Raw genomic sequence first — 56,536 nt, forward strand, 5'->3', positions numbered from 1 at the left:
CGGCATGACCGACGCGGGGGTCGCGCACCACTTCGGCAGCCGCCAGGACCTCCTCGTCTCCCTCCTCCGGTACGGCGGTCGCCGCATCCGCGAGGCGGTCGAGCAAGCGGTCGCCTCCTGGGTGGACGGGCACGCCGATATCGACACCCTGGTCCGGGCCATCTCCCGCGTCTACGACCAGGGCTACGCCGAGCTGGCCGTTGCACTGCACGCCGCAGGCTGGGAGGACACCGGCGTCGGGTTCCTCGAGCCGGTGGTCCAGATCCTGCACACGGCCCGAACCCGGCCAGGACCGTTGAGTGACACCCGGCTAGCCGTTGCCGCACTCCACCAGGCGCTGGCCCTCGACGCCACCTACGGCGCCGCGTTCCGGCGGAGCGCGGGCATCAGCGAAGCAGCGGCGAAGCGGCCGAGCCCGCAGCGGACGTGGTGGACCAACACCCTGCGCAGCACGCTCGGCCTGCCGGACGCAAACGATGACTTCAAACGGTAGTCAGATGTTGGCAGTGAGTTACTGACCTCTTGTCAGAGGACTGGCCCAGGCGTCACAGTGCTCCTCACGATTCCCGTCCCAATCGTGAGGAGCACTTCTGTGAGCAGACGTCTGATGGCCGTGGGTGCGGTCGGGGGGTTGCTGGTTTCGGGGCTGGCTGTGATGCCGGCCGCGGGCACGCCTGCGGGAGGTGAGCTGCGTCAGGTCCGCGATGTGGTGCGCGATCCCGACGGCAGCGAGTTCATCCGGTACGAACGCACGTACGACGGATTGCGCGTCGTCGGTGGCGACCTGATTGTCCAACACAGCAAGGGGAAGGCCGAGCGAACGACGTACAACCGTGGTTTGAGGTCGGTGGCGGTCCCCTCGACGCAGCCGAAGCTCAAGTCGGCGGCCGGTGAGCTGATCGTCTACGTGACGGCGACCATGCCGGTACTCGCGTACGACGTGATCACCCGCAGCGTGAAGCCAGATCAGACCCCGTCGGTGCTTCACACCTACACGGATGCGAACACTGGCGCCGTACTGGGCAGTGATGACGAGATCAAGGCAGGCGAGGGCAACTCGATGTACGCCGGCGTCGTGTCGCTCGGCACGTCGTACGTCGCCCCCAACTATCTGCTGAAGGACCCCAGCCGGGGCAACAGCTACACCGTCAACGCGACCACGAACGCGATCTTCACCGACGCGGACGACATCTGGGGCGACAGCCTGCCGACCAACCCGCAGACGGCCGCGGTCGACGCACACTTCGGTGCCCAGGTCACGTGGGACTACTACAAGTTCACGCACGGCCGGCTCGGCATCTTCAACAACGGCGTCGGCACCAAGTCGCGTGTCCACTACGGCAGCAACTACGTGAACGCCTTCTGGGACGGCACCCAGATGACGTACGGCGATGGCTCGGGCAACGTCCATCCGATCACCTCACTCGATGTCGCCGGTCACGAGATGACCCACGGCGTCACGCAGGCGACCGCGAACCTGAACTACTCGGGTGAGGCGGGCGGCCTGAACGAGTCGACCTCGGACATCTTCGGCACGATGGTCGAGTGGTACGCCAACAACGCCACGGACCTCGGTGACTACCTGCTCGGCGAGAAGCTGGACCTCGGTGCTCCCCGCCGGATGGACAAGCCCTCTTCCGACGGCTCCAGCGCCGACTGCTGGAGCTCAAGCGTCGGCGGCCTCGACCCGCACAACTCCTCCGGCCCGCTGAACCACTGGTTCTACCTGGCCGCCGAAGGCACCGGCGCCAAGACCATCAACGGCGTCGCCTACAACAGCACCTCCTGCAACGGTACGACGTTCACCGGCATCGGCCGGAACATCGCTGCCAAGGTCTGGTACCGCACCCTCACCACCAAGCTGACCTCGTCCAGCAACTACCTCGCCGCCCGCAACGGCGCGATCCTCAGCGCCAAAGAACTCTACGGCGCCGGCTCACCCCAATGCCTAGGCATCCAACGAGCCTTCGCCGCCATCAACGTCCCCACCAGCACCCAAACCTGCTAACCCACCTGGAGCGCCGCCGAGCGTCCGAAAACACGCCGACCACGTGCGCGGGTTGTTCGGACGTTACGGGGTGGTTAGGAGCATCGGCCGGGGCGGAGGACCTGTTCGGGGCCGGTTTCCAGCGCGTAGCGGCGGAAGTCGGTCTCGTACTCGATGCGGATGCCGGTCAGGTGGCCTTCGCCGTAGATGTCGGGGCGGCGGACCTGGACGACCAGCCAGGTCTCCGGCGACTTCGCGGGAAGGGCGGCATCGACTGCGAACTGGGGCCGGTCAGGGGTGCGGTCGAACGGACCGTCACCGAAGCTCCAGCCCGGCTTACTGCTTCCGGAGTCCTTGAGGGCTTCGGGCAGGAGCAGCGCACCTGCGTCCTCAACGCCGGTGGGGTCGATCAGCGAGACGTCGGTGATGCGGATTGCCGACGAACTGCTGTTCTGCAGTCGCGTCGTGCCGATGGTCGCGGTCTCGGAGGTGCCGACGGGGAAGCAGAGTTTGTCGCCGAGACCGCTCTCCCCCAGCGGGCCGTCGCCATGCCGTACGCCGAAGAACCAGCCGGCTACCAGCAGCGCCCCCACCGCCACACCCACCCCAAGAATTCGCGTACGCATTCGTCGCCCCCCAGGCGTCTGCGCAGGCCAACCGCCTGCGACTCGTCCATTGTCGCCGCTGAAGGGGTTACTCGCCGCTGATATGACGTGCGCCATAGTCACTGGAACTAAGTATGACGCTCTGCATAGTATCGAAGACATCGAGAAGAGGAGATCCACGATGTCGTCCGTACTGATCACCGGTGCCTCTCGGGGCATCGGACGTGCCATTGCGCTCGAGTTGGCGGGCCGCGGCCACCGGGTTGTTGCTACCGCCCGACAGGCCGAGGCGCTGGCTGACCTGCCGGTTGCGGAGCGATTGCAGCTTGATGTGACCGACCAGGACAGCGTCGACCGAGCCATCGCGGCCGCCGGTGAGGTCGACGTACTGGTGAGCAACGCGGGCTCGACGCTTCGCGCGCCGCTGGAGACCGTGCCGCTCGCGGAGCTTGAGCAGCTCTTCCAGCTGAACACGTTCGGCGCGCTGCGGGTCGCGCAAGCGGTATTGCCGGCGATGCGGGAACGCGGAGCCGGGCGGCTCGTCTTTGTCTCCAGCATCCAAGGCCGGCTCGTGCTGCCGATCATTGCCCCGTACGGCGCCAGCAAGTGGGCACTCGAGGCGATCGCCGAGGGACTCGCGGTCGAGACCGCACCCTTCGGCGTGAAGGTGAGCATCATGCAGCCGGGCGCGGTCGCCACCGACGGAGCCGCGGGGGCGAAGTCGTTCTTCACCGACGACGACCCCTATCTGCCGCTGTACAAGCAACTCCCGGCATTGCGCGGCGAGGTCATCACAGCCGAGGAAGTGGCCGCAGCCGTCGCCGACACCATCGAGCACACGGACCCGCCGCTGCGCGTACCGGTCGGCGTACCGGCCGAGCAAGCATTGAAGGCCCGTAAGGAAGCGCCGGAACACGCGCCGTTCCTGACCGCCCAGCTCGACTGGTGATCACCGCGCCATCCCAAAGCCGTGCCGCACACGATCCATCTAGCCGCTACCGTGGGCGGATGTTCGGTGGACGGGGGCGGTAGTGCTTCGACTGACGAGGCAGCAGGCGCGGCGCATCGCCGTACGGGCTCAGTTGCTGACGGCGGATCGTCCGACTGACCTGGTGTCGATGGTTCACGACCTGACCTTGCTGCAGATCGATCCGACGGCGGCGATCGCGCCCAATGCGGATCTGGTGGCGTGGAGCCGGCTGGGTACGTCGTACCAGCCGGCTTCGTTGCGGCAGGCGGTGGAGGTGGAGCGGACGCTCTTCGAGTTCAACGCGCTGATCCGCCCGACGAGCGATGTCGCGTTGTACCTGGCCGGTGCCGAGGAGCAGCCGACGTGGGAGAAGGCCCGGGAGTGGATGCGGAAGAACGACAGCTTCCGCCGCGACATTCTCGACGTACTGGGCGAACGCGGACCGCTGACCTCGCGCGACATCCCGGACACGTCGACCGAGCCGTGGGCCTCGACCGGCTGGAGCAACGCCCGCAACGTCACCAAGATGCTGGACTGCCTGATCGCCCGCGGTGAGGTCGCCATCGCCGGCCGCGTCGGCCGGGAACGCAAGTGGGACCTGGCCGAACGTGTCTACCCCGCCGACCTCGTCATCCCCACAGTCGAGGAGGCGACCCGCCTCAAGAACGAACGCCGACTGCGATCGCTCGGCATCGCCCGCGCGAAAGGCACCGAGGTCCCGGTCGAGCCGTGGATCGTCGGGGACGTCGGTCAGCCGGTCGAGGTCGAGGACACCAAGGGCGAGTGGCGCGTGGATCCCGCCGCACTCGACGCCGACGACTTCACACCCCGTACGGCGTTGCTGTCGCCCTTCGACCGCTTGATCCACAACCGTCCCCGGGCCGAGGAGCTCTTCGACTTCGAGTATGCACTCGAGATGTACAAGCCGGCCGCCAACCGACGCTGGGGCTATTTCGCGCTCCCGATCCTGTCCGGCGACCAGCTCGTCGGCAAGCTCGATGCGATCACCGACCGGAAGGCCTCGGTCCTGCGGGTAAACGCGATCCACGAGGACATCGCCTTCACCCGCAAGACCAGCAAGGCCGTTCAAGCCGAACTGGAGAGCCTCGCCCAATGGATCGGCCTGGCCGACATCCAGCAGTGACTGAGTCAGCGGCCGAGGTCCACCACCCAGGTTCCGTTGTCCCACCTGGACCTGATCCGACCGCTGTCGTAGCCGACGCCTAGCGTCGTGAACGAGCAGTTCAAGAGATTGCCGCGGTCGACGCCATTGCTCATCCAGGCGTCCACCGCGTCGGCCGCGGCGCGGGAGCCGGCGGCCAGGTTCTCCGCGGTTGAATCACCCGCGAACCCTGCTGCTCGCATGCGGTCGGCCGGGGTGCGACCATCCTCGCTGTCGTACTCGAAGTAGTGGTGCTCGACTATGTCGCTCGCGTGACCCTGGGCCGCACGATCGAGCGCGCTGGTCAGTCGCAACGGCCGACAGCCGGCCGTGGCCCGCTCGGTGTTCGTCAACCGCAGGACCTCCCGCGCTTCAGCTGAACCGCTGGGCGTTGGCGGCGGGGTCGGAGTCGGCCGCGGAAGCTGGGTCGGCCGCGGCCGGAGAACCGATGACCGGGAGACCGGTTGCCGGGACCTCGGCGGCGTCGGCGGCGTCGGCGGCGATGCATCGGGGGTGCTGGTCGGCGCGGGAGTCGACCTCAGCACGACCGGCTGAGCGGTCACCTCGCCGGCTGGTGGGACGCGGCGAGGGAACCCGGTCGATTCGCGCGACCCGCGAGCCACCGACCAGGCGCCGACCAGCACCAGCCCGATCACCACCAGAGCTCCGATCAATGGAGCGGTCGCGACGCGCTTGCGGCGTACCGGACCGGGCTCCTCGTCACAATCCATCACGCTACGGAAGCTAATCCACTACTGCACAGGCGATACGACCTCGCGCCAGGTCTTTACGATCACCGAAGGTTGACCGGTTCGGTCATTTAGTTGCCTACGGCAATTGAGCGTAAAACTCCGGAAAGAGTCCGCCGTCCGCTGTTTCAGACCGACCGGTGCCGCCCATAACTTTCCCAGCACGGGCAAGAAGATCGTGATCGGAAGCAAGATGGCCCAACGAGTACCTGTCACCACTCACGTCCACGGAACAGCGGCCCGGGTCGGCTGGTTCGCCCTGTACCTCGAAGCGCTCCTGGTCCCCCTGGTCCTTACCTGGCTGTCGTACGGCGCCCGGACGATGAAGGTCGGCGAGATGCTCGCGCTAGGTCTCGGTCTGGTGGCCTTCTCGGCACTGGTGGTCGCGGTGATCCTGCCGGCCCGGGTGTCCCCGCTGATCGCCGCGTTCGGGATCGAGACGATCCTCAAGATCCATCGAGGTATCGCGAAGGCCGCCGTGGTGCTGGTCGTGCTGCACATCGTCGCGGTGCTGATCGAAGACCCCCGAGGTATCCGGATCTTCAACCTGCTGCACACCACCTCTGCCGCCCGCGCCGCGACCGCTTCGACGGTCGCACTGGTCCTGATGGTCGTGCTGGCGTTGACCCGGTCCCGCCGCCAGCCGCGGTACGAAGGCTGGCGGATGGTCCACAACGTGCTGGCCGGCGTCGTACTGGTAACTGCTTGGCTGCATGTCTGGTGGCTACGGCACTTGATGACGAAGCCGTTGCTCGCGGTCTGGTTCTTCGCCACCGGGCTGCTGGTGGCAGCTCTCGGCGTACGGCGCTGGCTGTGGTTGCCGCTGCGCGCACGCCGGCGCTCTTACCTGCTTCAGGAGGTACGGCGTGAGCCCGGCGACGGAGTCACCCTGACGATCGCGGCCGACCAGCACGGCGGCGTACCGTTCAACGCCGGGCAGTTCGCGTGGCTCAAGTTCGGTACGTCGGCGTTCGTGTTCGAGGAGCATCCGTTCAGCATCTCCTCGAACGCGGACCGGCCGGACGTCAAGCAGTTCACGATCAAGGCGCTCGGCGACTTCACCGAACTGCTCAGCGCGCTGCGCCCTGGCCGCCGCGTCTTCCTGGACGGCCCGTACGGCGGATTCACGATCGAGGGCCGCGACGGCTCGGCCGGATTCATGATGATCGCGGCCGGCGTCGGCATCACCCCGCTGTTGAGCATGCTGCGCACCCTGGCCGATCGCCACGATCACCGGCGGCACTGGCTGATCGTCGCGGCCCGGACGGTCGAGGACCTGATGCTGCGCTCCGAGATCCTCGAGCTCCGCCAGCGACTCAACCTGCGCGTCGTCGAGGTGCTCAGCAAGCCGGGTCCGGAGTGGACCGGCGAGACGGGCCGGATCAGCGGCAGAGTGCTCTCGCGCTATCTGCCGCGGAACCCGTCCCGGCTCAACTACTTCATCTGCGGCCCGGACCCGATGGTCCATACCGTCAGCCACGCACTCGCCGCCCGCGGCATTCCGTTGCGCCGCATCCACACCGAACGCTTCGGTGCGGTCTGAGCCCCACACGTCACGAACCAGCGCCGGCCTTGCGCGCGCGGCGGGTCAGGAAGATGACGGAGACGAGGAACCAGAAGGCGCCGAAGAGCGAGTAGCCCGCGATGGTGGACAGCCCGCTGGTAGGTGCGGCCGACCTGGCGGCGAACGAGGCGCCGGCGAGCACGGACAGGCCGCCGCTGATGATCATCGGCCACTGGGATCCGACGGTACGGCGACGTCGTACCGCGACCGTGAGCTGGATCGCGCCGGAAAACAGGGCCCAGACGCCGAAGACAAGCAGGGCCCTGCCGACGGTGGCGAAGGTAGCGGCGAGCATCGCGCCGGTCGCGACGAGGCCGAGAACGATGTTGATGGTGGCGACCCGGTTGGGGTTGCGCTCGAGCAGGGTGGCCACGGCGTCCCACAGCGGGTAGACCGTGAGCAGGACGGCCGCGACCAGGGTGAGCTTGTCGGTCGAGACGAGCGAGCTCGTGGTCGTGAACACAAGTGTTGCCCAGAGCAACGAGAAGACGATCCGGACCAGGTAGACGGTGCGGAGGCTGGTGGGCGACGTGGTGGTTGCAGGTACGGCGGTCTGTGTCATGCAGCCAGTGTTCGCGCTCCGGAGCCACGCCGTGTACTACGGATGAAGTACTTCGGGACAGCGGGGATGGCGCAGAATCAAGGCATGGCGCAGCACGAGAATGACGCACCCCTGTGGATCCGTCGTCCCCAGCTGGTGAACCAGGCCGCCTACGCCGTGGCCGGGCTCGTCTTCGCCGGTCAGGTGATTGCGCTGGTACTGCGAGGGCCGGACTGGCCGACCGCCTTGTCCGTGATCCTCGCGGGCGTGGGCGTTGCGCTGTCGTGGTGGCAGCCGTGGGCGGGGTTGATCGTGACCAGCGCGACCTCGTTCGCCGTCACGGCAGTGGGCAACGACCCGCTCTCGCTGTGGATGATGGCCGTGCTCGTGCTGATCTCGGTCACGTTCCGGGGCAAACAGCCGGTGATCGCCACCGCCATCGTCGCGGCCTCCTTTCTCGGCGCCTACATGACGGTCGGCGGGTTCCGCGGCGGGCCGGTCGCGGGAGTCGCCGCGCTCTTCTCCGCCGTGGCGGGTGGAGCAACCGGTACGGCGCTCCGCATCTACCGCGATCACTGGTGGACTCTGGAGGAGCGGGCTGAGAGCGAAGCCACCCGTCGCGTCTCCGAAGAACGCCTCCGGATCGCGCGTGACCTCCATGACGTGATGGGGCATCAGGTCGCGATGCTGAGCGTGCATCTCGGGGTGGCGGAGATCGGACTGCCGCAAGAAGCCGAGTCGTCTCGCCAAGCCCTCGAGGCCGCCAGATCGAACGCGCGGACGGTCGTCATGGAGACGCAGCGGATCCTCGCGCTGATCCGTCGCGGCGACGACGTCTCCGACGGCGAGGCCCTACGGCCGACGCCGTCGCTCAGCGGTCTCGAAGGGCTGATCGCCTCCTTCGGCAGCATCGGTCTCGACGTACGGCGGGTGCTCGACCTGCCGGACGGTTTCGTCGAGCCCAGCGTGGGTGTGACGGTCTACCGAGTCGTCCAGGAAGCGCTCACGAACGCCCATCGGCATGGGGTGGGGACGGCAACGGTTGAGGTCCGCGAGCATGAGCGCCGGATCCGCGTCACGGTCGAGAACCGCATCGATCCCGCGCATCAGAGCCGAGGCAGCCGGCTCGGGCTGGTCGGAATGCGGGAACGCGTCGAGTCGTCCGGTGGACAGCTGACGATCGACACCGCGGATAGCGTCTTCCGGGTTCGCGCGGACTTCAGCCCGTCAGGAGCCGACCTCCGATGACGCGCGTACTGATCGTCGACGACCAGGACGACATGCGGGCCGGGATCCGGGCCATGCTCCTGCTCGACCCCAGCCTCGACGTGGTGGCCGACCTCTCGGACGGTCTCCAGGTCATCCCGTTCCTGCGCGAGAACCCGGTCGATCTGGTCCTGATGGACATCCGGATGCCGGGGATCGACGGCGTCGAGGCGACCCGCCGGATCCGCGCCGATCACCCGGCCGAGGAGGTCCGGGTGATCGTGCTGACCACCTTCGACCAGGACGAGATCGTCCTGGCTGCTCTCCGGGCCGGCGCCAACGGATTCCTGAGCAAGACCGTCAGCCCGGCCGAACTCGTGGCCGGGATCACCGAGGTGGTCACCGGCGGCGGAGCGCTCTCCGCGGCGGCGACCGCCGCCCTCATCGGCCACATGACCGACAGCCCGCCGCCGGTCGTCGACCAGGAGCTGCTCCAGCGCTTCCGCGCCCTGACTCCACGGGAGCGGGAGGTCGTCGTACTGATCGCCGGCGGACTCGCCAACGAGGAGATCGCGGCCCAGATGTTCCTCTCCCCGCTCACCGTGAAGACTCACGCCGTCCGGGCGATGACCAAGGTCGGCGCCCGCGACCGCGCGCAACTCGTCTCCTTCGCGTTCCGCGCCGGCCTCTACTCCTGAATCAGGCCGACGGGAGCGCAGGGGTGCGGCCGGTGAGGATTCTGAGCAGGCGGGTCAGTGACACGACCTTGAGCAGGGCAAGCGCTCCTGCGGTCAGGTAGGCCAGCCACATCACGCCGAAGTTGTGACCGAGCACCAGGGAGATCACGACGCCGCCGGTGTTCAGGGCCTTGGCCGGCATCGACCAGTTGTACTTGTAGATCGGCTTGTCGATCCGGAAGAAGTAGTTCGGGCTGATGCACCCGGGCCACAGCAGGAAGGACAGCGACAGCATCGTGTCCAGGACGCCGAACTGGAACAGGAACAGCGCCAGCGGACCGAGCACGTCGGGATAGACCGCCAGGAACGCGCCCGCGAGGAAGAACGCACACGCCCGGTCGCAGACGATGTCGAAGACGGCGCCGGAGATCGTCTCCTGCTTGCGGTACCGGGCGACACCGCCGTCGAGCGAGTCCCCGAGCCAGTAGACCGGGTAGGCGATGAACAACCAGATCGGCGTACCGACCCGATAGGCCACCACCGCGAAGGCCATCGCGACCACCGTCCGCCCGAGCGTGATCCGGTTCGGCAGCCCGAGCAGTTCGCGGGTCGCCATCGCCGGACCGATCCTGGTCGCGTTGTCGTTCATCAGCCGCCTTCGGTAGTGGTGCCCCGCGCGAGTCCACGCCCGACGAGGTGGTCGTAGCAGTCGCGCAGGAGCCAAAAGATCTCGTGGTTCGAGCGGTCGATCTCGACGAGATTCCAGTGGACCGACGTACCGGCGCGCACCGCGCCGTCGATGTCGACCACACCCTGACCGTAAGGCACCAGCTGATCGTCCATCCCCCGCGCAGGACCGTCCTTGAGGTGAAGGTACTCCAACCGGTCACCGAGCGACCCGGCGAGGCCGACCGGATCGACGCCTCCGGTCTGTGCCCAGTACACGTCCAGCTCCAGCACCACGGCCGGGTCCAGCGCGTCCAGCAGGACCTGGTACGCCGTTCGCCCGTCGAACGAGTTCCGGAACTCGGCGAAGTGATTGTGGTACCCGATCCGCATCCCGTACGACGTCGCGTTGGTCACCGCCTCGTTGATCCGATCGGCACCACTCCGGATCCCGTCCACCGTGCTGAACTCCTCCGGCTCCAGACTCCACACCAGCGTGTCCGCGCCCAGTTCGGCGTACTGGTCGAGGATCGCGGTGGCCCGCTCACCCGCCGGGAACGGCGCATGCGAACCGCACACCTCGAGCCCCAGCTCATCGAGGCGAGACCTGACCATCTTCGGCGCATGACCGTAGAGGTCGTAGGTCTCCACCCCCGCAAAACCTATCCCGGCAACCCGTTCCAGCACACCGAGCAGGTCCTCCCCTGCCTGATCGTGCAACGACCACATCTGAACACCGATCAGCGGACTAGGCACCCCGAAAGCCTAAGCCGGTCCTGGTCAGAGGGCGTTCCGTGGCCGGATGTTGCCTACAGCCAGCCGTTTTGTTCGGCGAGGCGGGCGGCTTCGGCGCGGGTGCGGGCCTGGGTCTTGGCGATGGCCGAGACGAGGTGGTTGCGGACGGTGCCGGTGGAGAGTCCGACGGCGCGGGCGATGTCGGCGACGGTGCCGCCTTCGGCGGTGGCTCGGAGTACGTCGGCCTCGCGATCGGTCAGGGGATTGACCGCGATCTCGCGCGCCTGGGCGGCGAGGCCGGGATCGATGAACCGCAGCCCGGAGTGCACCCGGCGGATCGCGTCGACGAGCTGCTCAGGCGGTGAGTCCTTCACGACGAAACCAGCCGCACCAGCAGCCAAAGCCCGAGTGAGATAACCAGGACGACTGAAGGTCGTGCAGATGATCACCCGACACTCCGGTACGGCGTGCCGCAGCTCGGCGGCGACCGCCAGTCCGTCGCGACCGGGCATCTGTACGTCGAGCAACGCGATGTCGGGAGTCGTGCGACGCGCAGCCTCTAGCACCGCGGTCCCGTCGCCGAGCTCGGCCACCACCTCGAAGTCGGACTCCAGCCGCAGCATCGAGGCCAGCGCACCACGGACGAGCGCCTGGTCATCAGCCAGCAGGACGCGAATCACGACGTACCGGGGCCTTGGGCGAGGATGCGGAAACCGCCGCCAGGGGCGCGACCGTGGTCAAGGGTGCCGGAGACGGCGGCCAGTCGCTCGGCGAGACCGGTGAGACCGTGGCCGGCTGTGATCTCGGCGGAACCGTTGCCGTCGTCGGTGATCTCCACCCAGTCGCGGCCGAGCCGGATGTCGCAGTGCTGAGCATTCGAGTGCCGCAGGATGTTCGTCACCGCCTCGCGGACGACATAGCCGAACACTGCTTGAAGTTCAGGCCGCACGTCGTCAGCCGCCGTCGGCAGGTCCGCGCGGACACCAGCCGCCCGTAGGGCCAAGCGAGCACCCGCGATCTCGGCGACCAGCGAGACGTGACGATAGTCCGAGACCGTGGCCCGAACATCCGACAGCGCCTGCCGGGACAGCACCTCGAGCTCACGCACTTCAGCCAAGGCAGAATCGATGTCGGCGGCAACCTCCAGTTGCCGCCGCGCCAAGCCCAGCTTCACGGTGATCGTCGACAGGCTGTGGCCGAGAATGTCGTGCAGATCCCGCGCAAGCCGTTCCCGCTCCTGATCGACCGCCAACTGCCGCACCTGCTCCCGGGCCGCGCGCAACTGACCGATCGTGAACGCCAGCGCCAACACGATGCCCAAGGCAACGGTCACCCCCACGAGGATGATCAGCGACCGCCAGTCGACACGACCGGTACTCCCCCACATCCAGCCGACCTGACCGGCCGCAGCGGCGAGGCCGATCACCAGCGAGGCACGCAACGGCAGCAACATCAGCCCGATCGCGATCGCAAACGTCAGGTTGGTCAACAGCTCCGGCGAATTCAGCAGCATCGCCGGTGCCGCCCCGACCACGAATGTCGCGGCCACCCACAGTCCGCGCGTCCGCCGCGGCGCAAACGGCCCGAACCACACAGCCGGCAAACACGTGAGCGCATAACACCCGATCAGAACCGTCGCCAGTACGGCGGCCACACCGTCGTACCGGTCGTTGACCGTGTACGCGGTGGTCACGGTCACCACGGCGAGCGAGATCCCGGTCGACACGGTAGCGATCACGCGGACCCGGTGGATCGACCCGAGGAAGCTCCAGTCCGGCCAGTGCCGGGCGGAGAACTCGTCGGGGGCGCGGTCGATCACGGTCGCCATCGTACGTCGGCCACACCGTGCCCGGACCCGTACCAAATGGCAGGGGCCGCCGTGATCCGGCCGTGGTTCGGTGGATCCTCAGGAAACGCCCGACAGGAGGAAGTACCGTGCGCAAGATGTTGCCAGCAGCAATAGTCGCCCTGGCGGTGACCGCGGCGACCGCGGGGGTGTCCGGGGCCGCGACCTCGGCCGAGCCACCGAAGACCGCCGCGCTGCCGTGGACGGCCTGCGTCGGCAAGGGCCTGGAAGGGCTGGAGTGCACGACCCTCAAGGTCCCGCTCGACTATGCCCACCCGGCCGGGCGCACGATCGACCTCGCGATCTCCCGCAAGGCCAGTAAGGACCCGGCGAAGCGCCGTGGCGTGCTACTCCTCAACCCCGGCGGACCTGGTCTGGCCGGGCTGATCGCTCCGAACCAGATCAAGCTTTCCCAGCCGGTGCTCGACACGTACGACGTGATCGGGTTCGATCCGCGGGGTGTCGGCAAGAGCACCCCGGTGACGTGTGACCTGACACTGGAACAACAAGCGGATGCGTCCAACCCGCCGTACCCGCACAACTCCCAGCAGGTCGTCGCCTCGGCCAAGATCGCGAAGACGATCGCGAAGCAATGCACCACCTCGAAAACCGCCGGCCTGCTGCCCTACATCAGTACGGCGAACACGGCCAGAGACATGGATCGCATTCGCGAAGCCCTGGGTGCGGCGAAGGTCTCGTACTACGGCGTCTCGTACGGTACCTACCTCGGTGCCGTGTTCACCACCTTGTTCCCGCAGCGCACCGACCGCGTCGTCCTCGACAGCAGCCTGCCGCCGGACGGCTACACGGTCGGCGCGCTCCGCGCCCAGGGCTACGGATTCGAGACCCGCTTCCCGGACTTCGCCCAGTGGGTCACGGTGAACGCCAAGTCGCTCGGGACGACCCCGGCCGCCGTACGGGCGAAGTACTTCGAACTCGCCGCGCGGCTGGACAAGAAGCCGGAGAGCGGCATCGACGGTACGGCGTTCCGCGCCACGACCAGCGGCCTGATCCGTGACAACGCGGTCTTCCCGCTGCTGGCCTCGATCTGGGTCGGTCTCGACACCCACACCCTGCCGGACGAGCCCGCCGTCAACACCGGCGACAACTTCCAGGCGTCTTACCTCGCGGTGATCTGCGGTGAATCGCAGTGGCCGCGGTCGGTCGTCACCTACCAGGCGAACGTCGCGGTCGACCGGGTCCTCGCGCCCATGTACGGCGCCCTCGCGGCCAATGTCCGGGCCTGTGCCTACTGGCCGTCGCCGTCCGCACCGAAGGTCAAGATCACCGATGCCGGACCGTCGAACGTCCTGATCATGGAGAACCTTCGTGATCCCGCGACACCGTTGCGCGGCGCGCGGCAAATGAAGTCCGCACTCGGCGACCGGGCTCGCCTGGTCACCGTCGACCAAGGCGGTCACGGTGTCTACGGAGCCGCGAACAAGTGCGCGAACGGAGCCGTGGACAAGTTCCTCACCACCGGGCAGCGCGTCCAGCGGGACACGTTCTGCCCGGCTGAATCACAGTAGGGCGGCGTGCCGGGCGAGCAGAAATGCTCGCTCGGCCTCGTTGTCGGTCAGGGCGAGCGCTTCCTCGTAGGCCGCGATCGCTTCGGCGGTGCGGCCGAGCCGGCGCAGGAAGTCGGCCCGGATCGCGCTCAGGTAGTGATAGGCCGCGAGCGCAGGTTCATCCGCGAGCGGTTCAAGCGCCTCGAGTCCGGCGGCAGGACCATCACGCATGCCGAGGGCGACAGCCCGGTTCAGATCCGCGACCGGTGATGGCCAGGAGGCGCGCATGACGTCGTACAGGGCGATGATGCCCGACCAGTCGGTCTCCTCCCAGGACGCGGATTCAGCATGTACGGCGGCCAACGCGGCCTCGACCGCATACCGCGACGGCGAGGCTCGGGTGAGCGCGTCGGTCAGGGCCGCGACGCCTTCGTTGATCAGGTCGCGGTCCCATTGGGAGCGGTCCTGTTCGGAGAGCAACAGCAGGCGACCACCGCTGTCCGTGCGAGTGGCCGATCGCGCTTCGACCAGCAGGAACAGCGCCAGCAGCGCGCTCACTTCGGCTGTGCCCGGCATCAGGAGGCGCAGCTTCCGGGTGAGCCCGATCGCGCTGTCGACGAGATCCCGCCGTACCAGGTCCGGCCCGGATGGCGCGACGTGGCCGGTGGTGAAGATCAGGTGCAGCACCTCGAGTACGGCGGCCAGCCGGTCGACCAACTGATCCGGCGGCGGGACCCGATACGGGATGCCGGCGGCCAGGATCTTCTTCTTGGCCCGCGTGATCCGGGCCGCCATCGTCGTCTCCTGGACGAGGAAGGCTCGCGCGACATCGCCGGTCGACAAGCCGCACACCAGCCGCAACGTCAGCGCCACCTGCGCATCGCGCGCGAGCGCCGGGTGGCAACAGGTGAAGACCAGCCGGAGCAGATCGTCCTCGAGAATCTGCTCCGGTCCCGGGATCGCGTCGTCCGGCACGAGGAGCGGCAACGTCTTCCGCTCCTGCGCCGCACGGCGGAGGAAGTCGAGCGCCCGGTTCCGCGCGACGGTGGTCAGCCAGGCGCCGGGCCGATCCGGTACGCCGGACTCGGGCCAGGTGCGCAGTGCCTGCGCGAACGCGTCCTGGGTGAATTCCTCGGCCAGATCCAGATCGCGCGTCACCCGGGTGGTGGCCGCGAGCACGCGGCCCCACTCCTGCCGATGCGCCTCGGCCACCTCGTCCATCGTCGGTCAGCCGTGGTTGACGAGCGGACGAATCTCCACGCCGCTGTGGCCGACATGCACCTCGCGCAGTCCGGAGGCCAGGGCGATCACCTGGTCGAGGTCCTCGGCCTGCAGCACATAGAAGCCGCCGAGCACCTCCTTGGCCTCCAGGAAGGGCGCATCGGTGATCGTCACCTGTCCGTTGCCACCCGACCGCAGACTTGTCGCCGTCGACGACAGCTCCAGCTCACCGGCCGTCAGCACGGCGTCCCCGGCCTTGGCCGCGAACTCCTCGTGCGCCGCGACGATCCGGGCCCGCTCCTCGGGCCCCGTCGCTGCCCACTCCGCCTCGTCACCGAAGATCAGTACCAGGTAGTTCATCGTTCGAGCTCCTCGCTTCAGGGTCACTCTTTGACCCGCTTACTCGTACGACGATCCTGCGGTGACCCGATTCGACACCTGCGCGCGTTTTCTCGTCGTGATGATGCCGATGATCGTGATGGCGATCGCGATGACGGCGGTGGCGCCGATGTTGAGGCGCTGATCGGACTGCGTGACCATGTAGATGAGCAGGGCCGGGATGACGACGACCACCGCCCAGGTCAGATAGGGGTAGGCCCACATCCGCACCGGCATCGGTGTACCGGAGTCTTCCAGTTTCGCGCGGAGCCGCAGCTGCGAGATCGCGATCACGAAGTACACGAGCAGAGCGACCGCACCCGACGTGGCGAGCAGCACGCCGAAGACGTCGTCGGGGAAGAGGTAGTTGCTGATCACCGCGATGAAGCCGACAGCGGTGGACGCGAGGACGGCGACGCGCGGCACCCCACGGCTTGTGGTCTGGGTGACGATCGCGGGAGCCTGACTGCGTTTGCCGAGCGAGAAGATCATCCGCGAGGCGGTGTAGAGGGCCGAGTTCAGGCAGCTGGCAACGGCAACCAGGACGACGAGGTCGACGATCAGCTTGGCCCCGGGGACACCGAGTGCCTCCAGCGCGACCTGGTACGAACCGTCCGCAGCCAGCCGGGGCTCGTTCCAGGGGACGATCACGACCACCAGCAGGATCGACGCCAGGTAGAAGATGCCGATCCGCCAGATGACCGACCGCGTGGCCTTGCCGATCTTCTCGTCGGGGTGGTCCGACTCGGCCGCGGCGATCGTCACGATCTCGGTGCCCATGAAGCTGAACATCGTCACCAGCACGGCAGCCGCCACAGCTCCGAATCCGTTCGGCAGGAAGCCGCCCGTGTCCCACAGGTGCGCGACGCCGCTGTGCGTGTCACCGAACACCCCCAGGACGGCGAGCACGCCGACGGTGATGAAGCCGATGATCGCGACCACTTTCAAGAGTGCGAACCAGAACTCGAACTCGCCGTAGTTCGCCACGCTGAACAGATTCGTCACTGTCAACGCCAACGTCACCGCGAGCGCCCACACCCATTTCGGTACGCCGGTCCAGCTCTCCAAGATCCCCGCCGCCGCGGTCGCCTCGACCGGGATCACCAGCACCCAGAACCACCAGTACAGCCAGCCCACCGTGAACCCGGCCCACGGTCCGATCGCTCGATCGGCGTACGTCGAGAACGATCCGGTGTCCGGATTCGCGGCCGCCATCTCGCCGAGCATCCGCATCACCAGGACGACGAGCGCCCCGGCGAACGCGTACGCGATCAGGACGCCCGGTCCCGCCTTACTGATCGCCGTACCGGATCCCACAAACAGGCCGGCACCGATCACCCCGGCAATGCTGACCATCGTGACGTGACGGCTTTTCAGCCCTGCCGAGAGATCGTTGCCGGTTCCAGCCATGCGAACGACTCTAAATGGCTACGCTCAGTAGCCTGCGAAGACCCCGCGTAGCGTGTCCAGAGTGATCGGACCGGTCAGCTCGACCGAGTCCGGCGTACGGTCCGGACCGAGACGACCGGCGACCAGCCGGAACCACGCCTCGGCAGGCAGCGTCAGCGAGCCGTCAGGCTGCGCGGGCGAGCCCTTGTCCAGGGTGACCGGATCGGCCAGCCGCAGCGTGAACTCCAAAGCCGGCTCGGTCGTCGCCACTGCGACTACGGCGGTCTCGCCGTTGAGCGCGGCCGGCTTGCTGACCCAGCTGAGGTCAAGCGCGCCCTGGAACAACTCGGGGACGGCCTCCGCATCGAGCGTGGCCGCCGGATCGATCGCGCTGCGCACGTCCCACGAATGCAGCGTCAGCTCGTTGAGCCGCATCCGGCCTACCGTCGCTACGTCAGCCGGAGCCGGCAGGTAGCCGAGCTCGATCCGAAGGTTCTCGCGCTGATCCGCGTCCAGCGACTCGAACAGCCCGAGCAGCTTCTCGTTCCACTCGATGAACCCGTCAGCCTGCTCCCGCCGCGACGCCGCATCCCACCGCGCCCACACAGTCTGGTTGCTCTGTTGCCCTTCTTCGGCACCTTCGGCCGGCGGCTTCCCGTCCAGCGCGAGCTGGACCGTGTTCGTCATGATCTCCGCGCCACTCCCCAAGTGGCTCAGCACCTGCGCGATGTCCCATTCGCTCGCGGCCGACGGCCCCGCCAGCGCGTCGTCGTCGAAGTTCTTCACCAGATCCGCGAGCCGGTCGTAGCCGCTCCGCAGCGCGGCGATGACGATATCGGCGTTACTCAAGCTGTGCCTCCAGAAGCAATCAGTCGGTTCAGCCTTCAATCATCTGACCGACCGCACTTATTCCCGTCCGCCCGAATGGTTGCCGGTCGCGGGCCGGGTCGGTACAGTCTGATTTCTGTTAGGAAAGTTTACTAATTGTTTCGCTGCTGTTCACCCGAGCCCCGCCCCCGTTGGCCGGAAGGAGCGCGACGTGTCCCTGTTCCGCCGTACGAGCGTGTCCGCTGTTGTTGTCGCGGTGCTGTTCTCGTCCATCCTGACCGCCCCCGCCCAGGCAGCCACCGCGTGGCCCGGCGGTTCCGCCGTGACTGTTGCCGATGGCAGCAATGTGTTCGGCCAGAATCTCAGTGGGCTCTCGTTCGAGAACCCAGAGGTGTTGTGGGCAGTGAAGAACGGGCCGAGCACGCTGTATCGGCTCGTCCGGGACGGCGCGTTGTGGAAGCCGGACTCGGTGGGCGCGCGGGCCCTGAGCTATCGCGACGGCAGCGGCGACCCGGACGCCGAAGGCGTGGTCCGCACGCCGGACGGCGTACTGGTGGCGACCGAACGCGACGGAGACGACGACGAGATCAGCCTCTTGAAGGTCCTGCGGTTCGATCCGAAATCCACGGCGAGATCCGTCAAGGCCACTGCCGAATGGGATCTCACCGACGACCTGCCCCAGGTGGACAGCAACAGCGGGATGGAAGCCATCTCCTGGGTGCCGGACTCGTTCCTCACCGCGAAGGGCTTCCGCGACGACCGCACGAAGGCCGTCTACAACCCCAGCACGTACGCCAACCACGGCACCGGTCTGTACTTCGTCGGGCTCGAGGACAACGGCATGGTCTACGCCTACGCGCTGAACCAATCCGGCGGGACCTTCACCCGCGTGGCCGCGTTCGCGGGTGGCTTCCCGACCATCATGGACCTCGAGTTCGAGCCGGACGCCGGCCGCCTGTGGTCGGTCTGCGACAACACCTGCCAAGGACGCACCGCGACGCTCTCGATCGTGAACGGCAAGTTCACCGTCGCCGCGACCTACAACCGGCCGTCGGGCTTGCCCAACTACAACCACGAGGGCTTCGCGATCGCCGGTACGGCGGGCCACAAGCAAGTCGTGTGGGCCAACGACGGCAACGACGGCGGGCATGCCCTCCGCGTCGGCACACTCTGATCACTTCTAGCGGGGAGAGCACTATGCGCAGTCTTGCGGTGGCGGTGGCTTTGACGGTTCTTGGCGGCAGTACGGCGGTTGCTGTCGCTCAGACGACGAAGGAACAGGACGACAAGCGGCCGCACGTCGCGAGGAACATCATCTACATCCAGGGTGATGGCATGGGGCTGGGGCAGCGTGATCTGATCCGGCTGGCTACGAAGGGCCGGTACGGCGAACTGGAGCTCAACAAGCTGCCGGTGGCCGGGCTGGTGCGCACTACGTCGGTGGATCCGGACGAGATCGTCACCGACTCGGCGGCCGCGGCGACTGCGCTGGCGACTGGTCACAAGACCCGGAACGGCGTGGTCGGCATGGACCCCAAGGGCCGTCCGGTCGAGACGATTCTGGAGCTGGCCAAGCGGGCAGGAAAGTCGACTGGCCTGGTCACGACTGCTCAGGTGACCGGAGCTTCACCGGCGGCGTTCGCGGCGCACGTGCCGAGTCGCGACCTGCAGAGTGACATCGCCAAGCAGTACATCGAGAACGTCCGGCCCGACGTCCTGCTCGGCGGCGGCGAGGACTGGTGGTTCCCGAAGGGCAATCCGGGACAGTGGCCGGACAAGCCCGGTGAGGAGAGCCGCAGCCCCTACGGCAACCTCGTCGAGAAGGCTCAGCGCACTGGCTACACCTACGTCCGCAACGCCACCGAGCTGCGGCAGACCCGATCGAACCGCCTGCTCGGCCTGTTCTCGAACGAGGACATGGTCGACTACGGGCCGGAGGGCGTCGGCAAGTACGCGCCACGAGTGCCCCTGCAGCAGATGGCCCGCAAGGCCTTGGATGTCCTCTCCCAGAACCCGCGCGGCTTCTTCCTCTTCCTCGAGGAGGAAGGCATCGACGGCCTCTCACACGACAACAACACTCCCGGCGTGATCGACGCCGGCCGCGCCCTCGACACGACCGTCGCCGAAGTGATGCGGTTCGTCGCCACCCATCCGGACACGCTGGTGATCATCAACGGCGACCACGAGACCGGCGGCCTGAGCATCCAGGACTACGACACCGACGAGGAGAAGACCGACCCGCGCCAGGACGGCCCGTTCCCGATCCCTGGTTCGAAACTGCGGTTCGCCGTCGACTGGACCACCAACAGCCACAGCGGTACCGACACCCCGCTCACCGCGACCGGCCCCGGCTCGGACCGCCTCGGCCGCGTCCAGGACAACACCGAGGTGTACGCCGCCATGCGAGCCGCCGCTCGGCTCTAACGGTTGGCCTGCGTACACACCGACTGTGAATACGCCTACCAGCCGCCCTTTTCGGCGCCTCCGTCACCCTGCAGCACGCCCACTCCGTCCGCCTACCAACAGTCGGTCTGTACAGCCTTACCTCCAGTCTCTTCGTCTGATGCAGAATGGGCGCCGTGGCGACTGACTTGGTGATCGAGGAACGGCCGGCTGACGACCCGGAGCTGGCGCGCCTGCTCGCCGCCGCGTTCGAGGAACTCGTCGGCCGGTACGGCGCTGAAGGTCGCTCGCAGGTGAAGGACGGTGCCCGGTATCTCGTCGTACTCGATGACGACACCGCGGTCGGTTGCGGCGCCGTACAGGCTTTCGATGCGGACGGCGAGCACGCTGGTGACGGCGAGCTGAAGCGGATGTACGTCGTACCGGCTGCTCGTGGGCGTGGTTTCGCGCGCGTGTTGCTGACCTGCCTCGAGCATGTGGCACGCGAGGCCGGCCACCCCGCGCTGCGGTTGTCGACCGGCGAGCTGCAGCCGGAGGCGATGGCGCTTTACGAGTCGAGCGGCTACCAGCGCACTGCGCCTTGGGGTAAGTACGTCGACCAGCCGCTGACCTCTTGTTACGCGAAATCGCTCTAGCCGGAATGGGCTGACGCGTGGGGTGGTTGGCGACTGTATGACTGTTGAGATCGGCGTCATCCTGCCCACGTCCACGCCTGACCCGAGCCGACCGATCCTGGGGGACGTGCGGGACAGCGCCCGGTACGCCGAGGAGCTGGGGCTGGACTCCGTGTGGAGCACGGACCACCTGATCGCGAGTGCGCCGATGCTGGACAGTTCGACCGTACTGGCGACCGCGGCTGCGGTGACCGAGCGGATCACGATCGGGTTCAACGTGATGCTGCTAGCACTGCGGCCAGCGGCGTGGGCGGCGAAGCAGGTAGGCACGTTGCAGTTGCTGTCTGGCAATCGGCTGGTGCTCGGCATCGGGACCGGGAACCCTGCACACGGGGACGCCGGGTGGCGGGCCGCCGGGGTTGAGTTCGCCGACCGCGGCCGATTGACCGACGAGGCGCTCGCCGTACTGCCCGACCTGATCGCCGGACAGCCCACGAAGCTTGCCGATGGCAACGAGGTGACGCTGGCGCCGGCCGCCGTCATACCGCCGATCTTCATCGGAGGCAACGGCCCGCGCGCCTTCCGCCGAGCCGCCCGGTACGGCGACGGCTGGGCGACCATCGCGCAGTCACCAGACGAGATCCGCACCAGCCTCGCCACCATCAACAACCTCGCCGCCGAGTACGGCCGCCCACCGCTCCGAGCAACCGTCGTAGCGCCACAGCCCGACACCCCACTCGCGGCGTACGAGGAAGCCGGCGTACAGCGCGTCATCCTCGCGCCCACCGGTGACTGGCGCCGCGACTACGAACAGGCCGCCGCCCTCAAGTCGTAAGGCAGCGCTTGCCCTTGTCGTTGCCCCAAGCGGTTGCGATGAAGCAAAGCTCACGCCCAGGCTGAGCCGACAGCTCGTAGTCGTCGAGCACGTAGACCTCACCGGGGCCCTGGTGATCGGCAAGCGTGCGAACCTGTACGCCGTCCAGCGTCCACCGACCGCCGATATCGGCCCGCACCGGACACTGCATTCGGGCCTCGCCGAAGAAGTGGCCAGGCTCGAGCTGCTCAAGCCCGACCGAGGTCAGCGTGCAGTCGTCCGAAGTCGGCGGGTCAGCAAAGGCCGGCCCAGCAAGGCAGCCCAAGATCGCCCCGGCGACCAAGGCCAGGGCAGTTGTCCGAATACGCATCCGCAGAGTCCTTCCAGTTGGCTGCCACCAGCCAACCGGCTCCTGGGTTCCCTGCCAAGGGATCGTCTACAACGTTTAACATCCGTTCGGTTTCACGTCGCCGGCCCAATGGACAGCAGCCGGTCCTCGAGCAGCGGTCCGACCTGCTCGATGCTGGCGCCGAGGTCGAACCAAGACTGCTGGCGGGCAGTCTCCGGATCGTCCATACCGGTGAAGGCAAGGCAGAACGTGCCGAGCAGCAGATCGCGACCACCCGTCGGCGCCTTCACCGAGAGCGCGAACTGGACAGCAAGGGCCGCCTTCAGCATCTGCATCTTGTTGGGTTCGTCCGGCAACGGTCTGGCACTGGTGATGAACTTCGGCTCACCGGTGAACTTGAGCCACTCGAGCTTCGCGCCCGCGACCTGGTCCGTCAGCGTCTCCTCGATCAGGTCACGCACCGCGCGGCCCGGATCGTCGCCCAACCAACCGAGCCAGTGATCGGGCGACGTGAGCGCACTGAGCTCATCCCGCGGCGAGCTGTGATTGGCGTTGGCGCGGTACTCGCCCGTGAGCTTGCCCGCGTCATCGACCTTCCACCCACCCTTGATCGCCTCCGGCGGCACATAACCGTTCGGATCGTCGACCCAGTCGGAGTCGATCTCGTAGACCCAACCACCCGGCTTCGTGGCAGCTTCGGCCTCAAGCCCAGGCGACGGCTTCGGGCGGCGCTTGAAGAGATTCACCCCGCCAATTCTGCTCCGCCCGTCAAGCAGCCCATCGGCCTTCTCCACGAGACGGCTCAGCCACGGCCGAGGCAACTTGCAACTGCGCGGGCCGATGTCAGGCTGTCGTTCGGGGGGTTGGCGGACGGCGTTCCAGGGACTGCCGGTACGACTCGAAGGCGATCGGGTCCTTCACCGGATCCGGACGGTTGGCGTCGTTCAGGGTGGTGGCGCGAGTGATTCCCCCGAAGACGCGATCGACGGCAAGTGAGGCGTCCTCGGCGGACAGTGAGAATTCACGGGCGACTGCTGCTGCCAATTCGTCTTCGGAGACTCCCTGCTCGTTGGTGGCGAGGGTGTAGTTGACGAGGTCGGCCACGTCGCGGCCTTCCGGCAGCTCTATCGACAGATCATCCGTCCACACGATTCCCTCAGTCGCCTGGTCGACCGGCTTCGCGGGTGCGATTCGCGACAGCCACATGGTGGCTTCGTCGTCGGGTAGTGGAGCGGCCTCGGCACTCGCGGACAGCAGCGGATATGCGCGGCCGGAGTCCCAGCCACGTTCGTAAGGCGGAGGGTCGAGGACCACGACCCGTATGCCGTCGACTCGTGGGATCTCGTCAGGCCGGCCTTCGTTCCAGATCCAGGCGCCGGTGCCGTCGACGAGGTTGAACTGACCGGTGATACCGCCTGCCGGGGCGAGGTCTCCCGAACCATCGGCCGCCGCGAGCATCGCCGGCGTGGGCACCGCGGGTACCACTGAGCTGTCCCGACGACGGAGGACACCTCGCCGTACGACGGGAAGCAGCGGGATGAGGTGAGCCGCGAGAAGTGTGTGGAGCTGGAAATTGTCGGCCACGCCCGAGATCGTTACGCGAAAGGCAGCGCCGGTGGGTCGGTGCAGTACGACCAACGGCTCGTCGTCGAGGATGCGGAGCAGCCCCAGCAGCCATGGCGCATAGTCGGGAAGGTCGTCTTCCGCTGCGATCGTTCCCGCCGTCAGCCGCTCCCGCTGCGGCAGCGCACGTCGTACGTCGGCGCGCTGGGCGAGGTACAAGACGGGTTGCACCCACGACTCGGCGTACATCCACGAACGGGCGACGGCGCCCGGATCATCGATCCTTGCCGCTGCGGCCGCTTCGAACGCCTCGTACTCGCGTGCACCGCAAGCCACCCGCTCCGGGACTGGTCCAACAAGCTCCTCATACAACGCGACGAACTGCCGCGTGCCTTCCAAAGCCCGGCATGCCTGCTCAACCAGTACGTCGAGAACCGGCGCGACATCCCCATCCATGCCAACAAGTGATCCGACGTACTGCGCCAGTGGTCCGCCGAGCGACTGAGGGGCGTCGGCAAGCACGGGCGCGAGCAACGCGACCGCCGCGTCGAGATCCTGCCGCGACGCCTCCTGGAACGTGTCCGCGAGGCGTTGCCCAGCCGCGAAGAACCCCTCCGAATCCTTGCCTCGCGCCACGGCAGCGAGGTCGTCGACGATGCTTTGTAACGATGCCGGAAGAGCCATCGCCCGAGCGTACAGGCCGCTGTCTACGAGTCGCTCGAAGCCGTCACGCGATGCAGAGCTAGCTTGTCAGCGCCGGATCCTCCATCAACGAACTCGTTGCCTGATGAGACGTTAGGGCTGGACGGCGTGCAGGATGGCATCGCAGCGGGCTCGGAACTGGTCGGATGGCCGAGCGGTGGGAGCGACCTCGATCAGGAAGTCGTAGATCGCGGCTGCCTCGGTTGCCAGGATGCCGGCCTCCTCGTCGGCGCTGCAGCGCCGACACGAAGCCAGTTGGCACCAACGAAGTTCTAGCTGGGCGGACAATGCGGAGGTCTGAGCCATTCGGGCCCGGAGCTCGGTCGGCGTCAGGCCCTTGTCGGGGTTCCCGTGTCGGGAGCGGATCAGACACTCGGCGAGCAAGATCCGACTGTCCGCGGCTGCCAGGAGTGTGGTTTCACCGTCGGAGTACCCGCCGGGGCCCGGCCCGAGATCGAGGTCGAAGGTCTCCGATTCAAGGAGCGCCTGCATGACGTCTCGTCGTCCGCCCGCCAACTCGGCGCCATGCAGGGCCCAGAGCGAGGTTCTCGCCGCGTCGACAGCCAGGTGCTGGTACGACGGTCGCGGATAGGCCATCGTGATCACCGCGCGGCAGCCGGCGAGGTCGCCGAACGTCCGCACGGCGGCGCAGTCTGTCGGGTCGGCATGCACGAGCTGGAAGACGTACTTCTCCGCCTTGTTCGCCAGACGTAGACAGCGTGCGATGTCGAGCCTGCGACGCGAGCCAGAGCTCACGACCGCCCACGCCGCCCAGAACTGCTGTACCAACCCACCGACCTTGTCGCGCCGCATAGCCTCAACCTAGAAGCGCCGGCGCCTCCTGAACCTCCGGTGACCGGTTCCTGACTCAACTCTTCCTTCGGCTCATCAAGACGAGCATGACATGTTGGGAGCCGAAGGGAGGCGTCTGCGAGGTTGGCCCGGCTGCGCCAGTCGCAGCGAAGGGGGTCCCCGTCAGCGAGGAGTTTCGAGCAGCAACTTCCGATACTCCCAACAGCCGGCATCACCAGTCAACTGCTGGGAGTTCCATCAGGACGTCAGCTGTCAGTTGTGTCTTTCTCCGCCTTGCGGCTGCGTGACCCGACGGTGAGCGTGGCCATGGCCAAACAGAAGAAAGCAGCGGAGAGCCCACCCCAAGCGAAGCCAAGCGGCCACCACGAGGGCGCCAGCGCTTTGCCGATCAACGCGATGATCCAGAAAGTACCGCCCTGAATCAGCACGAGAAGCCACCAGGGAGCTTTTGTCGTCAGGTAATTGCGCATCCCAGAGTTATAGCCGGAGCACGGGGCAACTCCGGTGCGTTCACCATCTCAGATTCACGCAACTCCTCACGCTCCCGCCGGCGGATCTACCTCTCCCAGTACGAAGCGTTCCCCGTACCGAGGTCCCAGCAGTAGATCGTCTTGCCAGGTCGATTGCTGTTGCACTGAGCACAACCGGTTCCCCACCACTGGCCGACGTACGTTCGCACGTACCGCCAACCCACGCCCGGAGATCCGGTGCCGTCACACCCGAAAGCCAACTCGGTCGTTGCATTTGCTGATGTCGCCGTTGCGACCGCCGGTAGAACACCCAACACCACCGCGGCAACCACCGACAACGACTTGTGACGCGACCATGCCATGAACCCAGCTCCTGTCTGTCGACTATGCACGGATCAATACTGGGCTAGTCCAATAGTGGCGTCCAGCGGAGGCCGCGTGTCTCCGGGGCCGATCGAGGCGTGACACTCCCACCCCACGCCCTCGACCGACATCGGACCGGGCCCGGTTCGTCCTCGCGATCGTCGAAGTTCGCCGTGATCCGAACCCGCTCTTCAGTCGTGATCGAAAGGATGCGCCGATCCTCGCGCCCTTTCCTACGGTGAAGTCTCGGCATCGGAGAAGAGGGCTATATGAACAAGCGAATGGGTGCGGCACTGGGCATCGCCGCAGCTCTGGCGGGCGGGCTCGTGGAGACTCAGCCCGCGAGCGCGAACGAGGCGCAACTGGAATACCAGCTCTGCAACAGCAAGAGCGGCTACACGGTATGCATCGAGCAGGACAGCCAGGGCTGGCACGCCAGGGCATGGGGTCCGGACTGGATCTGGGCCGCCTTGTACAACCACACCCAGAAGCTCGATTCACACCTGACACCTCCGGGCGGCAACAACGAGCGGACCCGCGGGTTCCCAGTGGCCAATATCGCCTGTGCGGGCCACGACATTTGGGCTGACGATGTGGTCTGTGTGAGCCCACTCGTCAAGAAGTAACTCGACGAGGTACGGCGGTCTGAGCCGACGCCCCGATGCGCAACTCCAAGAGCCGCCGTACATCTCGCCTGCGTCACGGTCGCAGCATCGCCGCCAGACGAGCAAGCCGGCGATGAACTGCACCGAAGGAGCAGAGACCACGACTGCCGGTTCGGCTGCCGACGGTCCGTCCACGCTCCGGTCGATCGGTTCCTCAACAGCTAAAGTTGATGCTGGAGGCAACGGTGTGAAGCTCTGACCTCGGCTGGCGAACCGAGGTGGCGCCGGGAGGCAGCGGGCACTCGGTGCCACTCAAGCGCTCGCCCGAGTTCGCGGGGCGGTTCGCGGCAGCAGTCGATGAGCGAGTAGCGCCCACCTTCTCAGCCCCACCACGGGTGACAGCCGGCGAGCCCGCGGAGAGCGCTCTCGCGCGGTAGCGCGTGAACGAGGGCGGGCGGGCCGAGCGGTAGCGAGGTAGGAGCCGACGCGAGGGGACAATCACACCAACCACCCAACACCCCCGCACCACAAAGGCGACAGCCGCGAGCGGCAGCGAGCAGACCGCGCGACAGCGCATGAACGAAGCGCGGCAGCGCGCGAACGAGGGCGGGTGGGCGCCGGCGGGCCGAGCGGTAGCGAGGCAGGAGCCGACGCGATGGGACCACCACACCCACCACTCAACACCCCCGCACCACGAAGGGCGGCAGCCGCGAGCGGCAGCGCGGCAGCGCGGCAGCGCGTGAATGAGGGTGGGTGGGGCGCCGGTGGGCCGAGCGGGAGCTGGCGCGGGGGAAGGATCCACCACCTTCAAGTGCACCAGGCACAATGAGGCGGTGAACTCAGACAAGCGCACCCGGGACCTGGCGTTGATCGCGACCTTTGCAGGTCTGGTCGGCGCCATGGGACTCGTACCGGGAGTGTCGCCGTTCGGCTTCCCAGTACCAGTCACCGTTCAGACACTGGGTGTGATGATCACCGGGGCCGTCCTCGGCGGTCGTCGCGGTGGATTGTCGATGTTGCTGTTTCTTGGGCTGGTCGCGATCGGGCTGCCACTGCTGTCCGGCGGCCGAGGGGGCCTCGGCGTCTTCACGGGGCCGAGCGCCGGATACGTGATCGGGTTCCCGGTGTCGGCGTTTGTGATCGGGGCGCTCGTTTACCGGTTCGGAGCGCCGTACCGGATGTGGTTGGGCCTGCCGAGCATCGTGTTCGGCGGGATTGTGGTGCTGTACTGCATCGGCATTCCGGTCACCGCCTGGCGCGCGCACCTCAGCCTCGGTACGGCGATCACCGGCAGCGCGTTCTTTCTGATCGGCGACAGCGTCAAGGCGGTGATCGCGACCGTGGTCGCCGACGCGGTGCATCGCGCCGTACCGGATCTGCTGCCGCGGCGTCAGTCGTCGAAGCCGCGCGCGATCAAGGCCTCGGCCAACCCGTCGGCCTGACGGAGCGACCGAACCACGAGCGGTACGGCGAACGCTCGCAGGCTGAAGCCGAGTCCACGGGCTAGTTGGGCCGCGCGGACATCGCGAGCCAGGTCGTAGACGACGGCAACCGAACGGATGCCCAAGGCAAGGGTTATGCCGACGCGCTCGGTGGAACAGCGGACGGCCAGATCGAGGAGCTCGGTGGTGCGCGTCGTACTGCTCACAACACCGGCCAACGCAAGGAGTGCCGCCAACCCGCCGGCGACATGGAAGGCTGTCGCCGGGCCGTCGGTCAACCATTGGTAGCCGCCGAGCAGCACGACGACGACCAAATACGCCTTCCACTGCTTCACGAGCAGTCTGCGCGGGAGACGCGCTAGCACCGTGGCCGTCGCGGCCAAGGCCAGTGCGCCCGCTGTCAACCACGCTCGATCGACGACCACGGTGGCGATCGAGACCACGGCCAGGGTGAGTACCTTCGCCCCAGCGGGCAGCCGGTGGATGATCGACGTACCGGGCGAATAGATCATCAGGTCGCTCATGTGACGAGCTTCCGGTACGCCGCTCGAGCCTCGTCCGGATGATCGTCGGCGACCAGACGACCGCCGTGAAAGACCAGGACGCGGTCGAAGCCGTCCAGCAGATGCAGGTGATGGGTCACCAGGATCACTTGGAGATCGAGCTGCTCGATCTCGCGCCGGATCCGTTGTTCGTTGCTCAGGTCAAGCAACGTGGTGGGCTCGTCGAGCACGAGCACCTCGGGTTCGGTGACCACAACGGAGGCCAGCGCCAGCAACTGTTTCTGCCCACCCGACAAGGTATGTGCGGGGCGATCGGCGAGTTCGGTCAGGCCGTAGGTGGCGAGGATGCCGGAAACGCGTTGCTGTACGTCGTTTTTGGCAAGCCGAAGCCGACGGAGGCCGAAGGCAACATCTTCGGCGACCGTCGGCATCACGATCTGCGAGTCCGGATTCGTGAAGCAGAAGCCGACCTTGCGGCGGATCCGGCGGGCCTGGTTCGCAGTACTGTCGCCATCGACCTTCACTGTGCCCGTCTCAGGAACGACCAGCCCGTTGATCATCCGCACGAAGGTCGACTTCCCCGAACCGTTGCCGCCGATGATGCCGATCCGGCGCTCCTGAAGGGAGACCGAGACGTCTTCCAGGACAGCGGGTCCGTCTCCGAAGGTATGCGTCACTTCGGCGAACTCGATCAGCGGCATGCTTCGACCAGGATCGCCGTGCCTTGGCCACCACCGGCAGCGATCGCGGCCACGCCGTACCGACCGCCCTCCTGAGTGACCAGCTGACTGAACAACCGCACAGCCAGTACGGCGCCACTCGCGCCCCACGGATGCCCAAGCGCGAGCGCTCCACCTTGCGGGCAGACGCGGTCGTCGGGCAGCCCGAGGACGTCGCAGCACGCGAGCACCTGGCCGGCGAACGCCTCGTTGAACTCCCACACGTCGATCTCCGCCAAGCTCAACCCGCCAAGCTTCAGAACCCGTTGCACAGCAGGCACAATCCCGAGTCCCGGCAGCGTCGGATCCACCCCAGCAGAGGCAGCCGCCACCACGCGAAGGCCCTGGCCCGCCCCTCGAGACAGCGCCACCACCGCGGCACCATCGTTCACGCCGCATGAGTTCCCGACTGTTACCGTCCCGTCGGCCCGAAAGACCGAGGGCAACTTTCCCAACCGCTGCACGGTCAGCCCGTGCCGGATGCGCTCATCGGTCACCTGCTCGCCGACCGGCACAATCTCGCTGGAGAATGCGCCTGCGGCCTGCGCCGCGGCCGCCCGGGCATGGGACCTCGCGGCGTACTCGTCCTGCCTGGCCCGGGTGATCCCATGCAGCTCGGCCAACATGTCAGCCGCGGCGCCCATCTCCGGATCGCGACCCGCGGGAGCAAACGGCGCGCGCTCGTACCGGACCCCCGTCTCCGGCCATAGCCGCCAAGGCGCCGTCGAAGCGCTCTCCACCCCGCCGGCCAGCACATATCCATCAACAGGTGTGGCAATCTGGATCGCAGCCAGGCCGCTCGCACACTGGCGGTCGACCGTCAGTGCCGGCACATGATCGCCGATCCCCGCGGTCAACGCAGCAACACGAGCGACATTGCCACCCGGGCCCATGCAGTTGCCTAAGACAACGTCTTCCACCTGACCGGGCAGTCTGCGGACCAGCTCCCCCAGCACTACCCCGCCCAGCTCGGCAGCAGTCACCTCACGAAAAGCCTTCCCCGCAGTGCCGATCGGCGTCCGGAGCGCGTGCGTGATGAACACGTCAGCCATGCGCCAACCGCACTCGATCAACCTTGCCACCAGCAGTCAACGGCAGCTCGTCGACGACCTGCCACCGTCGCGGTCGATGCGACGACGGCAACTGTTCACGAGCAAACGTCCGCAACACCACTAGGTCGGCCTCATCGACCACCGCGACCGCCAGCACCTCACCCAGGACAGCATGCGGAACCCCGAAAACAGCCACCGGCCCACGAGCGATCCGCGCCAACTGTTCCTCAACCTCGGCGATCACCACGGTCGCGCCGGCCGTCGTGACAGTTCCAGGCCGCCCCAGCACGCGCAACGCCGTACCGGACCATCGTCCGCGGTCCCCCACCGTCGCCCACCCGTCCGGATCAGTCCGCAGCGGACCCGCCGCGCCATCGGCGTACCCGAGGCAGATGTACGGCGACCGTACCCAGATCTCGCCGTCGCGAAGGTCAACCTCAACGCCGTCAAACGGCTGCAGGTCGTCACCATGGTTGCCCGCAGCCACAAACGACAACTCGGCTGCACCGTAGTAGTGCACAACCTGCGGCCCCGCTGACCGCTGCTCCAGCCGAGCTCCGGCAACACACACCACGGCCTCAGGCTCGAGCTCATCACCGAGCCGATCAAGCTGCGCAGGCGTCAGACACGCATGCGTCGCCTCACCAGGCTCGTCGACCACCCGAGCGCCGACCGCCGCCGCATGCACCGCGGCAAACAGGTTCATCGTCGCGCTCAACGGTCCCGGAACCCACACCGTCGCCCCGGCGCGGACCCCGGTCAGCTCCGAGTACGCCGGGAACGACACCCACCACGACTCCGGATCACGCACCACGAACCGCGGCCGATCCGTCGTACCGGACGTCGCCAGCGCGATCGCCACCCCACGCTCCCGCGCCGCAAACACCGCCCGCACCGGGTCGTCCGCCTCCAACGGCCGCACAATCACAGCCCTGACTGTAGTTCGTACGCGCCGAAGGACCAGAGGTACTCGGCTAACTAGATCGTCTATTAACAGACAATCTAATACCAACTGATTTCCGGGCAAAGGCGCGCCTGCGTTCCGAACTGTCGGAAGCATCGGGCAAGATAGTCGCGGGTCGCTCCGGAAGGTGGGCGACTGCCGCCGCGAGGCGTGTGGAGCATTGTCATGTCCGTCGACCATTCGTCGGCCGAAGCCTTCAGCAGACTGGCAGCCGAGCTGCAAGCTGTGGACGGGATCGAAGAGACCGTCGAGGCTGTTGTCCAATTCGCATTACAAGCCGTCTGGTGTCAGTACGCCTCGGTCGTCCTGATCACCCAAGGCCGTCGGCCGGAGCTGCTCGCCTCGACCGATCCGAAGCTGGCCGAGCTGTATCAGGAGCAGATCGACGCCGACGCCGGCCCGCTGCTGACAGCGATTCGCGAGCGGACTGCGCTGTCGATCAACGACGTCCAGACCGAGACCAGATGGCCCCGGGAGCTACTCAGCCAACTGAGCGCTGCCGGGATCCACAGCGCGATCCACCTGCCGCTCGCCGTCGCCGGACGCTCCGAGGCGGTGCTCAACCTGTACGGCGCCAAGCCCGGCGCCTTCACCGTGGACGACCTGGCGGTGGCCCACGTCCTGGCCCGGCACGCCTCGCTCGCGATCGCGTCCGCACGCCACCAAGCGACGATGATCCAGGCGGTCGACGCCCGGAAACTGATCGGCCAGGCGATGGGCATCCTGATGGAGCGCTACGACCTCGACGGCGACCGCGCCTTCGAGGTCCTGAAGCGCTACTCCCAGCACAACAATCGCAAACTCCGCGACGTCGCCCAGGAGCTCATCGACACCCGCAAGCTCCCCGGCCGGGTCCGCTAGTTCTTGGTGAGGCTCTCCTCGCCGGCGCGCTGGGCGTCGGCGACGAGCTCCTCGGAGACCTTCCGCAGCTTCACGTTCCGGTGTTGCGACAACCGGGTCAGGAACGCGAACGCCCGCTGATCGGTCAGCGTGTACCGCTCCATCAACAGTCCGATCGCCTGCCCGATCGTACGGCGGGAGCGCAGCGCCTCCTGCAGATCGGTGATCTCCTGGGCGTAGGCGATCGCCATCGCCGAATGGTGCGTGAAGAGCGCACCGACCTCTCCCAGATCCGCGAACGACCCGACAGTCGTCGAGTAGAGGTTCAAGGCCCCCTGAGACTTCGGCGCATCGAACAACCGCAGCCCCGCCTGCGCCAGAATCCCGGTCGCGACCGCGGTAGCGGCGTACCGGGGAAACCGTTCGTCGTTGGCGAGATCCGGCGACAGCACGTGCACGTCCTCGGTGGCCGCGTCGTAACAGGGCCCCTCCCGGAGCTCGTACTGCGCCGCGTCCACGCCCCACAGCAGGTCGTCGGTCGGCGCGACCGTCTCCACCCGTCCGTCAGCGTGCTTGATCGTGAAACTCGCATACTCGACCTCGGGCAGGACCTCCACGGCAGCCGCCGTGATTCGACTCAGCGTGTGGTCCAGATCACCGGGCGTCAGCGATTTCGACAGTCGTTCGGTCGTCTCCAGGAGTCCGGTCGCATCCATGGCCTCGCCAGTACCCGTCCTCACACCCACCGAAGCGGTCAGTGCGTGAGGACGGCGATCGCGACGACCAGGTAGAAGACGTTGATCGAGACCAGGAAGATCCGCTCGGAGATGCCGAAGAATCTCCGGCGGAGCGGACTGACCAGGAGAGCGACGACGAGGGCGATCAGCGAGACCAGCGCGATCCAGTGCAGGACGGTCAGTACGGCGACGTCGTACTGACGGGTGAAGGTACCGGTCAGGGAGTAGCTGATCGCGAACCACGCGATGGCGGCCAGGTAGTGCAGCCGCCCGATCGCCGTCCGGCGGGCGCCCTCGAGGTCGGTTGGGATGAAGGGCAGGGCGAGGAAGATGGCGGCCAGGATCAGCAGCCAGAGCCTGGTCAACCCGTCCTCGACGGCACCCGCGAGGGCCGCCCAGGCGACCGCGGTGATCCAGGTGCTGGCCGTCGAGAGTCGACGGGTGGGGCCGACGGCATAGTCGCTGACGGCATGCTCGATGGGGTTGTAGTCGCTGCGGACAAGGTGCAGGGCGACGAACAGGCCGAGCCGGAACAGGAAGAGCGCGGCCGCAACAACAGCCGAAGCGGTAGTCATGAGTGCATCGTCGTGCCATCGCCTGACATTTCGATGACACGAGTGGCCACCTGAAGCCGAGACCTACTTACGATTCACTGTTGACAAAGTTTCGCTGAGCCACATCATTAACCCATGACTGTTGTGAGGCGGCGGGACGACCGCCGAGTCGGGTGGTTGTTCCTGCTGCCGGTGATCATCGGCTTCGGCGTCTTCTACGCCTACCCGACCGTCCGCGGTGTCTGGTACTCGCTCACCGACTACAGCCTGCTGAACAAGCCGGCGTACGTCGGCGGCGACAACTACCGGAAGCTGATCGGCGACGAGCAGTTCTGGAACGCCTTGAAGGTGACGGCGTACTACGTCGTGGTCAACATCGCCTCCCAGACCGTGCTCGCCCTGGGACTGGCGGCGCTCATGCACCGGCTGACCCGTTCCGTCGTGCTGCGGGCCGCCCTGCTGGTTCCGTGGCTGGTGCCGAACGTGACGATCGGCCTGCTGTGGGCCTGGCTGCTCGATCCCGATCTGGGCTTCGTCAACCACCTGCTGGGGACGACCGTCTCGTTCAACTCCCCCGGCTGGGCGATGCCGCTGGTAGGGCTGGTCAACACCTGGGCCTACACCGGCTACACGTCCTTGCTCCTGTACGCCGGGATGCTGCAGGTGCCGCAGCATCTGTACGAGAGCGCCGCGATCGACGGCGCCGGTGAGCTCCGGATGTTCCGGTCGATCACGGTGCCGCTGATCCGGCCGATCCTCGCGCTCGTGCTGGTCGTGTCGCTGATCGGCTCGTTCCAGATCTTCGACACCGTCGCGGTCGTGTACGGCGGGAAGGCGCCGATCCCGGAGACCCGCGTCATCTACTACTACATCTACCAACAGGCCTTCACGTACTTCCACATGGGCTACGCGGCCGCGGTCGCGATGGTGCTCGTCGTCGTACTCGGCCTGCTGACGTTCCTCCAGCTGCGGATGCTGCGCGCGTCCCGCTCCGATCTGACCTAGGAGCCATCCCATGTTCGCCCACCTGAGGCTCGGCAGAGTCGTCGCCTGGATCACCCTGATCACCGCGCTCGTCCTCACGATCTTCCCGTTCTACTGGATGGTCCGGACCGCACTCACCCCCGCGGCCGACCTGTACGCCGGCTCGACCGGGCTCTGGCCGGATCACGCGACGCTGATCAACTTCCGCCGCGTCCTCGGCCTCGTCGACGCCGCCGAAGCGCGAGCCGCCGGCGGCTCGGGCGCCCGGATCAACTTCCTCCGCTACACCGTGAACTCGCTGATCTACAGCGGGTCGATCGCGATCGTGCAGACGTTCTGCTGCGCGATGGCCGGGTACACGTTCGCGCGGCTGCGGTTCCCCGGCCGGGACCTCGCGTTCGGCATCATCGTGGCTGCGTTGATGGTGCCGCCGATCTTCACGCTGCTGCCGAACTTCGTGCTGGCCAAGCAACTCGGCGTACTGAACACCATCCCCGGGCTCGTCCTCCCGAGCCTGTTGATGACACCGTTCGCGGTCTTCTTCCTGCGCCAGTTCTTCCTGTCGATCCCGCGCGAGGTCGAGGAAGCCGCCCTGCTGGAGGGCGTCGGCCCCTGGGGGATGTTCTGGCGCATCGTGTTGCCGATGAGCCGCGGCCCGCTGATCACCATCGGCCTCACCACGATCGTCTGGAGCTGGAAGGACTATCTCTGGCCGTTGCTGGTGGGGAAGGGCGAGAGCACTCGCGTCCTGACCGTCGGGCTGGGCGTCTTCCTCCAGCAGTCGCCCAACACAGCGCCCGACTGGACAGGACTGATGGCCGGCTCAGTCCTGTCCGTCATCCCGGTTCTCCTGTTGCTCGTCTTCCTGGGCAAGCGCCTGGTCGAGTCGCTGAACTTCTCCGGCCTGAAGTAGCCGCTAGTTCAGCGTGACGGCGATCTTGTCGATATCAGGGGCCCAGCCGCTGGGATTGGCGATGGTGATCGTGTTGTTGCTCGCGTTGAGCGGGACGGTGATCGTGCGGGTGCCGACGGTGTTCCAGTCAGCGGTGGGTGTGAAGCTGTAGCTGGTCGCCGTACCCGCGTTGACCTTGACTGTGGCGGAGCGCGTCTCGGCGGACAGGTACGACAGCGTCAGCGTGTGGTTGCCGGCGGTGCCGGTGCCGACGTTGTTGAAGACGAGCGTCGCCCCGTTGCCGACGTATCCGACCTTCGAACCACCCGAGCAGCCCGAGCACGTCGCCGTGACGGCTCCACCGGTCAGCGTGTTGGCCGAACTCTCAGCCTCCACCGTCGCAGAGGGCGCACCCGCGCCGACGGTGATCGCACCGAGACCGAGCCAGCCGTCGGCGTTCTGGGAGGCGTTGGCGAAGCGCAGCTTCTTGGCGTTCGCGTTGACGGTCTCCAACGGGTTCTTGACCCGCAGCACCAACTGGTAGTTGCTGTTGGCAACACCGGTGAGGTCGACCGTGTTCTCGAAGTACTGCGCGTAACCGAAGTCCCGGTACGTCGGATCCGCGCCGACTCCCCAATCCGGGAACGCCCGGATCGTGCGCGGCATCACGGTGCGCAGGTCCCACGGAGTGTCCCAGGACTTGACGACGGTTCCGGCGCTGTTCTTCAGGCCGAGCGTCACCTTCCACGGGTAGTAGAACGGCGCGACACCGTCGTTGCTGATCTGTACGCCGATCTTCGCGGTCCCCGACACGGAGTTCTTGTAGTAGGCGTTCGTGACCCCGAGGTTGTAGCCCATCAGCCGGACCGCGGCAGCGACGTTCGGATCGGTCGGGCTGTAGCCCGCGCTCTGTTCGTTCATCTTCCAGGTGGCGTGTTCCAGTTCGATACAGGCCTTCATGTTGTCGACCGCGCCCGACCCACCGGGCCAGTTCGCGAACGCCTGCGGCTGGATCTCCGGGCGCACCTCACCACCCATCGAGTTGGTGATCCACTTGTTCTCCACGCCTTGGTCGAGCGCGTGCTGCAGTTGTGAGTAGCCGGCGCCGCCCATCGAGACCGGCAGAGTGACGCCGGCCAGCGGACTGCCCTCACGGAAGCAGAACGAGTCGTCGTGGTAGCCGATGTTCAGGCTGTTGGCTGCCGATCCACCGGATCCCGGGTAGCGCACCTCGAGTTTGGTGGTGTTGAACGCATCGTCGTACGCCTGCAGGATTTCCTTGCCGTGGGCATCGGTCGGCATGTAGTTCGGGTAGCTGTCGCTGCTCGTGTCGGTGTCGTACGGCCAGGTGTGCCACTCGCCCCACAACCCGACGATGCCCGTGTGGATGAAGCCGATCCGCGGGTCACCGTCGTACCGGGCGCCGAACGCGGCGATGAAGTTCTTCACCGCGGTCAGCAGATAGGCGCTGTCGTAGTCGGGGCTGGTCGTGTTCCAGTACGCATTGTTGCGGTAGGTGACATGACCGTCGAAGCAGTGCGGGATCGCGTTGCCGGGGTGGGTGCCGGAGCCGCCCGGGTACTCCAGATAGAACCGCATCGCGGTCTGATTCCCGTACGTCGCACTCTCGTTGAGCGCCTGGTCGACCAGCGACCAGTCGTAGCTACCGCAGTTCGTGGCGTTCGTCATCACCTCGGACAGACCGAAGTACGACCAGGTCAGCGAATGTGGGTAGCCGGTGTTCTGGTTGCTGCCGGGCGAGAAGAACCGGGCGAACCCCTTCAGCGGGTTGTCCACCGGGCCAGGCGCCGCGGTCAGTGGATGGGCGGTCAGGGACGGGTCCGGTACGGCGGGCGCGGCCGGCCGGGGCGGCGGGCCTTGCGGCGCGGCGGCGGCCGGAGCGGCTGTCAGCGTCGCTCCGATCACCAGGGCGAGCGCGACGCGGCCGGTCCGCGTCCAGAGAGATGTCATCGAGGTCCTCCAGGTGGATTACGATCTGCCCTTGACAAACTTTCGATGCGGCACATCATTAGTCGAGACAGCTCGGTTGGCAAGAGGTCAGTGGGCACGAAGGAAGAGGCACCCGGATGATGACGAGAAGGCAGGTGGGCTCGGCCCTCCTGGGCGGGCTCCTGGCGGCGACTGCGCTCACCGCGTGCAGCTCGGGCGACGACGCGGCGGCGGACGGGCCGGTGACCCTGCAGTACTGGCTCTGGGACGACAACCAGCAGGCGTCGTACCAGGCCTGTGCGGATGCGTTCCACACGGCGAACCCGGACATCACCGTGAAGATCACCCAGACCGCGTGGGCGCAGTACTGGCAGAACCTGACCACCCAACTGGCCGCTGGTGACGCGCCGGATGTCTGGACCAACCAGGCGTCGTACTACCCGCAGTTCGTGTCGAGCCAGCAGATCCTCGACCTGCAGCCGTACGTCGACGCCGACAAGGTGGACCTCGGTCAGTACCAGAACGGACTGGCGGATGTCTGGGTCAAGGACGGCAAGCGCTACGGCCTGCCGAAGGACTGGGACACCGAGGCGATCGTCTACAACAGCGCGATGCTCGGCAAGCAGGGCATCAAGCCGGCCGACCTGGCCGCGCTGACGTGGAACCCCGGTGATGGCGGCACCTTCGAGAAGACGATCGCCCGGCTGACGATCGACGCGGCCGGTCGCAACGGGCTTGATCCGGCGTTCGACAAGACCAAGGTAAAGGTCTACGGCTACCAGCCGGAGTGGAACGACGGCTCACAGGGACAGAACGGCTGGGGCGAGCTCGCGGCCGCGAACGGCTTCACGTACGTGGACAAGAACCCGTGGGGCACGCAGTACAAGTACGACGACCCCAAGCTGATCGAGACGATCGGCTGGTACAAGTCGCTGGTGGACAAGGGTTATGCGCCGCGGTTCGACAAGCAGTCCACCCTCGGCATCGACGCCGTGATGAACTCCGGCCGCGCCGCGCTGACGATCGCAGGCTCGTGGACGATCAACACGTATCTCGGTGACAGCGCCAAGCAGAAGTTCGCGCTCGCGCCGCTCCCGGTCGGACCGACCGGCGTCCGCAAGAGTGCGATCAACGGGCTGTCAGACGCGGTCTGGGCGGGGACGCCGAACAAGGACGCCGCGTGGAAGTGGGTGAAGTACCTCGGTTCCGCGGACTGCCAGAACGTGGTCGGTGCGAACGCTGTGGTCTTCCCGGCCATCAAGTCGGGCACGTCGGCGGCGCTCGCCGCACACAAGGCCAAGGGGCGCGACGTGCAGGTGTACGTCGACTACACCAAGAGCCCGGACGGCACCTTCCTGCTGCCGATCACCGATCACGGCACCGAGATCAGCCAGATCGTGCAGGACACGATGCAGGCTGTCGTCCAGGGGCAGGCCGAACCCGAGGCGGCCTTGAAGAAGGCCAACCAGCAAGTCAACGACCTGTTCCGCTGAACCCGCTGCTGCTCGAAGGAGATCCATGCCTCTGCTCGTCGACCTGGCCGGCCGTACCTTCGCGGTGGAACTGACCGGCCCGGAACCGCCCTCCCCCGTACCCGGCGGCCTGATCCTGCCGCCGGGCCGGGTGGCGGTGCTGCATGGTCTCGGCGATGCCCTGTTCTACCGGCACGGCCAGAACTCCTGGAGCCCTTGCGGCTGGCGGCGACTGAGTGAAACGCCGTTACGTATCGCCAGTCCAGAACGACGCCTCACCGCCGACGACACGATCTGGGACGACCCGTCGCGGCATCACTCCTCGGCGGTGGCGGCGCTCCAGGGCCCCGACGGTCAGGTCCTGCTGCTCGGTTCACTCGGCCTCGGGACACCTCGACTCAGCGCGGATCACGACACCTTGGCCGCGTGGTGCGAGGTCGACGGCGCACCCTGGTTCGTTGCCTATGGCCCCGAACGGGAGGTGTTCAGCCGGTACGCCGAACAGCTGGCGGCGCACCTCGGCAGCAGCAACCGGCGAGCCGGCAACGTGTGGTGCACCTGGTACGCGTACTACGAGGGCATCACCGAAGAGGTGCTCACCAAGGACATCGCGGAACTGGCCGAGCTGCCGTTCGACGTCGTACAGGTCGATGACGGATGGCAGGTGGGTGTCGGGGACTGGGAGCCCAACGAGAAGTTCCCGAGCGGCCTGCGTGCACTGACCGAGCGCATCACGGCTGCGGGGATGAGCGCCGGGCTGTGGATCGCGCCGTTCATCGTGCTGCCGACGTCGACGATCGCGCGACAGCATCCCGACTACGTCCTGCGTGATGCCGCTGGGCAACCGGTCGTTGCCGGGAACAACTGGGGAACCGGTTACTGGGCTCTGGACCTCACTCACCCTGGCGTTCAGGAACACCTGTCCGCGGTGATCCACCGGGCTGTTCACGAGTGGGGGTTCACGTACCTCAAGCTCGATTTCATCAACGCCGGCGCCGCGCCCGGCGTACGTCGTACTGGTGCGCCTCGGGAGCAGGCCTACCGGGACGCATTGGCCCTCATTCGGCAGGCGGCCGGGCCTGACGTCTACCTGCTGGGCAGCGGCGGGCTGTTGCTGCCGTCGCTCGGTCTGGTGGACGGGCTTCGCAGCGGGCCCGACGTGGCGCCGTTGTGGACGAACTACGCCAGCGAGGATCCGTCCGACGCGATGGCCTACAACGCGGTGGTGAACACGCTCCACCGGCTGTGGCAGTCACCCCTGCTGGAAGTCGATCCTGACGTTGCCTACTTCCGCAGTCGGCTGAACCTCCTGACCGAGACGCAGATGGGCTGGCTGCAAGACCTCGCAGCGATCTGTGGGTTCAAGGCCGTCTCCGATCCGCCGTCCTGGCTGACCCCGGAGGAGCTGGAGCGGCTGACCGCCTATCTGTCGGAACGGCCTTCGGTGGTGCAGGAGGGCCGGTACCGATTCAGGGTCGGTGGGCGCGAGGTCGACTTCAGCGCCGCCCTGCATCGGGGTCAGCAGTATCCGATCTCCTGACGGCTAGACTTACGCTGAACTGCAGCGTAAGTGGGGAGCCCGAGTGACCATCCCGGCCGGAGCCGACGTCAGTAAGCTGCGCGAGCTCAACTCGGTCAGCGTCGTTCGCGCGATGCGCGGGCAGCCGCCCGCCACCGTCACCGAGCTCGCCGACCGGGTCGGGATGTCCCGGCCCGGTACCGATGTGGTCGTCCGCGGGCTGGTCACCGACGGCTGGGTGAAGGTCGTCGAGCCCGACGGCAGTACGGTCGGCCGTCCCGCGCGGCGTTACTGCTTCAACGCCGACGCCGGCCACGTGCTCGGGGTCGATGTCGGCGGCCACAAGATCCTCGTGCTGCTCTCCGACCTCGAGGGCCGCGTCATCCACAGCCACCGGCTGCCGGTCGAGCCCAGCGCCGACCCGGCCGCCCGCCTCGAGGCCGTCGACACCGCGATCACCCAGTGCCTCAAGGCCGCCAAGATGCGGCCCAATCAGATCTGGGCTGTCACTGTCGGCGTCACCGGTCCAGTCGACTCGACCGGCCGTACCACGCTCTTCACTCCCCTCCCCGGCTGGGCCAGCGTCTCCCCGGCCGAACATCTCGCCGCCCGCTTCAGCTGCCCGATCCTGGTCGAGAACGACTGCAAACTCGCCGCCGTCGCCGAACGCTGGCAAGGTGCCGCCCAGGACGCCGACGACATCGTCTACGTCCTGGCCGGTATCCGCACCGGCGCCGGCCTGATCCTCGACGGCACCCTCCGCCGCGGCCACGGCGGAGCCGCCGGCGAGATCGGCGCCCTCAAGGCCGTCCGCTGGGAGGCCGCACCCGGGCACCTCGAGAACTGCCCCGGCGTTCCCGCCGACATCCACCCCGACGACCGCGCCGCCTGGGTCTTCACCCAGGCCCGCTCAGGAAACCGCGACGCCAGTACGGCGATCCGCCGCTACGTGAAGGACCTGGCCGTCGGTACGGCGGCCCTCGTGCTCACACTCGACCCGCAGGTCGTCGTACTGGGTGGTGGCTTCTCTCGCTCCGCCGACCTGATCCTGGACCCGCTCGCTCGCGAACTCGGCCGCCTCTGCCTGCGCGTCCCCGAGATCCGCGCCTCCAGCCTGGGCGCCGACAGCGTCGCCCTCGGCGCCCTCCGGGTAGCCCTCGACAAGCTCGACGCCGAGCTTTTCACCAACGGCATGCCCGCCCCGCTCACCAGGTAGTACGCCACCTGGCCGCTACCGGGCGAGCAGTTGTTCGCGGTCGAGCCAGGCCTGTTCCCAGCGGCGGGTCATCGCGGGGTAGATGACGAGGTAGCGGAAGGGGGCGATCGCGGCCATGTAGCAGCGGCCGAACGCGCCGTTGGGCTTGACCAGCACCGCCATCCGCAGTTCGAAATCACCGTCATCGCGCTGCGCCCAGCCCAGATGCATGACGCCGTGCACGGTCTTGTTCGCGATCTCGCCGGCCGCCTCCCGTTCGAGCTCGTAGATGAACTTGATCGGCAACTGCTCGTCGCCCGGCCTGGGTTCAGGGATCGGGAGGTCACTCGGCAGGCGATCGCGCAGTGCGGGGATCCGGCTCCCGAGCCCCGCCGACGGCTTGTCCCAGCCGAGGACCGCCCCGAGCTTCCAGCGGAACGCGAACAGGAATCTCGCCAGCCAGGGCTGATTGTCCATCCCACCGGCCGCCCGGATGGCGGCGAGCATGACCGGGAAGTCGCCGGGCCCGGCCCCCGGCGTACGGAAGGACCACAGGTCCTCGACGACGAAGTCCCGCGCCAGCTCGTGAATGCGCCAGTCCGTCTCGGCATGAACGCCCGGATCGAGTCGCGCCATGACCCCCGCCTCTCATTTATACGTCACCGTACATTTGATTTGTACGCTAACGTATAAATCCCACCGCAGCAATGGAGGAGCACCGATTCCCGCCGTCGCCAGGACCCCGCGAGCCCGCTGGATCGAAGCCGGTCTGACCGCCTTGGCCCGTGGCGGACCCGATGCCGTCCGGATCGAGTCCCTGGCCGCCGAGCTCGGTGTCACCAAGGGCGGTTTCTACGGGTACTTCGACGGCCGGGCCGCACTGCTCAGCGAGATGCTCGACGAGTGGGAGCGCCGCTGCACCCAGGCCGTGCTGGAGCACGTCGAGGCCGAGGGTGGCGACGCCGCGATGCGGATCCGCCGCGCCGGCGAGCTGACGTTCTCCGAGGAGATCTACCCGATCGACCTGGCGGTCCGGGCCTGGGCCCGCCACGACGAGGCGGTCGCGGCACGGCTGCGCCGGATCGACACCGAGCGCATGGACTTCCTACGGGCGATGTTCGGCGCCTTCATCACCGATCCCGACGAGGTCGAGGCGCGCAGCATCCTCGCCTACACCCTCGCGATCGGCCGCCACTTCATCGCCTTCGACCACCCCGGCCGCACCCGCAGGGAAGCGGTCAACCTCGCCGGCGAACACCTCCTCCGCCCACCTCAGTGATTGCGCAGGCCGCGCAGTAGCAGTTCGACGAGGCGGCGCGGGTCGTAGGCGGGGTCGCCTTCGCGACCGATACAGAGGTTGCCGACACCGCGCATCAGCTCGAAGGCTTCGATGTCGGAATCGATCTCCTTGGCCTTGGTCGCAGCGGCCAGCAGGTCTGCGCAGACCGGGACCAGGCGCTCGAGGAAGTAGGCATGCAGCGCTTCGAAGCCGCTGCTGTCCGACTGCATCGCGTGGGCGAGGCCGTGCTTCGTGACCAGGAAGTCGACGAAGAGGTCGACCCACTGACGCAAGGCCTCGAACGGTGAATCGAGGTCGGCCAACAGGCGCGGACCAGCCTCGGCGCAGGCCTCGACCTGGTGGCGGTAGACGGCGACGACCAGATCCGCCCGGGTCGGGAAGTTGCGGTAGATCGTGCCGGTTCCCACGCCGGCCTGGGCCGCGATCTCCCGGATCGGCGCATCGACACCGGAGACCAGGAACACCTCGGCGGCCGCCGACAGCAACTTCTGCTCGTTTCGCAGCGCATCGGACCGCTTGGTCCGTCCGGCTCCCATCACCCAACTCCCTTCGCGCGATGAAGCGGAACATCGTCCCACTTGATAAGCGGAACGATGTTCCGTATCTTCGTAAGTGGAACAATGTCCCGGTTAACACTGTAGTTCATCCGAAAGGAATCCGATGAGCACTCCCGTCATCTCGTACAGCCCGGTGATCCTGTCCGTCCCCGGACGGCCGGTCGATCTGCAGGTCCGCGTCTCCGCACCGGCCACCGGCACCAAGCTGCCGATCATCCTGCTGTCGCACGGCCACGGCCACGCGAACAACCTCTCCTCGCTGAACGGCTACGCCCCGATCGCCAACGACTGGGCCGCCCGCGGTTTCGTCGTCGTCCAGCCGACCCACCTCAGTTCGCGAACGCTGACCAACCAGGTCGCCGACGCCCCCGGAGCGCCGTACTTCTGGCGGTCGCGCGCCGAGGACATGTCGCAGATCCTCGACCAGTTCGACCTCATCGAGAACGCCGTACCGCAGCTTGCCGGCCGGGTGAACCGCGACCAGGTCGCCGTCGCCGGCCACTCCCTCGGCGGCTTCACCGCCACCCAGCTCCTCGGCGCCCGCATCACCGACCCGGAGACCGGCGAGATCGCCGACCTCTTGGAGCCCCGCATCAAGCAGGGCATCGTCTTCGCCGCCCCCGGCCGCGGTGACGTTCTGAACGGCCCGATGGCCGACGCCATCGACTTCGCCCGCACGATCGACTTCAGCACGATGACGACCCCGGCCCTGATCGTTGCCGGCGACAAGGACGACTCCCAGCACTTCACCGACTTCGGCCCCGACTGGCACGCCGACCCCTACCACCTGGCCCCCGCTCCCAAGACCCTCCTCACCGTCTTCGGCGCCGAACACCTCCTCGGCGGCATCCAGGGCTACGACGCCGCCGAAACCACCGACGAGAACCCCGAGCGAGTCGCCGCCATCGCCCGCCTCACCGCCGCCTACCTCCACACCCAGTTCGACCCCACCGACCCCGCCTGGCAGGAAGCAACCACCGCCCTGTCCGACCTAGTGAAGGTCGGCTGAACCAAGGCAGACAGGATCGGCACCGGGAGCCGACAATTCCCTGACATTCGGTCGGCATCGTGGCCGGTATGACGACCAGGAGACTGTTGCGGTGGGCACCGATGGTGCTGGTGGTGGTGTTGGCCGCGGGATGCTCTGCCTCGAAGGGCGATACCGAGGCGCAGGGGCAGGACGCCGGCAAGGCGCCTGAGATTGCTTCGCTGACCACGCCACCACCGGGGAAGAGCAGCACGAAGGCGACACCGAAGGATCCGGACGCCGGTCGGCCGCGGGAGCGGATCGACATGACCGAGGCCGACCGGAAGCGGATGTACGCGCCGTACCTGCAATGCCTGAAGGACAACGGGATCGACGCCTTGGCGCAGCGCAAGGAGGCGGGCGTGCTGGGGAGCGGGCCGACGACGGATCCGAAGAAGGCGAAGACGGCCGGCAAGGTCTGTGAGCCGAAATTGCCGTTGCCTGCTTGGGAGATCGACGCCAACAACCCGGACGCGCTGGACTTCGGTCGCAAGGTCGTGCAGTGCTTGAAGGACAAGGGCGTCAAGTACGTCGAGCTGTCCACGGACACGTCGTCCGGCATCGTCGGCCCGGCGCTCGGCGGGAAGAACAACGACATGCAGTCCATCACCAAGGGCATGGATCTGATGCCGGAGTGCCAGCGCGAGGTGGCCGGCAAGTGAGCTCTCGGCGACGCGTGGTGACGGCTGTGGTGGTGCTGGCTGTCGTGGTCGGCGGCGGGCTGGCCGGCTTCCGGTACGTCGAACGGCCGGAGAAGGCGGTCGCGGCGAACGGTCCCGACCCGGCGCAGACAGTGGAGATCATCCGGACCGATCTGTCCCAGGCCAAGGAGGTGTCGGGGCAGCTCGGGTACGGCGGCAGCTCGACCGTCAAGAGTCATGCCACCGGCACGATCACGTGGTTGCCAAAGGCAAACACAGCGATGACCCGGGGCGACGTGCTGTATCGGGTGGACAACAAGCCGGTCACCTTGTTCTACGGGTCCACCCCGCTCTTCCGCACGATCGGAAAGCCTGCCACGCCACCTGCCACGCCGCCGCCGGCCAAGCCTCCGGCCAATGACAAACCACTGACCGGGCCGGACATTCGCGTCGTCAAAGAGAACCTGACCGCACTCGGCTTCCTCTCGAAGACGACCACCGACAAGCTCACCCCCGCCACCACCAAGGCGATCAAGGAGTGGCAGAAGTCTCTCGACCTGGAGCCGACCGGCGTGATCGATCCGACCACGGTCGTGGTGCTGCCCGGCGCCGTACGGGTCGATTCGCTGAAGGCGGCCCTCGGTGATCCGGCGGCCACCGACCTGCTCGGTGTCACGGCGACCGACAAGGTCGTCACGCTGCCGTTCGACGCCGACGACGCCGCCGGAATCAAGGCCGGTGCGAGAGTGAAGCTCGCCCTTCCGAACGGCAAGGACACCACCGGCACGATCCGCATCGTCGGCACGGATGCCACGCCGCCGCCCGACGGCGACAATCCGGCTGATGGCGACAAGAAGCCCCAGCTGACCGCCACGATCACGCTCGACCAGCAGTCCGCGAGTAAAGGCGTCGACACCGGCCCGGTCCAGGTCACGGTTCCTGGTCCCACCCGGAAGGGTGTCCTCGTCGTACCAGTGGCTGCGCTGCTCGCGCTGAGAGAAGGCGGGTACGCCGTCCAGGTGGTGAACGGTACGACGACCTCGCTCGTCGGCGTCCAGACCGGGATGTTTGCCGACGGCAACGTCGAGATCACCGGCACCGGACTGCAAGCAGGCCTGAAGGTGGTGACCACCTCGTGACCGCGGTCGTCGAGCTCACGCATGCGGTGAAGGAGTACCCCGGCGGCATCCGCGCGCTGGATGACGTCTCGCTCACCATCGATCAGGGCGAACTGGTCGCGATCGTCGGCCCGTCCGGTTCCGGCAAGTCGACGCTGCTCAACCTGATGGGAACGCTCGACCAGCCGACCGCGGGCACGGTGACGATCAGCGGCCACGATGTCGCGAGTCTCTCCGATCGCGAACTGTCCGCACTCCGCGGACGCTCGATCGGGTTTGTGTTCCAGCAGTTCCACCTGTCCGACGGCCACACCGCCACCGAGAACGTGGCGACCGGACTCCTGTACGCCGGTACGCCGAGGCGCGCCCGGAAGCCGCTCGCGCTGGAAGCACTCGCCAAGGTCGGTCTCTCGCACCGAGCCGACCACCGCCCGCACCAGCTCTCCGGCGGTGAACGCCAACGAGTCGCGATCGCGCGAGCCCTGGTCAACAGCCCAGCCGTCGTACTGGCTGATGAACCGACCGGTGCCCTCGATACCGCCAACGGTCTCGCCGTCCTGGACCTGCTGACCCAACTCCACGCAGCCGGTACGACGATCGCCGTCATCACGCATGACCGGGACATCGCGGCGCAACTCCCGCGCCAGCTCGAGATGCGCGACGGTCAGCTGGTGAACGCATGACGAGGCTCACCCAGCCCGTGCGACTAGCGCTTTCCGACCTCCTGCTCCTGGGTCTCACCCGCGTCCGCACGAAACCGTTGCGCGCGGCCCTTTCCGCGCTCGGGATCTCGATCGGGATCGCGACGATGATCGTCGTGACCGGGATCCCGGCCTCCAGCCAGCAGGCGGTGCTCGACGAGTTGTCGACGCTGGGACCCGACCTGCTCCGGGCTGCCGCCGTACCGGATGCGACGGACAAGACCGGTGCGCCGGCCGGACTGCCGGTGGCATCCGTCGGGATGGCGGAACGGATCGGTCCGGTGCAAGACGTCAGCGGGGTGGCCAACGTTCACGCGAGCGTACGGCGGTCGGACAAGATCGATGCGACGACCAACAGCAGCGGGATCACGGTGCTGGCCGGGACGCCGAACCTGCTCGGTCTGATCGGCGGCACAATGTATTCCGGGAAGTTCCTCTCGCCGGCGACCGACAAGTTCCCGACGGTCGTGCTCGGCGCGAAAGCCGCTACCTGGTTGGGGATCACGAGCCTTCCTACCGGGCAACCGCTCCCCCGGATCCTGCTCAACGACACGTGGTTCACGGTGATCGGCGTCCTGGCGAACTCACCGCTCGCGCCGGATATCGAGCAGTCGGTGCTGGTCGGCTGGGACGCGGCCAAGACCGACCTGGGCTTCGACGGGCGGCCGTCCGTGGTGTACGTCCGGTCGACCGACACCGCGGTCGAGGACGTTCGCGCCGTACTCGGCCGCACCCTGAGCCCGGAACAACCCGGCCTCGTTCAAATCAGCAGACCGTCGGAGGCTCTGGCGGCACAACGCATCACCCAGAACGCGTTCTCAACGCTGTTCCTCGGCCTAGCGGGTGTCGCCCTTCTCGTCGGTGGCATCGGGGTCGCGAACACGATGGTCATCTCCGTCCTCGAACGCCGTCGCGAGATCGGACTGCGCCGCGCACTCGGCGCCAACCGCCGGCAGATCCGCGGCCAGTTCCTGACCGAGTCCGTCGTCCTGTGCGCGATCGGCGGCCTCATGGGCGCAGTAATGGGCGTGGTCGGCGTGATCGGGTACGCCGATTCACAGGGGTGGCCCGTCGTCATCCCAGCGTCGGCCCTGCTCACCGGGCTGGCCGCGTCGATCACGGTCGGCGTACTGGCCGGGGTCTACCCAGCAGTCCGCGCATCGTTGCTCACGCCAACAGAAGCCCTCGCGTCGGACTGATGGCAATTGTCAGGAAGTTGTCCGGGCACGACCAGCATCACCTGGGCCGAGGGCGATGCGTCCTATAGTCGATGACATGTGTGCGCAGGTCGTGCTTGCCGAGGACGACGAGAAGCAGGCCGAGCTGGTACGGCGGTATCTCGAGCGGGAGAACCACACCGTGATCGTCGTGAACGACGGCCGGTCCGCACTGGAGGAGGTCCGACGGCGGCAGCCCGATCTGCTCATCCTGGACGTGATGCTGCCGGGTGTCGACGGGCTGGACGTCTGCCGGATCCTGCGGCGCGAGTCGGACCTCCCGGTGCTGATGCTGACCGCGCGGACCGAGGAGGACGACATGCTGCTCGGCCTCGATCTCGGTGCGGACGACTACATGACCAAGCCGTTCAGCCCGCGGGAGCTGGCGGCTCGGGTGCGCACGCTGCTCCGCCGTACCAGGGTGCCGGCGGCCGCCGAGCCCAGCACGCTGCTGCGCGTCGGTGAGGTCGCCGTCGACCTCGACCGTCACGAACTGTTTGCCGACGGCACCCAAATCTCCTGTACGCCGGGCGAGTTCCGGCTGATCGCGACGATGGCCGCGCGACCGCACCGGGTGTTCAGCCGAGCCCAGTTGCTGGAGAACATGCACGGGATCGACCAGTACATCACCACGCGGACGATCGACACCCACGTGCTGAACCTGCGCAAGAAGATCGAGCCGGACCCGCGCCGCCCGGTCCGGCTGCTCACCGTCTACGGGGTCGGCTACAAGCTGACCGACGGCTGAGATGGCCGCGCGGCGCAGCATCCTGGTCCGGCTCCTGGCCGGCGCCGTCCTGATCGCGCTCTGCTCGATCGCGGCAACGGCCTGGCTGGCCGCGCGCAGCACGACGGTCGCGATCCAGGAGCAGCAAGGCCAAGCGCTCGCCGACGACGCGAAGATCTACAACACCCTGCTCGAGTACGCCGCGACGCACCGCACGTGGTCAGGTGTCGACAAACTGCTGGCCCAGCTCTCCGAGGTGACCCAGCGGCAGATCAGTCTCAGCACCCGCACGCGTCAGCCCATCGCCGGCAAGCCGGTACCGCCGACCCGCAAGCCGTCTGCCGTCATCTACCCGCTCCAGGTGGACGTCGCGCTGACCGCGGCGGAGGCCGGCGGTGACCAGATCGACCCGCGGGTGGCCGGTCCGTTCGCGCTGACAGCAGCCCAGCGGACGGCGTACGACGAACTCGCGCAACGCGTGCTGAAGTGTGTTCAGGGCCGCATCGGTCAGGGCAAGATCGTGATCGAACCGACCGGACGACCGCACGTGGAGGGCGCTCCGGAGATTGTTCTCAACGGGTGCAGCGCCGATCGGCTGGCTGTGATCGAACCACCACAATTGGCGGCGTACCAGCGTCTGCAGAAGGCAGTCAACACCTGTCTGAGCGCGCGCGGACCGGTCGCATCGATCAAGATCGCTGCCGATCTGACCTGGTCCATCCCGACCGGACCGGTGCAGGAGCTCCGGCCGGTCGAGCCGGCGGTCGCACCACCGCGCCCCGACCCCGACGCCGTCGACACCTGCCTGCTGAACGCACGCCGCGAAATGCTCAAGCCGTACGTCGCTCCGGCCGCGCTGCTGTTCGTGAGCACGCAGAGCAGCAGTGCGTCGGCCGAGTTCGACCTGTCGTCGGCCAATCAGAAGCGGATCGCCGGAGTCGCCGCGGCGATCCTCGCGGTCACCGTGCTGATCGCGGTGCTCGGCGGAATCCGGTTGGTCCAGCCGCTGCGCGCGCTGACCAAGGCGTCGCGGCAGATGACCGGTGGGGACGAGGAGATCCGGGTCAGGGTCCGCGGTCAGGACGAGATCGGTCAGCTGTCGCTGGCGTTCAACGAACTGGCCGACAGCCGGGCCAGGACCGAATCGTTGCGCAGGGCAATGGTCAGCGACATCGCGCATGAGCTGCGGACTCCGCTGAGCAACATCCGTGGCTGGCTCGAGGCCGTCGAGGACGGCGTCGCCCAACCCGATCAGGCCTTCATCGCCTCACTCAGCGAGGAGGCGGCCCTCCTCCAGCACATCATCGACGACCTGCGCGATCTGGCGACCGCCGATGCCGGAAACCTGCGGATCCATCCCGAGCGCGTCTACCTCGGCCTGCTCCTGGAACAGGTCGTCGCCACCTACCTCAGCCAGGCTGAGCACGCCGAGATTACGTTGTCCTCGGCAACTGATGGCGACATCGAGCTCGACGCCGACCCGGTCCGTCTCCGCCAGGCCATCGGCAACCTGGTCGCCAACGCCCTCCGGTTCACCCCCGCCGGCGGTACCGTCCGGATCGAGGCGCGCCGCGAGGGCGCGGAAGTCGTGATCGACGTCATCGACACCGGCGCCGGCATCGCGCCCGAAGACCTCCCCAAGGTGTTCGATCGCTTCTGGCGCGCCGAGCAGTCCCGCAACCGTCACACCGGCGGCAGCGGCCTCGGCCTCCCCATCGTCCGCTCGCTCGTCGAGGCCCACCATGGCACCAGCTCCGTCACGAGCACCCTCGACCAAGGCTCCACCTTCACGCTCCGCCTCCCTGCTTAGGTGGCTCGGAAGGTTTGGCGGTAGGTCTGCGGGGAGACGCCGACGGTGCGTTTGAACTGGCGGCGGAGAGTGGTGGGGGTACCCATCCCAGTGGCCGTCGCGATGGCGTCGATGGTCTCGTTGGTTGCTTCGAGCAACTCTTGGGCCCGGCGGACGCGACGGGTCAGGAGCCATTGGAGTGGCGTCTCGCCGGTGGCCGCCCGGAAGAGCCGGCCGAGGTGGCGGGGGCTGGTGTTGGCTTCGCGGGCGAGGTCGGTGACGGTCAGCGGTTGGTCGAGGCGTTCTTCGGCCCAACCGAGCAGCCGTGACAAGGCGTGCTCATCAGCGGGCTGCACCGGCTTCGACACGAACTGGGCCTGCCCACCAGCCCGATGCGGCTGTACGACGAGTCGCCGCGCGACTGCGTTGGCCACCCCTGCACCGCGATCCAGGTGGACCAAGTGCAGGCAGAGGTCGACCGCCGCCGCCTTCCCCGCAGAGGTCAGCACCCGACCGTTGTCCGTATAGAGCACGTCCGGATCAACCTCGGCCGCCGGAAACGCCCTGCTCAACTGTTCGGTATGCGCCCAATGCGTCGTCGCGCGCCGCCCATCGAGCAGCCCGGCAGCCCCCAGCACGAAGGCGCCAGTGCACAACGACGCCACCCGGGCACCAGCGTCGTACGCGGCTCGCACGGCGTCGACCAAGTCCACCGGCGGCGGTACGTCGACATCCACGCAGGCGGGCACGATGACCGTGTCCGCGACAGCCAATGCGTCCAGCCCGCTGTCCGGCTCCACCATGAACGGCCCGACCTGGATCGGGCCCGGACCACAGAGGCGAACGTCGTACCAGTCCTTGGCATCGATCGGCGAGTTGCCGAAGATCTCGTAGGCGACGCCCAGCTCGAAATGCAGCAGGTGTCCAGCCGTGGCGACCGCGACGGTATGCATGTCCGAAAGTGTACGCATGGTGGCGTTCCGGACGCTCCCGCCAACCTCTCCTGACCGCCAGACTCGAGTGCATGCAGACAATCACCGTGTACGGCGCCACTGGGCACACCGGTCGTTTCGTGGTGGCGGAACTGGTCCGCCAAGGGTTCACTCCCGTGGTCTCCGGCCGCGACGCCGAGGCGCTCAAAGCGCTGTGGCCCGACTTCGAGGCCCGGTCCGCCGCCGTGGACGACGAACACGCGCTCGACGCCGCCCTGATCGGCGCGGACGCGGTCATCAACGCCGCGGGACCGTTCGCCCTGACCGGCGCCGCGGTCTCCGCAGCCGCCGTCCGCGCCGGCATCCCGTACGTCGATGTGGCCGCGGAGATCGAGGCCAACGTCGACACCTTCGCCGCCCATCGGAACGCGACGACCCCGATCGTGCCGGCCATGGCGTTCTACGGCGGCCTCGGCGATCTGCTCGTCACTGCCGCGCTCGGCGGCCGGACCAGCGCCGACGAGGTGATCGTCGCCTACGGGCTGAGCAGTTGGCACCCCACTCCGGGTACCCGAGCCGCCGGTCAGGTTTCCCACGATCGTCGCGGTGGCCGCCGAGTGCGCTTCGCCGACGGCGAACTGCAGTACCACGACGACCAGCCGAGCCAGGAGGACTGGCAGTTCCCCGAACCGCTCGGCAACCGCCGGGTGATCAAGGAGTTCACGATGGCCGATGTCGTGACGATCCCCAGCCATCTCGACGTACCGAAGGTCCGAACCGCCATGACCCTCGAGGCCGCGGGCGACCTCGCCCAGCCGGACACCCCGGCGCCGAAGGCAGTCGACGACGAAGGCCGATCCGACCAGACGTTCATCGTGGACGTCCTGGTCCGCACCCCCGATGGCGACCTGCGGGCGAGCGCCCACGGCCAGGACATCTACGCGATCACGGCACCGCTCGCAGTCGGCGCCGTACGACGACTGCTCGCCGGTGAAGCCCGTACGGCGGGTGTGGCGTCGGCCGGGGCGATGTTCGACCCGGCCGACTTCCTCAACGAGCTATCGCCCTACCTCACGGTCAGGATTGCTTCGTCCACCAGCGGTTCGTGAGGCTGTCCCGCAGTGTGTTGGTCGCGCAGTGGATCTCGCCCTCGGACACGTGGGTGCTGGTCAAGTCATTCACATAGGTGACCTGGTACCCGATCGTGCGGAACGCCTTCGAGATCGCGTCGGCGAACACATCCTTGCCGCCGAGCACAGGACCGAACGGTTTCGGCGCGATGTAATGACCCGCGTTCAGCACCAGGCCGTTCACAGTGCCGGGCACCTCCGCGACGCCGTCCCGCATCGCGTTCAGTTCCTTCACCTTGGCGTCCTTCTCCGGACCGTCCGGCATCGAACGGATGGACGTCTCGAGCATCCCGTAGTCGAGCGAGCGCGCGGTGTAGAGCGCCGGAACCCGGACCAGATCGGCCTCGGTCAGTCCGACCTTCTGCCGCAGGACGTCGAGGTTGGCGGCGATCCGATCAGCCGCCCGCTCGTTCGTTCCCACGAATTGCTCGTCGGCGAGGAACTCGTTCGTCGTCCGCTGGTCGATGCGCTCGTCGTACGGCCACTCCAGCGGAGGCAGGTTGCCGTGCAGCTTGTCGCCGCCGTGGCCGGCCTTCTTCACCTCACCGAGAAGCTTCAACCCTGCGGTCGGATCCGCGACCACGGCCTTCCAGCCGAGCCGGCTCCCCGGGACCGGGACGAACTGGATGAACTCGTCCACATGCCCGATCGTGAGCCACGAAGTGTCCATCGCGATCGGGTCCTGCATTCCCTGCGACTTCAGCAGCGTCACCATCTCGGGCGCCGGACCGGTCTTCGTGTGCTCGAGGCCGTCGCCGCCGATCACCACACGGCCGTTCGGGTACGACGACGTGGCCGGAATCGTCTCGAGGTTACCCATCGAGTCGTAGCTGCTGTTCTCGGACGGCACCGGCACGTGCTCGACGTGTACCCCGCCGACATCGGCACCGGCCAGTTCGGTGAAGATCACTCGCGACGCCACCCTGCGGTCGTCGTTCGCCGACCCGATCAGCAGCTTCATCCCCTGCGGCTTACCGCCCGGACCAGGGATCGACGTGTAGGCCGGCTCGAAGATGTCCTGAGCCCACTGGTCCCCACTGAGATTCAGTTGCCGTAGGCCACCAGGTGCGCCGGCCTTCTTGATCACGGCCGCCGCGTCATCACGCCACTGGTTGCCTTCGCCTTCGGTGGTCTCCTCGGTGATGACCTGCTGGAGCTTCTGCGTGTTCAACTGCGTCAGCACCGGCGCCTCGTGCATCGTCACCGTGCTCGACCCACCACCGGCAACCGTCAGTGTGACATCGATCGAGCCGTCCCACTGCGCGGTGTCGCGGATGATGTCGCGGCCCTCGATCCCCAGTTCGGCTCCCCGCCGCAGCTCATCGGTACTCAGGCGAGTCTCCGGTGTCACCAGCTCCCACGGACCGCGCTTGATGAAGAGGTGCACTCGATCCGGCTGCGAGATCCGCAACGAACCAACCGCCGACTTCGGCACGGTTGGCTGAGGGATCGTGTGGATCCGCGCCAGATCGAGTGCGTCCTGACTGCCGTTCACCACGGTGTCGGCAGCGTCGTTGCAGGCCGCGAGTTCGCGGTCGGCGAGGTTCTGTTCCTTCTGGTGAGTGCGCTGCAGCTCCTCGTACAGGCGCTGCGCCTCCTCCTTGTCCGGCATCTCCTGAAGCTCTTTTTGGCGCTTGTAGAACGCCTCGTCGTTGGCGGCCTCGCGGTCGACCGCGTCGGCGGCGATCTTCTTCGCGGGGGTCCGACAACGGCCGGCGTCGTCGTCGAGGTTGGCCAGGAACAGGCCGTGCGCCGAATCGGTCCGGAGCAGAGGGGACGCCGTACCGGCATTGGCCGCGGCCAGTGGGGCTCCGATCACCAGCGCACCGGAGGTGGACAGTAGCAACAGTGTGCGAGCAAGCATGGAGCCATCGTTGTCGGCGCTTGTCAGAGAATTGTCAGCCTCATGTCCGGCTTCGGTCATTTCGCAGCGATGCGCGCAGCTCCCCACTTAGCGTGGCGGGATGAGGACCGCCCGGAAGCTGCTGATTGCTAGCCTGACGGCGATGATGATCGTCGGCTCATCGCCCGCGAGTGCACAGCCAGGGAGTCTGGTGGCCCGCGAACTGCGGGTGGACAACACCGTGAATCCGCTGGGCACCGACAACCCAGCCCCGGCGTTCAGCTGGCAGCTCACCGGCACCGGCCGGCAGACGGCGTACCGGATCGTGGTCGGCACCGAGCGTGGCCGATCGGACGTCTGGGACACCGGACGGGTGGCCAGTGACGAGTCGATCGGCATCCAGTACGGCGGTCCTGCGGTTCGCTCGTCCACTCGGTACTACTGGACCGTCCAGGTCTGGGATGCCCGCGGCCGATCGACCACGGCCAGCCCGGCCTGGTGGGAAACCGGTCTGCTGAACTCCGCTGCCTGGAAGGGCGCGCAGTGGATCACGCCGGACACCGGGAACACGAACGACTGGTCGGACTTCGCCCTCGATCTCGATGTCACCATCAAGTCGATCGCCGCCGGTGTCGTCTTCCGGGCGACCGATGCGGCGAACCACTACCTGTGGCAGATCAACGCGGCCGGCAGCACGGTGTTGCTCCGGCCGCATGTTCGGGTGAATGGTTCCTACCGGACCCTCGCCGAGATCGACCTCGCCCCGGTGCTCACCCCCGCGAACGCCTTCCAGCAGCACCACCTCACGATCCGGTCGATCGGATCGACTATCACCACACTGATCGACGGCATCCAGGTGGATCAGCGGGAACAGACCGAGCACGTCCGCGGGACGATCGGCTTCCGGACCTCGACCACCGGCGGGGTCGCGGAGCGTGCGGCCTTCGACAATCTGACGATCAGCGACCCGAACGGGCAGGCGCTGTTTCGCGACGACTTCGGCACCGCACCCGATCCGCAGTTCCCCTCGAGCGCGGTGGTGGACGGCCGGCTGGAGCCGGCCGGCGATCCGGTCCTGATGACGCGCGAGCCGCAAGCACCGATGCTGCGGAAAGACTTTGCCGTCGGCAAGCACATCGAGCGGGCGCGAGCGACCGTCTACGGTCTGGGGTTCTACGAGCTGCGGCTCAACGGGGCCAAGGTCGGCGACCACGTGCTGACACCGGCCAGTACGCCGTACGAGCGACACAACCTGTATGACACTTACGACATCACCCGAGACGTGCGGCGAGGCGCCAACACTGTCGGGATCTGGCTCGGCAACGGCTACGGGCCCCGGTACAACCCGTACGGCTTCCGGTGGACCGGGCCGAAGCAGGCGATCGCGCTGATCACTGTCACCTACACCGACGGCACCACGGAGACTGTCCGTACCGACACCACGTGGAGCTGGGCGTCCGGGCCGATCGTTGCCGATGACATCTATGCCGGCGAGACCTACGACGCGCGCGCCGAGCGCCCGGGCTGGGACAGCCCCGGTTACGACGCCGCGGACTGGCAGCCCGTCCGTACGACACCGGCACCCAGCTCCACCCTCGCTTCGAACACAGCTCCGCCCCTTCGCGTGGCGAAGACGCTGCGACCGGTGAAACTCACCGAGCCCAAGCCGGGCGTTTTCGTCTACGACCTCGGGCAGAACATCGCCGGCTGGACCCGCCTGCACGTCAGCGGATCCGCCGGTACGGCGGTTCGCCTCCGCACCGCCGAGGAGCTCGGACCCGATGGTCTGCTCGACACCCGTACCAACCGCTCGGCGGCCGCGACCGACACCTACATCCTCAAGGGCTCAGGCCGCGAAACCTACGAACCGCGCTTCACCTATCACGGCTTCCGGTACGTCGAGGTGACCGGACTCCGGCCGGAATCCCTGGAAGGGCGCGCGATCCACGCCGACGTTGCGTCGACGGGCACCTTCCACTCCTCCGATGAACTGCTGAACACCA

At 67.3% G+C, this 56,536-nt stretch carries 57 protein-coding genes (2 of these 57 running past the window's edge); 30 read left to right on the plus strand and 27 right to left on the minus strand.

The features are described from left to right. Positions 1-493, plus strand: the 3' portion of a protein-coding gene (locus ACIA49_RS01560; protein ID WP_396375126.1) for a TetR/AcrR family transcriptional regulator. 125 nt of this gene lie to the left of the window's left edge; only the last 493 of its 618 coding nucleotides appear in the window; its start codon lies beyond the left edge, outside the window; it ends in the stop codon at positions 491-493. 99 nt (positions 494-592) lie between these two features. Continuing rightward, a complete protein-coding gene (locus tag ACIA49_RS01565) occupies positions 593-2,008 on the plus strand; it encodes a M4 family metallopeptidase (RefSeq protein WP_396375127.1) in 1,416 nt (471 codons plus the stop codon). A gap of 74 nt (positions 2,009-2,082) precedes the next feature. Here ACIA49_RS01565 and ACIA49_RS01570 read toward each other — a convergent pair whose 3' ends face one another. Further along, a complete protein-coding gene (locus ACIA49_RS01570; RefSeq protein ID WP_396375128.1) occupies positions 2,083-2,613 on the minus strand; it encodes a hypothetical protein in 531 nt (176 codons plus the stop codon). A 160-nt stretch (positions 2,614-2,773) separates the two neighbouring features. Between ACIA49_RS01570 and ACIA49_RS01575 the strand changes: the two genes are divergently transcribed. After that, positions 2,774-3,541 (plus strand): SDR family oxidoreductase, encoded by a 768-nt coding sequence (locus ACIA49_RS01575; RefSeq protein ID WP_396375129.1) that lies wholly within the window; start codon positions 2,774-2,776, stop codon positions 3,539-3,541. Positions 3,542-3,623: 82 nt separating this feature from the next. Beyond that, entirely contained in the window at positions 3,624-4,706 is a 1,083-nt protein-coding gene (locus ACIA49_RS01580) for a DNA glycosylase AlkZ-like family protein (RefSeq protein WP_396375130.1), read from the plus strand. 5 nt (positions 4,707-4,711) lie between these two features. On the opposite strand, the gene ACIA49_RS01585 is transcribed toward ACIA49_RS01580, so the two are convergent. Continuing rightward, complete coding sequence (locus ACIA49_RS01585; RefSeq protein WP_396375131.1) at positions 4,712-5,455, minus strand: CAP domain-containing protein; 744 nt, start codon at positions 5,453-5,455, stop codon at positions 4,712-4,714. A gap of 211 nt (positions 5,456-5,666) precedes the next feature. Between ACIA49_RS01585 and ACIA49_RS01590 the strand changes: the two genes are divergently transcribed. Next, complete coding sequence (locus ACIA49_RS01590; protein ID WP_396375133.1) at positions 5,667-7,016, plus strand: ferric reductase-like transmembrane domain-containing protein; 1,350 nt, start codon at positions 5,667-5,669, stop codon at positions 7,014-7,016. Between the two features lie 10 nt (positions 7,017-7,026). Here the strand turns inward: ACIA49_RS01590 and ACIA49_RS01595 are convergent, their stop codons facing one another. Further along, positions 7,027-7,599, minus strand: a complete 573-nt coding sequence (locus tag ACIA49_RS01595) for a DUF308 domain-containing protein (protein WP_396375134.1) — start codon at positions 7,597-7,599, stop codon at positions 7,027-7,029. An 84-nt stretch (positions 7,600-7,683) separates the two neighbouring features. Between ACIA49_RS01595 and ACIA49_RS01600 the strand changes: the two genes are divergently transcribed. Both ACIA49_RS01600 and ACIA49_RS01605 read left to right on the plus strand, forming a co-directional pair. Beyond that, on the plus strand, positions 7,684-8,826 hold the full coding sequence (locus ACIA49_RS01600) for a histidine kinase (protein ID WP_396375135.1): 1,143 nt from the start codon (positions 7,684-7,686) through the stop codon (positions 8,824-8,826). Next, entirely contained in the window at positions 8,823-9,482 is a 660-nt protein-coding gene (locus ACIA49_RS01605; protein ID WP_396375136.1) for a response regulator, read from the plus strand. The genes ACIA49_RS01600 and ACIA49_RS01605 overlap by 4 nt, the downstream gene beginning before the upstream one ends. A gap of 1 nt (position 9,483) precedes the next feature. On the opposite strand, the gene ACIA49_RS01610 is transcribed toward ACIA49_RS01605, so the two are convergent. Genes ACIA49_RS01610 through ACIA49_RS01625 form a run of 4 tightly spaced genes read right to left on the minus strand, consistent with a single transcriptional unit; the run spans position 9,484 to position 12,681 of the window. Continuing rightward, positions 9,484-10,110 (minus strand): CDP-alcohol phosphatidyltransferase family protein, encoded by a 627-nt coding sequence (locus tag ACIA49_RS01610; RefSeq protein ID WP_396375137.1) that lies wholly within the window; start codon positions 10,108-10,110, stop codon positions 9,484-9,486. Beyond that, positions 10,110-10,883 (minus strand): sugar phosphate isomerase/epimerase family protein, encoded by a 774-nt coding sequence (locus ACIA49_RS01615; RefSeq protein ID WP_396375138.1) that lies wholly within the window; start codon positions 10,881-10,883, stop codon positions 10,110-10,112. Before ACIA49_RS01615 ends, ACIA49_RS01610 begins: the two co-directional genes overlap by 1 nt. A gap of 53 nt (positions 10,884-10,936) precedes the next feature. Then, positions 10,937-11,542, minus strand: coding sequence for a response regulator (locus tag ACIA49_RS01620; RefSeq protein WP_396375139.1), 606 nt, complete (start codon positions 11,540-11,542; stop codon positions 10,937-10,939). Then, positions 11,539-12,681, minus strand: a complete 1,143-nt coding sequence (locus ACIA49_RS01625; RefSeq protein ID WP_396375140.1) for a sensor histidine kinase — start codon at positions 12,679-12,681, stop codon at positions 11,539-11,541. Before ACIA49_RS01625 ends, ACIA49_RS01620 begins: the two co-directional genes overlap by 4 nt. Before the next feature lie 125 nt (positions 12,682-12,806). Here ACIA49_RS01625 and ACIA49_RS01630 point away from each other — a divergent pair, with 125 nt between their 5' ends. After that, a complete protein-coding gene (locus ACIA49_RS01630; RefSeq protein ID WP_396376024.1) occupies positions 12,807-14,237 on the plus strand; it encodes an alpha/beta hydrolase in 1,431 nt (476 codons plus the stop codon). On the opposite strand, the gene ACIA49_RS01635 is transcribed toward ACIA49_RS01630, so the two are convergent. The 4 genes from ACIA49_RS01635 to ACIA49_RS01650 are packed head-to-tail and all read right to left on the minus strand — an operon-like array spanning position 14,229 to position 18,053. Further along, positions 14,229-15,437 (minus strand): RNA polymerase sigma factor, encoded by a 1,209-nt coding sequence (locus ACIA49_RS01635; RefSeq protein WP_396375141.1) that lies wholly within the window; start codon positions 15,435-15,437, stop codon positions 14,229-14,231. The genes ACIA49_RS01630 and ACIA49_RS01635 overlap by 9 nt on opposite strands. Positions 15,438-15,443: 6 nt before the next feature. Beyond that, positions 15,444-15,797: a YciI family protein gene (locus ACIA49_RS01640; protein ID WP_396375142.1), complete on the minus strand. Its 354-nt coding sequence runs from the start codon at positions 15,795-15,797 to the stop codon at positions 15,444-15,446. 39 nt (positions 15,798-15,836) lie between these two features. Beyond that, positions 15,837-17,225: an amino acid permease gene (locus ACIA49_RS01645; RefSeq protein WP_396375143.1), complete on the minus strand. Its 1,389-nt coding sequence runs from the start codon at positions 17,223-17,225 to the stop codon at positions 15,837-15,839. Positions 17,226-17,249: 24 nt separating this feature from the next. Further along, positions 17,250-18,053, minus strand: a complete 804-nt coding sequence (locus ACIA49_RS01650; protein ID WP_396375144.1) for a maleylpyruvate isomerase family mycothiol-dependent enzyme — start codon at positions 18,051-18,053, stop codon at positions 17,250-17,252. A 190-nt stretch (positions 18,054-18,243) separates the two neighbouring features. Here ACIA49_RS01650 and ACIA49_RS01655 point away from each other — a divergent pair, with 190 nt between their 5' ends. The 4 genes from ACIA49_RS01655 (at position 18,244) to ACIA49_RS01670 (ending at position 21,884) form a co-directional block, all read left to right on the plus strand. After that, on the plus strand, positions 18,244-19,206 hold the full coding sequence (locus ACIA49_RS01655) for a hypothetical protein (RefSeq protein ID WP_396375145.1): 963 nt from the start codon (positions 18,244-18,246) through the stop codon (positions 19,204-19,206). Between the two features lie 23 nt (positions 19,207-19,229). Beyond that, a complete protein-coding gene (locus tag ACIA49_RS01660) occupies positions 19,230-20,456 on the plus strand; it encodes an alkaline phosphatase (protein ID WP_396375146.1) in 1,227 nt (408 codons plus the stop codon). Positions 20,457-20,611: 155 nt separating this feature from the next. Continuing rightward, positions 20,612-21,070 carry a GNAT family N-acetyltransferase gene (locus ACIA49_RS01665; RefSeq protein ID WP_396375147.1) on the plus strand — a complete coding sequence of 153 codons (459 nt, stop codon included), beginning with the start codon at positions 20,612-20,614 and terminating at the stop codon, positions 21,068-21,070. Positions 21,071-21,107: 37 nt separating this feature from the next. Beyond that, a complete protein-coding gene (locus ACIA49_RS01670) occupies positions 21,108-21,884 on the plus strand; it encodes an LLM class flavin-dependent oxidoreductase (RefSeq protein WP_396375148.1) in 777 nt (258 codons plus the stop codon). Here ACIA49_RS01670 and ACIA49_RS01675 read toward each other — a convergent pair. The 5 genes from ACIA49_RS01675 to ACIA49_RS01695 form a co-directional block, all read right to left on the minus strand. Next, entirely contained in the window at positions 21,874-22,233 is a 360-nt protein-coding gene (locus ACIA49_RS01675; RefSeq protein WP_396375149.1) for a hypothetical protein, read from the minus strand. The genes ACIA49_RS01670 and ACIA49_RS01675 overlap by 11 nt on opposite strands. A 92-nt stretch (positions 22,234-22,325) precedes the next feature. Further along, positions 22,326-22,958 carry a hypothetical protein gene (locus ACIA49_RS01680; protein ID WP_396375150.1) on the minus strand — a complete coding sequence of 211 codons (633 nt, stop codon included), beginning with the start codon at positions 22,956-22,958 and terminating at the stop codon, positions 22,326-22,328. A gap of 97 nt (positions 22,959-23,055) precedes the next feature. Continuing rightward, positions 23,056-24,459 (minus strand): hypothetical protein, encoded by a 1,404-nt coding sequence (locus ACIA49_RS01685; RefSeq protein WP_396375151.1) that lies wholly within the window; start codon positions 24,457-24,459, stop codon positions 23,056-23,058. A gap of 111 nt (positions 24,460-24,570) precedes the next feature. Then, positions 24,571-25,290, minus strand: a complete 720-nt coding sequence (locus ACIA49_RS01690; protein WP_396375152.1) for a hypothetical protein — start codon at positions 25,288-25,290, stop codon at positions 24,571-24,573. A 245-nt stretch (positions 25,291-25,535) separates the two neighbouring features. After that, positions 25,536-25,760: a hypothetical protein gene (locus ACIA49_RS01695; protein ID WP_396375153.1), complete on the minus strand. Its 225-nt coding sequence runs from the start codon at positions 25,758-25,760 to the stop codon at positions 25,536-25,538. A gap of 632 nt (positions 25,761-26,392) precedes the next feature. On the opposite strand from ACIA49_RS01695, the gene ACIA49_RS01700 reads away from it, so the two are divergent. After that, entirely contained in the window at positions 26,393-26,749 is a 357-nt protein-coding gene (locus ACIA49_RS01700; protein ID WP_396375154.1) for a hypothetical protein, read from the plus strand. Between the two features lie 812 nt (positions 26,750-27,561). Next, positions 27,562-28,170: a biotin transporter BioY gene (locus ACIA49_RS01705; RefSeq protein WP_396375155.1), complete on the plus strand. Its 609-nt coding sequence runs from the start codon at positions 27,562-27,564 to the stop codon at positions 28,168-28,170. Here ACIA49_RS01705 and ACIA49_RS01710 read toward each other — a convergent pair. From ACIA49_RS01710 to ACIA49_RS01725, 4 genes are read right to left on the minus strand one after another with little or no spacing between them, the layout of a single operon-like run. Then, a complete protein-coding gene (locus ACIA49_RS01710; protein WP_396375156.1) occupies positions 28,119-28,694 on the minus strand; it encodes an energy-coupling factor transporter transmembrane component T family protein in 576 nt (191 codons plus the stop codon). The genes ACIA49_RS01705 and ACIA49_RS01710 overlap by 52 nt on opposite strands. Continuing rightward, positions 28,691-29,374, minus strand: a complete 684-nt coding sequence (locus tag ACIA49_RS01715) for an energy-coupling factor ABC transporter ATP-binding protein (protein ID WP_396375157.1) — start codon at positions 29,372-29,374, stop codon at positions 28,691-28,693. The genes ACIA49_RS01710 and ACIA49_RS01715 overlap by 4 nt, the downstream gene beginning before the upstream one ends. After that, a complete protein-coding gene (locus ACIA49_RS01720; RefSeq protein ID WP_396375158.1) occupies positions 29,365-30,444 on the minus strand; it encodes a thiolase family protein in 1,080 nt (359 codons plus the stop codon). The genes ACIA49_RS01715 and ACIA49_RS01720 overlap by 10 nt, the downstream gene beginning before the upstream one ends. Then, complete coding sequence (locus tag ACIA49_RS01725; RefSeq protein ID WP_396375159.1) at positions 30,437-31,372, minus strand: o-succinylbenzoate--CoA ligase; 936 nt, start codon at positions 31,370-31,372, stop codon at positions 30,437-30,439. The genes ACIA49_RS01720 and ACIA49_RS01725 overlap by 8 nt, the downstream gene beginning before the upstream one ends. 201 nt (positions 31,373-31,573) lie before the next feature. On the opposite strand from ACIA49_RS01725, the gene ACIA49_RS01730 reads away from it, so the two are divergent. Continuing rightward, entirely contained in the window at positions 31,574-32,269 is a 696-nt protein-coding gene (locus tag ACIA49_RS01730; protein WP_396375160.1) for a GAF and ANTAR domain-containing protein, read from the plus strand. On the opposite strand, the gene ACIA49_RS01735 is transcribed toward ACIA49_RS01730, so the two are convergent. Continuing rightward, positions 32,266-32,964: a GAF and ANTAR domain-containing protein gene (locus ACIA49_RS01735; protein WP_396375161.1), complete on the minus strand. Its 699-nt coding sequence runs from the start codon at positions 32,962-32,964 to the stop codon at positions 32,266-32,268. The two genes, ACIA49_RS01730 and ACIA49_RS01735, sit on opposite strands and share 4 nt — an antisense overlap. A gap of 38 nt (positions 32,965-33,002) precedes the next feature. Next, positions 33,003-33,560 (minus strand): DUF998 domain-containing protein, encoded by a 558-nt coding sequence (locus ACIA49_RS01740; RefSeq protein ID WP_396375162.1) that lies wholly within the window; start codon positions 33,558-33,560, stop codon positions 33,003-33,005. A 114-nt stretch (positions 33,561-33,674) separates the two neighbouring features. On the opposite strand from ACIA49_RS01740, the gene ACIA49_RS01745 reads away from it, so the two are divergent. Both ACIA49_RS01745 and ACIA49_RS01750 read left to right on the plus strand, forming a co-directional pair. After that, on the plus strand, positions 33,675-34,544 hold the full coding sequence (locus ACIA49_RS01745) for a carbohydrate ABC transporter permease (RefSeq protein WP_396375163.1): 870 nt from the start codon (positions 33,675-33,677) through the stop codon (positions 34,542-34,544). Positions 34,545-34,554: 10 nt separating this feature from the next. After that, entirely contained in the window at positions 34,555-35,436 is an 882-nt protein-coding gene (locus ACIA49_RS01750) for a carbohydrate ABC transporter permease (protein ID WP_396375164.1), read from the plus strand. Positions 35,437-35,439: 3 nt separating this feature from the next. On the opposite strand, the gene ACIA49_RS01755 is transcribed toward ACIA49_RS01750, so the two are convergent. Next, positions 35,440-37,386, minus strand: coding sequence for a DUF4832 domain-containing protein (locus tag ACIA49_RS01755; RefSeq protein WP_396375165.1), 1,947 nt, complete (start codon positions 37,384-37,386; stop codon positions 35,440-35,442). Positions 37,387-37,505: 119 nt separating this feature from the next. On the opposite strand from ACIA49_RS01755, the gene ACIA49_RS01760 reads away from it, so the two are divergent. Genes ACIA49_RS01760 through ACIA49_RS01770 form a run of 3 tightly spaced genes read left to right on the plus strand, consistent with a single transcriptional unit; the run spans position 37,506 to position 41,572 of the window. Continuing rightward, positions 37,506-38,858 carry an ABC transporter substrate-binding protein gene (locus tag ACIA49_RS01760; RefSeq protein ID WP_396375166.1) on the plus strand — a complete coding sequence of 451 codons (1,353 nt, stop codon included), beginning with the start codon at positions 37,506-37,508 and terminating at the stop codon, positions 38,856-38,858. A gap of 25 nt (positions 38,859-38,883) precedes the next feature. After that, positions 38,884-40,377, plus strand: coding sequence for a glycoside hydrolase family 36 protein (locus tag ACIA49_RS01765; protein WP_396375167.1), 1,494 nt, complete (start codon positions 38,884-38,886; stop codon positions 40,375-40,377). Positions 40,378-40,420: 43 nt separating this feature from the next. Further along, positions 40,421-41,572: an ROK family protein gene (locus ACIA49_RS01770; RefSeq protein WP_396375168.1), complete on the plus strand. Its 1,152-nt coding sequence runs from the start codon at positions 40,421-40,423 to the stop codon at positions 41,570-41,572. 15 nt (positions 41,573-41,587) lie between these two features. Here ACIA49_RS01770 and ACIA49_RS01775 read toward each other — a convergent pair whose 3' ends face one another. After that, the gene (locus tag ACIA49_RS01775) at positions 41,588-42,187 is read right to left on the minus strand and encodes a DUF2867 domain-containing protein (RefSeq protein ID WP_396375169.1); all 600 of its coding nucleotides are present in this window, start codon (positions 42,185-42,187) and stop codon (positions 41,588-41,590) included. A 121-nt stretch (positions 42,188-42,308) separates the two neighbouring features. On the opposite strand from ACIA49_RS01775, the gene ACIA49_RS01780 reads away from it, so the two are divergent. Beyond that, positions 42,309-42,830 (plus strand): TetR/AcrR family transcriptional regulator, encoded by a 522-nt coding sequence (locus ACIA49_RS01780; protein ID WP_396376025.1) that lies wholly within the window; start codon positions 42,309-42,311, stop codon positions 42,828-42,830. Here the strand turns inward: ACIA49_RS01780 and ACIA49_RS01785 are convergent. After that, positions 42,824-43,387: a TetR/AcrR family transcriptional regulator gene (locus ACIA49_RS01785; RefSeq protein ID WP_396375170.1), complete on the minus strand. Its 564-nt coding sequence runs from the start codon at positions 43,385-43,387 to the stop codon at positions 42,824-42,826. The two genes, ACIA49_RS01780 and ACIA49_RS01785, sit on opposite strands and share 7 nt — an antisense overlap. Before the next feature lie 124 nt (positions 43,388-43,511). Between ACIA49_RS01785 and ACIA49_RS01790 the strand changes: the two genes are divergently transcribed. The 7 genes from ACIA49_RS01790 (at position 43,512) to ACIA49_RS01820 (ending at position 50,649) form a co-directional block, all read left to right on the plus strand. Continuing rightward, positions 43,512-44,417: an alpha/beta hydrolase family protein gene (locus tag ACIA49_RS01790; RefSeq protein WP_396375171.1), complete on the plus strand. Its 906-nt coding sequence runs from the start codon at positions 43,512-43,514 to the stop codon at positions 44,415-44,417. Positions 44,418-44,485: 68 nt separating this feature from the next. Then, positions 44,486-45,097, plus strand: a complete 612-nt coding sequence (locus ACIA49_RS01795; RefSeq protein WP_396375172.1) for a hypothetical protein — start codon at positions 44,486-44,488, stop codon at positions 45,095-45,097. Continuing rightward, complete coding sequence (locus tag ACIA49_RS01800) at positions 45,094-46,215, plus strand: peptidoglycan-binding protein (protein ID WP_396375173.1); 1,122 nt, start codon at positions 45,094-45,096, stop codon at positions 46,213-46,215. The genes ACIA49_RS01795 and ACIA49_RS01800 overlap by 4 nt, the downstream gene beginning before the upstream one ends. Then, complete coding sequence (locus ACIA49_RS01805; protein WP_396375174.1) at positions 46,212-46,877, plus strand: ABC transporter ATP-binding protein; 666 nt, start codon at positions 46,212-46,214, stop codon at positions 46,875-46,877. The genes ACIA49_RS01800 and ACIA49_RS01805 overlap by 4 nt, the downstream gene beginning before the upstream one ends. After that, positions 46,874-48,094, plus strand: a complete 1,221-nt coding sequence (locus ACIA49_RS01810) for an ABC transporter permease (protein WP_396375175.1) — start codon at positions 46,874-46,876, stop codon at positions 48,092-48,094. Before ACIA49_RS01805 ends, ACIA49_RS01810 begins: the two co-directional genes overlap by 4 nt. A gap of 76 nt (positions 48,095-48,170) precedes the next feature. After that, on the plus strand, positions 48,171-48,860 hold the full coding sequence (locus ACIA49_RS01815; RefSeq protein ID WP_396375176.1) for a response regulator: 690 nt from the start codon (positions 48,171-48,173) through the stop codon (positions 48,858-48,860). 1 nt (position 48,861) lies between these two features. Next, on the plus strand, positions 48,862-50,649 hold the full coding sequence (locus ACIA49_RS01820; protein ID WP_396375177.1) for a sensor histidine kinase: 1,788 nt from the start codon (positions 48,862-48,864) through the stop codon (positions 50,647-50,649). Here the strand turns inward: ACIA49_RS01820 and ACIA49_RS01825 are convergent. Continuing rightward, entirely contained in the window at positions 50,646-51,581 is a 936-nt protein-coding gene (locus ACIA49_RS01825) for a GlxA family transcriptional regulator (RefSeq protein ID WP_396375178.1), read from the minus strand. The genes ACIA49_RS01820 and ACIA49_RS01825 overlap by 4 nt on opposite strands. A gap of 71 nt (positions 51,582-51,652) precedes the next feature. Here ACIA49_RS01825 and ACIA49_RS01830 point away from each other — a divergent pair, with 71 nt between their 5' ends. Further along, positions 51,653-52,669, plus strand: a complete 1,017-nt coding sequence (locus tag ACIA49_RS01830; RefSeq protein WP_396375179.1) for a saccharopine dehydrogenase NADP-binding domain-containing protein — start codon at positions 51,653-51,655, stop codon at positions 52,667-52,669. Here ACIA49_RS01830 and ACIA49_RS01835 read toward each other — a convergent pair. Beyond that, a complete protein-coding gene (locus tag ACIA49_RS01835; RefSeq protein ID WP_396375180.1) occupies positions 52,638-54,554 on the minus strand; it encodes a protein-arginine deiminase family protein in 1,917 nt (638 codons plus the stop codon). The genes ACIA49_RS01830 and ACIA49_RS01835 overlap by 32 nt on opposite strands. Positions 54,555-54,654: 100 nt before the next feature. Here ACIA49_RS01835 and ACIA49_RS01840 point away from each other — a divergent pair, with 100 nt between their 5' ends. After that, positions 54,655-56,536 carry the 5' portion of a family 78 glycoside hydrolase catalytic domain gene (locus tag ACIA49_RS01840; protein ID WP_396375181.1) on the plus strand. Its footprint extends 1,274 nt past the window's final position, so 1,882 of the gene's 3,156 nt are visible here — the first part of the coding sequence; it begins with the start codon at positions 54,655-54,657; its stop codon lies off the right edge, out of view.

Origin of the sequence: Kribbella sp. NPDC051587 (genome assembly GCF_044453945.1) — a bacterium.
Taxonomy (GTDB): Bacteria; Actinomycetota; Actinomycetes; order Propionibacteriales; family Kribbellaceae; genus Kribbella.

Coding starts and splice junctions, on each gene's coding strand:
- ACIA49_RS01570 (WP_396375128.1), bottom strand. CDS start 2,613: ATGCGTACGCGAATTCTTGGGGTGGGTGTGGCGGTGGGGGCGCTGCTG.
- ACIA49_RS01575 (WP_396375129.1), top strand. CDS start 2,774: ATGTCGTCCGTACTGATCACCGGTGCCTCTCGGGGCATCGGACGTGCC.
- ACIA49_RS01585 (WP_396375131.1), bottom strand. CDS start 5,455: ATGGATTGTGACGAGGAGCCCGGTCCGGTACGCCGCAAGCGCGTCGCG.
- ACIA49_RS01590 (WP_396375133.1), top strand. CDS start 5,667: ATGGCCCAACGAGTACCTGTCACCACTCACGTCCACGGAACAGCGGCC.
- ACIA49_RS01595 (WP_396375134.1), bottom strand. CDS start 7,599: ATGACACAGACCGCCGTACCTGCAACCACCACGTCGCCCACCAGCCTC.
- ACIA49_RS01600 (WP_396375135.1), top strand. CDS start 7,684: ATGGCGCAGCACGAGAATGACGCACCCCTGTGGATCCGTCGTCCCCAG.
- ACIA49_RS01605 (WP_396375136.1), top strand. CDS start 8,823: ATGACGCGCGTACTGATCGTCGACGACCAGGACGACATGCGGGCCGGG.
- ACIA49_RS01610 (WP_396375137.1), bottom strand. CDS start 10,110: ATGAACGACAACGCGACCAGGATCGGTCCGGCGATGGCGACCCGCGAA.
- ACIA49_RS01630 (WP_396376024.1), top strand. CDS start 12,807: ATGTTGCCAGCAGCAATAGTCGCCCTGGCGGTGACCGCGGCGACCGCG.
- ACIA49_RS01635 (WP_396375141.1), bottom strand. CDS start 15,437: ATGGACGAGGTGGCCGAGGCGCATCGGCAGGAGTGGGGCCGCGTGCTC.
- ACIA49_RS01640 (WP_396375142.1), bottom strand. CDS start 15,797: ATGAACTACCTGGTACTGATCTTCGGTGACGAGGCGGAGTGGGCAGCG.
- ACIA49_RS01645 (WP_396375143.1), bottom strand. CDS start 17,225: ATGGCTGGAACCGGCAACGATCTCTCGGCAGGGCTGAAAAGCCGTCAC.
- ACIA49_RS01660 (WP_396375146.1), top strand. CDS start 19,230: ATGCGCAGTCTTGCGGTGGCGGTGGCTTTGACGGTTCTTGGCGGCAGT.
- ACIA49_RS01670 (WP_396375148.1), top strand. CDS start 21,108: ATGACTGTTGAGATCGGCGTCATCCTGCCCACGTCCACGCCTGACCCG.
- ACIA49_RS01675 (WP_396375149.1), bottom strand. CDS start 22,233: ATGCGTATTCGGACAACTGCCCTGGCCTTGGTCGCCGGGGCGATCTTG.
- ACIA49_RS01685 (WP_396375151.1), bottom strand. CDS start 24,459: ATGGCTCTTCCGGCATCGTTACAAAGCATCGTCGACGACCTCGCTGCC.
- ACIA49_RS01690 (WP_396375152.1), bottom strand. CDS start 25,290: ATGCGGCGCGACAAGGTCGGTGGGTTGGTACAGCAGTTCTGGGCGGCG.
- ACIA49_RS01695 (WP_396375153.1), bottom strand. CDS start 25,760: ATGCGCAATTACCTGACGACAAAAGCTCCCTGGTGGCTTCTCGTGCTG.
- ACIA49_RS01700 (WP_396375154.1), top strand. CDS start 26,393: ATGAACAAGCGAATGGGTGCGGCACTGGGCATCGCCGCAGCTCTGGCG.
- ACIA49_RS01710 (WP_396375156.1), bottom strand. CDS start 28,694: ATGAGCGACCTGATGATCTATTCGCCCGGTACGTCGATCATCCACCGG.
- ACIA49_RS01715 (WP_396375157.1), bottom strand. CDS start 29,374: ATGCCGCTGATCGAGTTCGCCGAAGTGACGCATACCTTCGGAGACGGA.
- ACIA49_RS01720 (WP_396375158.1), bottom strand. CDS start 30,444: ATGGCTGACGTGTTCATCACGCACGCGCTCCGGACGCCGATCGGCACT.
- ACIA49_RS01730 (WP_396375160.1), top strand. CDS start 31,574: ATGTCCGTCGACCATTCGTCGGCCGAAGCCTTCAGCAGACTGGCAGCC.
- ACIA49_RS01735 (WP_396375161.1), bottom strand. CDS start 32,964: ATGGATGCGACCGGACTCCTGGAGACGACCGAACGACTGTCGAAATCG.
- ACIA49_RS01740 (WP_396375162.1), bottom strand. CDS start 33,560: ATGACTACCGCTTCGGCTGTTGTTGCGGCCGCGCTCTTCCTGTTCCGG.
- ACIA49_RS01745 (WP_396375163.1), top strand. CDS start 33,675: ATGACTGTTGTGAGGCGGCGGGACGACCGCCGAGTCGGGTGGTTGTTC.
- ACIA49_RS01750 (WP_396375164.1), top strand. CDS start 34,555: ATGTTCGCCCACCTGAGGCTCGGCAGAGTCGTCGCCTGGATCACCCTG.
- ACIA49_RS01755 (WP_396375165.1), bottom strand. CDS start 37,386: ATGACATCTCTCTGGACGCGGACCGGCCGCGTCGCGCTCGCCCTGGTG.
- ACIA49_RS01760 (WP_396375166.1), top strand. CDS start 37,506: ATGACGAGAAGGCAGGTGGGCTCGGCCCTCCTGGGCGGGCTCCTGGCG.
- ACIA49_RS01765 (WP_396375167.1), top strand. CDS start 38,884: ATGCCTCTGCTCGTCGACCTGGCCGGCCGTACCTTCGCGGTGGAACTG.
- ACIA49_RS01775 (WP_396375169.1), bottom strand. CDS start 42,187: ATGGCGCGACTCGATCCGGGCGTTCATGCCGAGACGGACTGGCGCATT.
- ACIA49_RS01785 (WP_396375170.1), bottom strand. CDS start 43,387: ATGGGAGCCGGACGGACCAAGCGGTCCGATGCGCTGCGAAACGAGCAG.
- ACIA49_RS01790 (WP_396375171.1), top strand. CDS start 43,512: ATGAGCACTCCCGTCATCTCGTACAGCCCGGTGATCCTGTCCGTCCCC.
- ACIA49_RS01795 (WP_396375172.1), top strand. CDS start 44,486: ATGACGACCAGGAGACTGTTGCGGTGGGCACCGATGGTGCTGGTGGTG.
- ACIA49_RS01810 (WP_396375175.1), top strand. CDS start 46,874: ATGACGAGGCTCACCCAGCCCGTGCGACTAGCGCTTTCCGACCTCCTG.
- ACIA49_RS01815 (WP_396375176.1), top strand. CDS start 48,171: ATGTGTGCGCAGGTCGTGCTTGCCGAGGACGACGAGAAGCAGGCCGAG.
- ACIA49_RS01820 (WP_396375177.1), top strand. CDS start 48,862: ATGGCCGCGCGGCGCAGCATCCTGGTCCGGCTCCTGGCCGGCGCCGTC.
- ACIA49_RS01825 (WP_396375178.1), bottom strand. CDS start 51,581: ATGCATACCGTCGCGGTCGCCACGGCTGGACACCTGCTGCATTTCGAG.
- ACIA49_RS01830 (WP_396375179.1), top strand. CDS start 51,653: ATGCAGACAATCACCGTGTACGGCGCCACTGGGCACACCGGTCGTTTC.
- ACIA49_RS01835 (WP_396375180.1), bottom strand. CDS start 54,554: ATGCTTGCTCGCACACTGTTGCTACTGTCCACCTCCGGTGCGCTGGTG.